We start from the raw sequence: 53,755 nt of genomic DNA, 5'->3' as shown, positions 1-53,755 counted from the left end.
CGGGTTTCCGTTCGCAAGAATCGTTTGCTTGGCTTTTCTCTTCTTCGCTGTTCAGTATCCGGTTTTCAAGGTTCTGCGGCGCCCCTCCCGGGGCCCCGTCGCTTTCGGTTCCACCCGAAGCGCAAGGAGATATATTACGCGTCCGTTGCCCCGCCGTCAAGAACTTTTTTCGAGATTCTCGGACTTTTTTCCCGGCGCCTTCCGGCGCCGGGGGGCCGCGGGGCCCCGCCGCCGCCCTCCCCCTCTCCCGCGGAGAAGGCAGCCCGAGCATGTTACCCGCTTCCGGCCCCGGGCGCAAGGGGGCATTTCGGGTTTTTTTCGGACAAGGGCTTCGTGCCGTCGGGCCGACGAAGTCGTGACCGCATGGCTTTGCGGTTAGGACGAACGCTCGCTTATATTAGTATAGGAAGCGAATGAAAGGAGCTTGCGCCATGCCGAACCAGCCCGACCTCGATCCGACCGTCGTCATCCCTTTGCCGCAGCGCACGCTTGCCGCCCTCGATGCGCTCGAAAACGCCGGCTTCGAGACGTGGATAGTGGGCGGATACGTCCGCGACGCGCTGCTCGGGCGGCCTTCCTCCGATATTGACATCGCCACGCAGGCTCACTGGCAGGACGTGCAGCGCGTTTTCGAAGGGCAAGGCTATCGCACCCACGAGACCGGAACCGCGCACGGCACGCTCACCGTGATCGTCGACGAACAGGCGCTGGAAGTCACCACGTACCGCAGCGACGGCGCTTATGCCGACGCGCGTCATCCGAACCAGGTATCGTTCGTGCGCACCATCGCCGAAGATCTCGCGCGCCGTGATTTCACGATGAACGCCCTAGCCTATCACCCTGCGCGCGGCCTGTTCGACCCCTACGGCGGACACGCCGATTTGGAGGCGCGGATCATCCGAGCCGTAGGCGACCCCGATCGGCGCTTCTCCGAAGACGCCCTGCGCATGCTGCGCGCCTGCCGGTTCGCCGCGGAGCTGGGCTTCGCCATCGATCCGAACACCTTCGAAGGCATGCTGGCGAACAAGGGGCTGCTGCCCCGCATCTCCACCGAGCGCATCACCCACGAGTTGCAGCGCCTGTTGCTTGGAGAGCATGCCGGACGCGCGCTCACGGCCACGGTCGACGTGCTGGCTGCCGTGCTTCCCGAGCTCGTGGCCATGAAAGGCTTCGAGCAACGCACGCCGTACCATATATACGACGTGCTCGAACACACAGCGCGCGTGCTGGACGGCGTGCCGCCTTACCCGCTTGTCCGCTGGGCAGCGCTGTTCCACGACATGGGCAAGCCCGCGGCGTTCTTCACCGACGAAGACGGGACGGGGCACTTCTACGGGCACGCCGCCATCAGCGTGATGCTGGCGCGCGGCATCATGGGCCGACTCGCGCTGTCGTCGGCGTTCGCCGCACAGGTGCTGACGCTGGTCGAACGCCACGACGACGTGATCGATCGCACGCCGAAAGCCGTGAAGCGCGCGCTTTCGCGCCTGGGCGGCAACGTCGAGCTGTTCGCCGCCCTGTGCGACCTCAAACGCGGGGACGCGCGCGGCCAGGCGCCTCGCTGCATCGACCGCGTGTCCGATGCCGACGAGCTGGAGCGCATCCTGTCCGAGATCCTCGCCGCCGACGAGGCGTTCTCGCTGAAGAAGCTAGCCATCGACGGTCGCGACGTCATCGAGCTCGGCGTGCCGCAGGGTCCCCTCGTCGGCCTCGCCTTGTCGGATGCGCTCGACGCCGTCATGGACGAGCGCATCGACAACGAGGCGTGCGCTTTGCGCGCTTTCATAGAGGAATGGCGTGCCGAGCATGAAGATCGAGCCCCTCTATAACGGCCGAGCCACCGCCCGGTGACGGCTTCCCGCATGCCGATCGCTGCACGCGTTCGCTTTCTATACTGACATACGCGCATCACGATCATCCCTGGAAAGCGAGGCACCTCATGACCACACCCTCCGCAACCGCCCAGTCGCAGCCGGAAGCCGCCGTCGACGCCCCCGTCGATCGCATGAGCATCACGATATCCCTCAACGGACCGTATCTCGTAAACGGAGGGGTGCCCTTGACCCAGGAGGTCATCACCCCCGTCGGCGGCCATCGCGAGTACCGCACGGCGCGCGCCTTTCCCCACCAGGAAACCTACGCGCTGTGCCGCTGCGGGCAGACGAGCACGCCGCCGTTCTGCGACGGCTCGCACGTTGCCGCCGGCTTCCACGGCGCGGAAACCGCGTCGCGCGCGTCGTTCGAGGAGCGCGCCGACATCTACCCTGGCCCCGGGGTGACGCTGTACGATGACAACCGTTGCGCGTTCGCCCGCTTCTGCCACCGCGAGGACGGCGACGTATGGACGCTCACCGAGCTGTCCGGCGACGAGCGCCTGAAGCGCGAGGCTGTCCAGGAGTCCACCGACTGCCCAGCCGGAAGGCTCGTGCACGTCGATTCGGAGACCGGAGCGATGTACGAGCCGGAGCTCGGCCCCTCCATCGCCCTGCTCGAAGACCCCGAGGAAGGCGTGAGCGGCCCTTTGTACGTGCGCGGCGGCATCCCGCTCGTCGGCGCGGACGGCACCGAGTACGAGCTACGCAACCGCTATGCGCTGTGCCGCTGCGGCGCGTCGCGCAACAAGCCCTTCTGCGACGCCATGCACGTGACCGTGGGCTACGAAGACGGTTTGAACGGATAAACACCTGGTAAACGCCGGGAAATCGCACGCTTGCGTCCTGTCCGACCATCCAATTCATCAACTTTTCCAAAATAATTTGCCGATAAGGCTTGACGAAGCGCCGCATACCCCGTAATATACCAACTCGCGCTTGCGACTGTTGTTCAAAACAACAGGAGCACATCGGTTAGCCGATGGGGTGTCGTCTAATGGCAGGACAGCGGTTTCTGGTACCGTATGTGAGGGTTCGACTCCTTCCACCCCAGCCATTTTTACGGTATACTGCACAGCGCACTATGTGGCTCCGTCGTCTAGCGGTTTAGGACGCCGCCCTCTCAAGGCGGAGGTCGCCGGTTCGAATCCGGTCGGAGCTACCAAGAAATTGCAGGTCAGGAGCGCGCAAGCTCCTGACCTTTTTCTTTTCGATCGTCTTTCGTGTGCCAAAATGTGCCATCTTGCGGAATTACGGTGCCTTACGCCCTTCTCGCCTAAAGCCTTCTACCGCCGGCCGCGCATGCTGTCGTACAATGGCGGCGAACGAAGAGAAAAGGAAACCTCATGGAGCAAGAACAGAACCGCGCACCCGAGACCCCGCCAGCTGGCGCCCCTGCGGAACTGCCGTTCGGCGAGCCCCTGCTGATCTGTCCCGGGCTCTACCGCGTACGCGTGCCGCTTCCCCATAACCCCCTGCAGGCGCTGAACTCCTACATCGTCCTTGGAGACGAGACGACTACGATCATCGACGTTGGCTTCAACCACCCGGCATGCGAGAAGGCGCTTGACAAGGCGTTGGAATCCCTCGGGCGAACCTGGGACACCGTCGAGATCGTCCTGACGCATTCCCATCCCGACCATACGGGCAATCTCGATCGGATCTACCGCGACGGTATGCGCGTGTATGCGAACCTCCACTCGTTCAAAGAGGTGGAGAATCTCATGCAGATGCAAGCGAACGTGTTCGGCCCCCTGCTTCGCAAGGCGGCGACGCCGCAGCAAAGCGGGCTCGTGTTCCGCAAGGGCAAGCATCGCCTGCACATATCGGCCGAGCTGCTGCCGCTGACGTGCAAGCCCGATCTCATCTACCTGCACGAAGGCGATGTGCTGCGCGCCGGAAGTTTCTCGTTCGAGGTGATCGAAACGCCAGGACACGATCCGTGGCATATCTGCCTGTACGAGCCCGACCGCAAGCTCATGATCATCGGCGACCACGTGCTGGAGCGCATAACGCCGTCGGTTTCGTCGTGGTTCCCCGCGTACAACGCCCTCGAGGAGTTCTTGGAGAGCTTGGGGAAGATGTACTCGTACGACGTCGATCTGGTGCTTCCGGCTCACGGAACGCCCTACACCGGACTGCGCGAACGCGTCATGTTCCTGATAGCGCATCATGGGGAGCGCCTCCAGGAACTGTACGACCTCGTGGCCGCCGGCCACGACGACATCGTATCGATATCGTCGCATGCCAAGTGGCGCTACGAGAATTGGAACGAATGGCCGCTCGACCAGAAGTTCTTCTCGATGGGCGAGACGATGGCCCACCTCGTGCACCTCGTGTGCGAAGGCAAGATCAAGCAAACCATCTGCGGCGACGAGTACCGTTTCGAGCTGCCGTAGCGCCGCAGCCGCGATAGAAGGGAGCATCACATGCGCATCGATCTGATCATCGAGAGCCGAAACGTGTTCACAGGAGTCGGCGACGTCGCCCGACCTGCGGCCATCGCCGTCGCGGGCGATCGTATCGTCGCCGTCGGATCGCGCGAGGACGTGCGCGCCTTCGCGCTCGAGGCGAACGCAGGCGGGGGCGCGCCCGAGGTGCACGACTTCGGGGACGCGCTCGTGGTTCCGGGATTTCACGACTCGCACCTGCACTTCTTCCATTCGGCCGTGTATTCCTCGCCCTTGGCGACCATGTTCCTGGGCGAAAGCGAGACCGACTGCGTGGCGCGCATGCAAGCGTTCGCGAAAGACCGGCCGAACGGCTGGCTTCTGGCACAAGGATGGCGCGAATACCGCTGGAACCCGCCAGTGCTGCCGTCGAAGCGCTCGCTGGACGAAGCGTTCCCCACGCGTCCCGTGGCGCTGTACTCGGGAGACGCGCACACGCTGTGGCTGAACTCGGCCGCGCTCGACGAGCTGGGGCTCACGCGCGACAGCGTGCCGCCGGCAGGCGGCTCCTACGACCGCGACGAGACAGGCGAGCTGACCGGCATCGTGCGCGAGGCGGCCGCCATGGAGTTGATGCCGCAGATCATGGGGTCGTTCACCGACGAGGAGGTGGCCGACGCTTACCGCGGCTTCTTCGCGCGGCTGGCCGAGAACGGCGTGACCAGCGTATGCGACATGTCGCTCATGGCCCATCCGGGGCTCGACTTCATCCGGGACGACGTGCACGCATCCCTGCTGGAGCGCGGCGAGCTGACCGCGCGCGTGCACCTCTTCCCCACCTTGCTCGACGACATGAGCCGCTTCGAGGACATGCGTGCGCGCTACACGGGTCCGTGCCTGCAGGCACCCGGTTTCAAGCAGTTCTTCGACGGCGTGTCGAGCCAGCATACCGCCTGGGTGACCGAACCGTACGCGAACGCGCACGTCGAAGGCGATTGCGGCCGACCCACGGTAGATCCCGAGATCATGCGACGCTACGTGCTTGCCGCAGCCGAACAAGGCTTCCCCGTGCGTATCCACGCCATCGGCGATGCGGCCATCCATGCGGCGCTCGACATCTTCGAAGAGGCGCGCGCGAAATTCGGACCGCTGCCGGAGGGGCGGCGAAACTGCCTGGAGCACCTGGAGAACTTCCTGCCCGGGGATATGAAGCGGCTGGCCGATCTGCAGGTGGTGGCCGCCGTGCAGCCTCCTCACATGACGCTGGATCCCGGCGGCCCCGAGCGCGACCTGGGGCCCGAACGCGTTCCGTACATGTGGCCCTTCCGCACGCTGCTGGACGACAACACGGTGCTGGCGTTCGGCACGGACTCGCCCGTGGTAGGTGTGAACTCGATGGACGTGCTGTACAGCGCGGTAACGCGGCAGGACCCGGGCACCCACGAGCCGACAGGCGGATGGCTGCCCGACGAGCGCATCGGCATGGCCGAAGCTCTGCGCGCCTACACGCAGGGCAGTGCTGCGTCGGCAGGACGTAGCAGCGAGCTGGGCACGCTGGAAGCGGGCAAGCTGGCCGACATCGCCGTGCTCGACCGCAATCTGCTGGCCTGCGACGCCGACGACATCCAGAAGACGAAGGTGCTGGCCACCTTCATGGGCGGGACGTGCGTGTTCGAGCGGTGACGGATCGGAGCTTCGCGCTAAGCGCGAAACGGGCGCGCAGGTCGGCGTAGTAAGTCAGCGAGGGCGGCCATGGTGCCCGAGATCGTGGGGATGGCGAGGGTGAAGCGTACCTCGGTACGCGAGCCCTCGGCATCGCCGCGAGATCGGGTGCCATGGGCGGCCGCAGCATCGGCATGTTCCGGCGGCCGGAAGGCCGCCGGAACCTAATACTCCCACATGTGGTCGAGGGGGCCGCTTCCCTTTCCCAGGTTGAGGCCGGCGGCGAGGGCGCCGCGAACGTAGTCCTTTGCGGCGCGCACCGCTTCTTCCATCGGAAGACCCTTGGCAAGCCCGCAGGCGATGGCGGACGAGAGCGTGCAGCCCGTGCCGTGGGCGTTCTCGGTGTCGACGCGCGGCGCGCGCAGCCACACGACATCGCCCTCCGCCGTGACCAGCACGTCGTCGGCGCGATCATGGCGATGACCGCCCTTCACAAGGGCAGCGCCCGTCCCCGCCTCGGCAAGGCGCAGCGCGGCGCGTTCCATCGACGCCTCGTCTACAACCTCGAACCCGGCCAGCACCGCAGCCTCCGGCATGTTCGGCGTGACCACGTCCGCAAGCGGCAATAGGCGCGCCTTCAAAGCTTCGATCGCATCGTCGCCGATGAGGCGGGCGCCGCTCGTGGCCACCATGACGGGATCTACCACGATATTGGCGGCTGCGTGGCGCTCGAGCGCGTCGGCGACGGCTTCTATGATGGCGGCCGACGACACCATGCCCACCTTCACGGCGGCAGGCCGGATATCCTCGAACACGGCGTCGATCTGCTTCGCGACGAACGCCGGATCGACGTCGAGCACGCCCGTCACGCCCAGCGTGTTCTGCGCGGTGAGCGCCGTGATCGCCGTCTCGGCGAACAGGCGGTGCGCGGCGATGGTCTTGATATCGGCCTGGATTCCCGCGCCGCCGCTGGAATCCGAACCCGCGATGCTGAGCACTGCTTCCATACCGCTTTCCTTTCTATCGGCGAGCGTCGGCTATGCGCCGAGCGCTGCTTGCACCGCCGCCCGCAAACGACGCGTCTCTTCCTCGATATCCTCAGCCGCGAAGATGGCCGACACCACCGCCGCGCCGTCGGCTCCCGTCCCCGCGAGCTCGGGGATCGTACGCTCGTTCAGGCCGCCGATGGCCACCACGGGAATATCGACGGCGGCGCAGATGGCGGCAAGGCCGTCCGTCCCCACGTCGGCGGCATCGGGCTTCGTGGGCGTGCCGAACACGGCTCCTACGCCCAAGTAGTCGGCGCCGTCGGCCTGGGCGACCAACGCCTGCTCCACCGTCTGCACCGACACGCCCACGATGGCATCGGGCCCCAGCTTCTCGCGCGCCTCGACGCATGCGGCGTCGTCCTGCCCCACGTGCACGCCGTCGGCGCCCGCGATGCGAGCCGCCTCCACGTCGTCGTTCACCACGAACGGCACGCCCGCCTCGCGGCAGAGCGGCGCGAGCGCCCGGGCGCGCAGCACCACCTCGGCCTGGGGAGCGTCCTTCTCGCGCAGCTGCACGAACGTCGCACCGCCCGCAAGCGCCTCTTCGACGCACGCGGAAAGCGTGCGCTCGCCCAGCCACGCGCGATCGGTGACCGCGTACAGCGCCATCGCCCGGCGCAGATTCTCCCGTGGGTACATGCGCTCCTCCTTATGCTAGCTCTTCGACCCGCGCGCCCGCTTCCAGGGCATCGCCGTCGAGGTTGTACAGGGCGTCCAGCAGGTACGTGCGGAACGACCCGTTGCCGTCGTAGCCGCTCATGCGGCCTTGGGCGATCTGGCCTGCCAGCCCCATGCCGGCGACGGCGGCCACCGTGGCGTCGAGCAGCGCATCGGGGTTCGCCGTCGCGAACGCCGCGCACACGCACGACAGCATGCAGCCCGCGCCCGTGATGCGGCCCATGAGGGGACTGCCGTTGCGAACGGCGTAGGCGCGCTCGGCGTCGGCCACGATGTCGATGGCGCCCGTGACGGCTACGACGGCGCCCGTCTTCGCGGCGAAGTCGCGCGCGAACGCCGCGCCGGCCGCCAGGTTGTCCTCAGTGACCGCATCGCCGGGGCACACGTCCACGCCGCGCGTGGCCGCCGCGCCGCCTGCGAGCGCCTTCGCCTCCGACATGTTTCCGCGCACGACGGACACGGCCAGCTTGTCCAGCAGGTCGGAAGCCGTGCGCGTGCGCAGAGCCGACGCCCCGGCGCCCACCGGGTCGAACACGATGGGATGGCCCAGCTCGCTCGCACGCTCGCCGGCCGCGAACATGCCCCGGATGGAGCGCTCGTTGAGCGTGCCGATGTTCAGCGTGAGGCCGCCGCAGATGGACGTGATGTCGACCACGTCGGCGGGCTCGTCGCTCATGATGGGGCTTGCGCCGATGGCCAGCAGCGCGTTCGCGCAGTCGTTCACCGTCACGTAGTTTGTGATGTTATGCACGAGCGGCGTCGTCGCCCGCACGTTGTCCAAAGCCCTCTTCAAAGCGAACGGTTCCATAGGCTACTCCTTCCCGAGATCGACCGTCAGGCCGTCCATGATGGTGTTCACGGTTCGCATGGCGCACATCTCGCCGCACATGGTGCAGGTGCCGTCGGTCGAGGGCGGAGCGCTCTCGAAGTAGCGGCGCGCCTTGACCGGATCGAGCGCCTCGGCGAACATGCCCTCCCAGTCCACGCGGCGCCGAGCGTCGCTCATGCGGTTGTCGCGGTCGCGCGCTCCGGGCACCCCGCGCGCGATGTCGGCCGCATGCGCGGCGATCTTCGTGGCCACGAGGCCCTCGCGCACGTCGGCGGCGTCGGGCAGGCGCAGATGCTCGGCCGGCGTGACGTAGCAGAGGAAGTCGGCGCCCGAAGCCGCGGCAACCGCGCCCCCGATGGCGGCCGTGATATGGTCGTAGCCCGGCGCGATGTCGGTGACCAGCGGCCCCAGCACGTAGAAGGGCGCGTCGTGGCACAGCCGCTTTTCCAGCTTCATGTTGGCGGCGATCTCATCGAGCGCCATATGCCCGGGGCCTTCCACCATCACCTGCACGCCCGCGTCCCATGCGCGCTTCGTGAGCTTGCCGATCTCGATGAGCTCGGCGATCTGCCCCGCGTCGGTGGCGTCGTACGTGGAGCCGGGCCGCATGGCATCGCCCAGGCTGATGGTCACGTCGTGCTCGTGCAGGATGGCCAGCACCTCGTCGTAGAACTCGTAGAAGGGGTTCTCGTTGCCGGTGGCCTCCATCCACGCGAAGATGAGCGACCCGCCGCGGCTCACGATGTTCGTGAGGCGGCCCGTCTCGCGAAACGACTCGATGGTGCGCCGATTCATGCCCGCGTGGATGGTGACGAAGTCCACGCCGTCCTCTGCATGCGCGCGGACCACGTCGAGGAAGTCCTCCACCGTGATGGTGATCAGCGGCTTCTCCAGATAGCCGATGGCGTCGTACATGGGCACGGTGCCGATCATGGCCGGCGACTTCTCGATGAGCGCGCTGCGGAACGCGTGCGTCTTGCCGGTGTTCGACAAGTCCATGATGGCCTCGGCGCCCAGCTCCAGCGCCACGTCCACCTTCTTCCATTCCTCGGCCTCGTCGGCGACGTCGCCCGAAATGCCCAGGTTCACGTTCACCTTCGTGCGCAGGCCGCCGCCCACGCCTTCGGGCGACAAGCTGGTATGGTGGATGTTGGCGGGGATGGCGATGCGCCCGGCCGCAACCCCCTCGCGGATGAACTCGGGGTCGCGCCCCTCCTTCTCGGCCACGATGGCCATTTCGCGGGTGATGGTGCCGGCGCGTGCCGCGTCGATCTGCGTCATAGAACTCCCTTCGTTGGCATTACCCATGTCAGGTTCCTCGGGTCGAAGCGTGAATCGGCGCTTCCTCTCAGCCTGTCCGGCCGCGATGCGGCTGCAAGCTCCCCGGTATGAAAAGGTACGCGACCAGTATAGCCTTCCGTGCGCATAAGCGGCGCGGACGACGCGTAGACGACGGTTTTTCCACGGCAACGGCGGTACGCGGCGAAGTGCGCATGCGAAAGCCCCGGGCGCGTTGCCCGGGACGGTGCGAGGCTGGTGCCCCCAGGAGGATTCGAATCTCCGTTTCCGGCTTGAAGAGCCGGCGTCCTTGGCCGCTAGACGATGGGGGCGTATCGCGAAAAAGGCCGGATCCGCACGCGGCGGGCGACCTTCCGGGATGGTCAGGAGCCGGGCGTCCCGTACAGTTCGGACAGCACGTCACCGGCCGCGCAGACGAACGCGTCGATCTCGTCGTCGGTGTGGGCGAGCGAGAGGAACAGCCCTTCGAACTGGCTCGGCGCGATAAGGAATCCCCGCTCGAGCATGCCGGCGAAATAGCGGGCGAACGCCTCGGTATCGCACGCCTTCGCCCCCGCGTAGTCGCGCACGGGATCCGGCGAGAAGAACAGCGTGGCCAGCGACCCTGCGCGGTTCACCGTGCACGGCGCCTGCGCGTTCGCGACCGCGCGCTCGAGGCCCGCCTGAAGCCGCGCGCCCCCGGCTTCGAGCCGCTCGTACACGCCCGGCCATTCGAGCTGGGAAAGCGTGGCAAGGCCAGCCTCCATGGCCACGGGGTTGCCCGAAAGCGTGCCCGCCTGGTACACCGGCCCCAGCGGAGCGAGCGCGCTCATCACCTCCGCGCGCCCGGCCAAGCAGCCCACGGGAAAACCGCCGCCGACGATCTTGCCGAGCGTGCACACATCGGGCATCGCGCCGTAACGCTCCTGCGCGCCGCCGAGCGCCGCGCGGAACCCGCTGATGACCTCGTCGAAGATAAGGAGCGCGCCCGCCTGGTCGCACTGCGCGCGCAACCCCTCCAAGAAGCCGGGGGCGGGCGGCACGACGCCCATGTTGCCCGCGACGGGCTCCACGATGACGGCGGCCACGCGGCCCTCGTGCGCGGAGAGGATGCGCTCGAGAGCTTCGAGGTCGTTGTAGGGCGCGACGAGCGTGTCGCGCGCGGCCCCCTCGGTCACCCCCGGCGTACCCGGGATGCCGAGCGTGGCCACACCGCTGCCCGCGTTCGCCAGAAGCGCGTCGGAGTGGCCATGGTAGCACCCGTCGAACTTGACGACGAGCGAGCGTCCCGTGAAACCGCGCGCAAGACGCACCGCGCTCATCGTGGCCTCGGTGCCCGACGACACCATGCGCGCCATCTCGGCGCACGGCACGAGCGCGCATATGCGCTCGGCCAGGCGCACCTCGGCTTCGCAGGGCGCGCCGAACGACAGCCCGCGCTCCATCTGGGCGCGCACCGCCTCGAGAACCGCGGGCGGGCGATGCCCGAGGATCATCGGCCCCCATGAGCCGATGAAGTCGACGTACTCGTTGCCGTCCACGTCGACGACGCGGCTGCCCTCGGCGCGCTCGTAGAACACCGGGTCGCACCCGACGTTCGCGCACGCGCGCACCGGCGAGTTCACCCCGCCGGGGATGCGCAGCCGCGCCTCGGCGAACAGCGCGGCCGAACGCTCGCGCCGCATGATGGTCTTCGTCATCGTTCCTCCTCGAAGTAGCGCATGGACGTCTTCTTGAACTCCCGAGTGGACAGCAGCAGGCGCGCGGGCAGCACGTCGATGCCGGCCCTCGACAAGTCGTCGTGGAGCCGGGCGGCCGTCCGCTCGCAGGCGTCGCGGTCGCGGCCGTGGATCATCGTGTACAAGTTGTAGGGCCACGTCTGCGAACGCGGCCGCTCATAGCAATGGCTCACCTCGGCCGGGGCCGCCAAAACGGTGCCCGCGGCCAGCACTTGCTCGTCCGGCACGTTCCACACCCCCATGGCGTTGCTCGAGAACCCCATGCGGCGGTGCCGGACCATCGCGCCGAAGCGCCGGACGGCCCCGGCTTCCAGCAACGCGCGCGTGCGATCGGAGGCCCATCGCTCGTTCAACGCAGTGCCCGCATACGAGGAAGCGACCTCGGCCGCGCGCGCGAAGGGGCGCAGCGTGCCGCCCAGATCGCCTTGCAGCGCGCGCACGAGCGCCCGATCGGCATCGTCGAGCGGCTCTGCGACGACGCGCGCCGGCTCGAGGGGAGCGCGAAGCGACGAAGGAGCAGCGGCGGACGCCTCGTCGGTTCCAGCTCCTTCGCGCACGTCGAAGGCGACCTTTATCTTGAACAGGCGGATGGCCGGCAGCGCCAGCACGTCGTCGCATCCCGTCTGCGCCACGATGCGCGCAAGCTCCGCGTCGCGCGCCTCCGCGCCCCGCGCGATGAGCGTGAACCACAGGTTGTAGCGGTCGTCGCGCTCGTAGTTGTGCGTGATGCCCGGATGCGCGCCCACGAGCGCGGCCACCCGGTCGAGGTCGCCGGGTTCCACAGCAAGCGCGACGAGCGTGGATGCGTAGCCGATGCGCGACGATTCGAAGCTGGCGCCGATGCGTCGGACGATGTCGGCCGTGCGCGCAGCCTCCACCGCGACGAACGCCTGCTCCTCCGACGTGCCGCACGCATCCCCCAGCGCCGCGTAGGGGCGCTCGCGCACGGGAAGCTCCTGCTGCACGCGCGTGAGCACGCGGCGGGCGACGGGCGAATCGAGGTCGACGCCCAGCGTGCCGCGCGCCTCAGCGGCCATGACGGCCTCCGATGATCCAGCGCGCAGCGTCCTTCGCATGGTAGGTGATGATTGCGTCGGCGCCGGCGCGCTTCATGGAAAGCAGCGTCTCCAGCACCACGCGGCGCTCGTCGATCCACCCTTGCGCGGCGGCGGCCTTCACCATGGCGTACTCGCCCGACACGTTGTAGGCCACGGTGGGAAACGCGAAGGCGTCCTTCACGCGCCGCACCACGTCCAGATAGGATAGCGCCGGCTTCACGATGACGAGGTCGGCCCCCTCCTCGATGTCGAGGCGCACCTCGCGCAGCGCCTCGTCGCTGTTCGCGGGATCCATCTGGTACGCCGAGCGGTCGCCGAACGCCGGCGCCGAATCGGCCGCATCGCGGAACGGCCCGTAGTAGCCCGACGCGTACTTCGCCGCATACGCCATGATGGGCACGTGCGAAAAGCCCGCCTCGTCGAGCGCCGAGCGCAGCGCGCCCACGCGCCCGTCCATCATGTCGGACGGGGCCACCATGTCGGCTCCGGCGCGCGCATGGCTCACCGCCTCGGCCGCCAGGAGCCCGAGCGTCTCGTCGTTGTCCACGCCCCCGCGCTCGTCGAGCACGCCGCAATGGCCGTGGCTCGTGTACTCGCACAAGCACACGTCGGTGATCACGTGGAAGTCGGGCGCGTGCTCCTTGATGGCGCGCACGGCCTGCTGCACCACGCCGCGGTCGTCGTAAGCTTCGCTGCCCCGCTCGTCCTTGCGCGCAGGAAGGCCGAACAGCATGAGCGAGTTCACGCGGCAGCTTCGAAGCTCGTCCACCTCGGCCGCCAGCTGGTCGATCGAAAGCCGGAACACGCCCGGCATGGACGCCACCTCGTCGCGCACGCCGGCCCCCGGCTTCACGAACACCGGGTATACCAGATCGCCCGGTTCCACGCGCGTCTCGCGCACGAACGCGCGCACCGCGGGGTTCGCACGCATGCGGCGCGGACGGTAAGCGGGAAATCCCATGGTCGTCGCTCCTCTCCGGCGCGCTTACGCGACGCCGATCTCCTCGTCGGTCAGGTAGCATGCCGGGTCGGGGCCCCACAGATCGCCCGTGGCGGCCTCGCTGCGCACGCGGAAGTTGCCGTTGCAGATGTCGAGCCAGCGACACTGCTGGCAGCGCCCCTTCACGAAGGGCCGCTTGTCCTTCAGGCGGAACATGAGCTCGCTTTGCTCGGTGGCGCGGCTCGTGTCGCCCCATATCTCCGAGAACGTCCGCTCGCGCACGTTGCCCAGCGGGAAATGGCGCCAGAACTGGTCGGCGTACACCTCCCCGTCCCAGCTCACGCACCCGATGCCCGCGCCCGTGGAGTTGCCGCGGTTCCATTGGAGCAGCTGCAGCACCTCTTCGGCGCGTGCCGGGTTCTCGCGCAGAAGCTCCAGGTAGACGAAGGGCCCGTCGGCGTGGTTGTCCACCGTGAGGATCTCGGGCGACCCGCCCCGGTCGAACCAGTCGCGCGTCCGGTCCATGATGAGGCGCACAGCCGCACGCGTCTCGGCATGGTCGAGGTCCTCATCCATGAGCGCGCTCCCCCGCCCCGTGTACACGAGGTGGTAGAAGCAGGCGCGCTTCACGCCTTCCGCCTCCATGATGTCGAACACGTCGCCTATCTCGCGCCAGTTGCGCTTGTTGACGGTCATGCGCAGGCCCACCTTGATGCCCGCCGCCTTCGCGTTGCGCATGCCCTCGATGGCGCGGTCGAAGCTGCCGGGCAGGCCGCGGAACTCGTCGTGCGTCTCGCGCGCGCCATCGAGCGACACGCCCACGTACGAAAGCCCCACGTCGGCGAAGCGCGCCGCCAGCTCAGGCGTGATGAGCGTGCCGTTCGTCGACAGGACCACGCGCATGCCGCGATCTTTCGCGTGCTGCATGAGCTCGACCACGTCCTCGCGCATGCACGGCTCCCCTCCCGAGAACAGCAGCACGGGCGCGCCGAACGCGGACAGGTCGTCGATCATGGCCTTCGCCTCGCCGGAAGACATCTCGCCCTCGTAGCTCTTGCACTCGGATCCCGCGTAGCAGTGCACGCAGCGCAGGTTGCACGTCTGCGTGCAGTTCCACACCACGACGGGTTTCTTGTCGCGCGAGAACTGCAGCAGCTCGCTGGGGAGCTTGCCCGACTCGCGGTTGTAGCGCAGCACGTCGGCAGGCTCGACCGCCCCGCAGTACAGCTTGGATATTCCGATCATATACGCTCCTTCACGTTTCGTTGACGCACGAGGCGCGGTGCTTGACGATGGCCTCGACCAGGCCGTCGATCGTGTACGCTTCGGCCTGGGCCGCGATGCGCAGCGACTCGTCGCGAGCGGTGGTGGTGGTGATGGGCCCGATGGAATAGAAGTCGAGGCGCTCGAGCACCTCGACCGGGTTCGGCGCAACGTCGCGCACGAGGCCGACGAAGTTGCGCACCGTGGACGACGAGGTGAACGTCACGGCGTCCGCTTCCCCGGCTATCAAGCTCGCCAAGGCGGGTTCTGCCGAAGCGCGCGACGGAGGCACGGTGCGGTACACGGGGACGACGTCCACGCGCGCTCCGCAGGCGCGCAGCATCCGAGGCAGCACGTCGCGCGCCTCGAGGGCTCGCGGCACGAGCACCCAGTCGCCGTCCGTCAAGCCCGCCTCGATGAGCAGGTCCGCCACCGCTTCGGCCCGGAACTCGCCGGGCACGAGGTCGGCGACGATCCCGCGCTCGGCCAGCTCAGCCGCCGTGGCGGGCCCGATGGCGGCGATGCGCGCGCAGGCGAGCGCGCGGGCGTCCAGCCCTGCGAGCACGAGGCGTTCGAAAAACGCCTTCACTCCGTTCGCGCTCGTGAACACGACGAACCGGTAGCCGGCGAGGCGTTCGATGCACGAGTCGACGCCGCTGAACGAGGACGGCGCTGCGATGGAGATGACGGGCAGCTCGATGACCGAAGCGCCGAGCGCACGCAGCCGCTCCGTCAGCCCGCTCGCCTGGGCGCGCGTGCGCGTGACGGCGACGGTCGTGCCCGCAAGCGGGCCGGGCTCGTACCAAGCCAACCGCTCGCGCAGGGCGGCCACGGCGCCCACGACGATGATGGCCGGCGCCTTGAACCCGACGGCCGCCGCACGTTCGGCAATGGTGGCCAACGTTCCCGCAAGCACCTCCTGCATGGGCGTCGTGCCCCAGCGGACGAGGGAGACCGGCGTGTCGGCCGAGCGCCCCGCCTCCATCAGCCGCCGCGCGATGACGGGCAGGTTGCGCACGCCCATGTAGAAGCACAGCGTGTCGGCGCCGTGGGCGATGCCGCTCCAGTCGACGGCCGTCTCGGCCTTCGTCGGATCCTCGCTTCCCGTGACGAACGTCACCGACGAGGCCAACCCGCGGTGCGTGACGGGGATGCCCGCGAAGGCGGGTGCGGCCACGCCGCTCGTCACGCCCGGCACGATCGGGCAAGGGAACCCCGCCTCGGCGAGCGCGAGCGCCTCTTCGCCGCCGCGCCCGAACACGAACGGGTCGCCGCCCTTGAGACGCACGAGCACCCCGCCTCCGCGCGCGGCCAGATCGCGCGCACGCTGCACCAGCAGCTCGTTGATCTGACGTTGGGTCACATGCTCCGAAAAGCCCTTTTTGCCCACGTACACGCGCTCGGCGTCCTGCGGCGCGTGCGCCAACAGAGCCGGATTCGCCAAGTAGTCGTACACCACGACGTCGGCTCGCGAAAGCGCGGCCGCTCCCGCGAGCGTGAGCAGGTTCGGATCGCCCGGCCCCGCTCCCACGAGCAGAGCCTCCACCCCCTGCGCCGTCATGCGAGCGGCCTTTCGTCGCCCGCGGCCCGCACCGCGTCGAGCACGGCACGCGCGCCCTGGGCCTCAAACTCCTCCACCGCCCGCTGCGCGAGCGCGCGGGCTTCTCGGACGGCCGCCTCGACCGCGTCCGTGTCGTTGGGCGGCTGCGACGCTGCGGACAGACGGCTTCTCAGCACGTGCGAGCCGTCGAGCGAGCCCACGAACGCGTCCAGCACGAGCAGCCCCTCCTCATAGCGCGCATAGGCTCCGATGGGAACCTGGCAGCCGCCGTCCAAAGCGCGCATGACGTGGCGTTCCGCAGCCACGCATGCATCGGTGGCGGCGCAGCGCACCTGCGCGCAGGCCCGCGCCGTCCGCTCGTCGTCCGCACGGACCTCGAGCCCGATCGCGCCCTGCCCTACCGCCGGCACGACGGTATCGACGGAGAATGCCTCGGCGACCTCGGCGCTCCATCCCATGCGCTCGATGCCGGCAGCCGCCAACACGACGGCGTCGAGCGCGCCGTCGCGCACCTTGGCGATGCGAGTGTCCAGGTTGCCGCGAACCTCGACGTAGTCGAGGTCGTCGCGCACCGCCCGCAGCTGGGACAGGCGCCTGAGCGCGCCCGTGCCCACCCGGGAGCCTGCCGGCAGGCCCGCGAACGTCGTGCCCGACGCCGCCACCAGCACGTCGCGCGCATCGGCACGAATAAGGCAGCCCGCCAGCGCGAGCCCTTCCGGCAGCGCCGTGGGCACGTCCTTCATCGAATGCACGCACACGTCCACGCGGCCGTCGAACAGCGCCTGTTCGAGCTCCTTCGTGAACAGCCCTTTGTCGCCGATCTTCGACAGCGCGACGCCGAGGATCCTATCGCCTTTCGTCTTGACGACCTCGACGCTCACGTCCATGCCGGGGCTGGCGGCGCGCAGAAGATCGGCCACGTGATGCGCCTGCCAGAGCGCGAGCTTGCTGCCGCGCGTTCCGATTCTCATACGATGCACGAACGCTCCTCTCGATGGTGGGGGCACGCGTCGCCGCCATGGCGGGCGCATGCCGATCCGGAAACGAGGCGGCACGTGCGCCCCTCGTCGCTTCGGCACGAGAACCCCTGCGGATACGCGTCGAGGCCGAACAGGTAGCGCGCCGCCTCGGTGTAGCGGTACGCATCCGGATCGCCCGCTTGTTTTCGAAGGCGAGCGGCAGGGCCGTGGAGCAGCTTCTTGGCCACCGCGCTTGCCAGCGCCTCAAGCACGGCCCGCTCCTCCTCGGACGTCTCGACGCCGTGCAGGGCGGCAAGCGCTTTCGCCGCGCGGGCCGCCTCGGATGCGCACACGCCGCGCGCCTTGCCATGCATCTGCTTCACCGTGGGAATGACGTCGCGCTCTTGCATCCACGCGAGGAACGCGTCTGTCTGCCGGGCGACCAGCGCCTCGGCGCGCACCGACTCGGCAGCGCGCGAGCGTGCGTTCTCGGCCATGGCGGCATCAAGGTCGTCGAGGTCGAAGCAGACGGCGCCCGCCACGTCGGCGCAGGCCGGATCCACCGTGCGCGGCAGTCCCACATCGACCACCACGATCGGCGACGCATCGGCACCGCGCGCCTCGACGGCGCGCGCCAGCGCGTCGCGTGCGATCAGGACGTCCTCGCCGCCCGCGCACGCCACCACGAGATCGGCTTGCGCGAGCCGCTCTCCCAACTCGTCGAGCATCGCCGGCGTGCCGCCGACGCGTGCCGCCGCCTCCTCGGCGCGCTCGAACGTGCGGTTCGCCACCACGATGTCGCTCACGCCGCGCTCTTCGAGGTACGAAAGCGCGAGCAGTCCCATCTCGCCAGTCCCCACCACGAGGGCGCGCCTGCCGCGGAGCTCTCCCAGCGCGCGTTCCGCAAGCTGCACGGCCGCCGTGGAAACCGACACCGGCCGCTCGCCGATCGCCGTTTCCTCTCGCACGCGCTTGCCCACCTCGAGCGCGCTGCGGAACAGCCGGCGCGTCGTCTCGCCCACAGCCCCCGCGTCTTCGGCGGCGGCGAACGCGCGGCGCACCTGCCCGATGATCTGCGCTTCGCCGAGCACGAGCGAGTCGAGGGAGGAAACGACCCGGAACAGATGCTCCACCGCGCCCGGCCCCTGCTTCACGACGAGTGCCCGGTCGAGCTCCCGCACCCCATCCGCATCCAGGCCCGCGTTGCGACGGAGGGTCTCGACGATGGCGCGGACGCCCTTGGGAGCGGCCAGCACGACGGCGTACGCCTCGGTCCGATTGCACGTCGAGAGGACGACGGCCTCGGACACCTCGTCGTTCGCCAGCAGGCGCGAGAGGTCCGCGCGAAGGCGATCGGCGGGAACGGCCAGCTTGCCGCGCAGCTCGACGCCGGCGGTCTTATGGCTAACGCCCACGACCACGAGCGTCATCGCCCGTCACCCGCCCCGGCGCGGGCCGCTCGAAGCGCTTCCGCGTACACGGCCTCGGCATCGAGCCGCTCGCCTGCGCGCAGGCGCTCGAGCACTCCCAGGTCGCAAGCGGCCTCGAGCACCGGGGCGCGCTCGGCTTCGCCGCCGGCCATGCGCGAACGCACGAGGGCGCGCACCTCGGCCAGCAGGTCCACGTAGACCGCCCAATCCTCGGGAAAGCGCCCTTCCAGCTCCCGCCGCAGCCGCTTCGCAAGCACAGGCGCGGCGCCCGACGTGGACACGGCCAACTGCAACGGCCCGCGCCGCACCACCGACGGCACGATGAAGCTGCAATGCGCAGGATCGTCCACGACGTTCGCCGGCACGCCGCGCGCCTCGGCTTCGGCGTACACCGCCTCGTTCACCGCCGCGTCGTCGGTGGCAGCGTACACGAGAAACACGCCCTCGACGTCGTTTTCGCGAAATGCGCGGCGCCTCAGATCGACGAGGCCGTCGCGCGCCTGCGCCTCCAAGCCCGCCGTGACCGTCGGCGCCACGACTCGAACGCACGCGCCCGCCCGGGCAAGGCCTGCGGCCTTCCGCTCGGCGACGGCCCCGCCGCCCACCACGAGCGCCGTCCTTCCCCGCACGTCGAGGAACACCGGATAGTACGATGCTCCCTCTTCCGCGCCGTCGGGAATTCGCTCGCGAACCGTCTCGACCATGCGACCTCCTCTCCGCGCGATCCCACCGCCGACGAGCCTTGCGGCCGGCAGGCGCACGGGTACCCGAGCCGGGCATGCCGGATCTCAGGACCTCTGCAGGACCACGCGTTTGAAATTATGTCGGATTCTCGTCTTGCCCGCGCATCGATGCGCGGGCGCTTCGCCTGCAGCCGGACTTCGACCGGCTGCGTTCGAGCATAGGTTATGACGTAGCGTCGCCGTCAACGGCGTTTCTCGAGATAGGTCGATATAAGAGGGGAAAACCCTTGGGTGGCGCCGGTGGTTCCGACCGGCCGAGACCGGCCTGCGTTCGTTTTACGCCAGCGGGTAGAACACGTACAGCGTGCCCTCCTCGACGGCTACCGTGGCCTCCTCGCCGGTCAGTTCGTTCGACAGCCCGCGCGAGGTGCGGTTCGACAGCGGCTCGTCGTCGATGGAGTACTCCATGCCGCGCTCGATGACGCCGCGCGCCATGTCGTTGGCCGAGAACACCGACACGGTTCCCCCGCCAAGCGCCGGCAGCTCGAACACGTCGGGACCGGTGAGCAGCCGCACGGCGTACGTGTCGGCGACGGCGGTCACGTACACGTCGCGCTCGGAGAACTTCGCGAACAGCTGCAGGTTCGCCAGCGTGTGGTCGAGCCGCGCTCCCAGCGCGCCGTAGACGATCAGCTCGTCGTGGCCCCAGGACAACGCCTTCTCCATGGCCAGCTCCATGTCGCTCTTGTCCTTCTTGACCGGGTGGCGCGACACGCGGCGGCACTTCGGCACATAGCCGAGCGAGTCGAAGTCGCCCACAGCCATGTCGGGCACCGCACCAATGGCCTCGAGGTGCGCGAAGCCCGCGTCCACCGCGATGACATAGTCGAACTCCCCGGCCGCCTGGCGGGCCTTGAAGTCCTCCGCGTTGAAATCGACCGCCCCCACGAGCGCGCACGTAGCCATGTTCCACACTTTCCTTACCTTCGAGCCGTACCGATCGTGATAGAATACCATACGCGAGCGGGCCAGACGATCGCGCGCTTCGGCGTGAGGAAAGTCCGGGCTCCATAGGGCAAGATGCCAGCTAACGGCTGGGCGGGGCGACCCGACGGAAAGTGCCACAGAAAAGAAGACTCCCCCGCGAACACGCGCTTCGGCGCGCAGAAACGGGAGAAAAGCTGAAACGGTGCGGTAAGAGCGCACCAGCGCGCCGGCAACGGCGCGGCTTGGAAAACCCCATCTGGAGCAAGCGCAAATAGGAACGCGACACGGTTGCCCGCCGTACGTTCGGGTTGCGTGCTAGAGGCGTCTGGCGACAGGCGTTCGAGATAAATGGTCGTCCAACGACAGAACCCGGCTTACCGGCCCGCTCGCATTCTTTTTTTCCACGTTTTCCGTCACACTTCCGACATTCGACCGTCTAACCTATCGAAGGAAGGCATCGGGCGCATCGCAGAGCGCCCGGCCGACGACGAGACGAGCGGAAGCGCCCGGCGGGCCTTTCGCGGAAGGCGGCACCATGCATCGCGAAGAATTATCGAAAGAAGCGCAGCTCGACCTGGTGGACAAGGCCATCGTAGGCGACGGCCAGGCGTTGGAGGAACTGCTGCGGTCCACGAGCGGGCTCGTGTTCAACCTTGCGCTCAGGTTCCTGGGCACCGTCCACGACGCCGAGGACGCGAGCCAGGAGATCGCGGTCAAGATCATGACCCGGCTCTCGACGTTTCGCAAGGAGAGCGCGTTCTCCACATGGGTGTACCGCATCGCCGTGAACCACCTCAAGGACTGCCGCACGCATCAGTTCGCGAACGCCCCGTTCAGCTTCGAGATGTACGGGGCCGACATCGTCGACGAGCGCGCGAAGGACGTCCCCGACCTGTCCGAAGGGGTCGACCGCGGCATGCTGGCGCGTGAGCTGAAGCTGTCGTGCACGAACGTGATGCTGCAATGCCTCGACGCCGACAGCCGCTGCGCCTACGTGCTGGGCACCATGTTCAAGGTGGACAGCTCCACCGCGGCCGACGTGCTGGGCATCACGCCCGAGGCGTACCGCCAGCGCCTGTCGCGCGCCCGCAAGACGGTCGCCGAGTTTTTGGGCGCGTACTGCCAGCACGGCGGCGCGGAGACGTGCTCGTGCGAGCGGCGCGTGAACTTCGCCATCGCCACGCATCGGCTGGCCCCGCACAACCTGGAGTACCTCGAGCTCACCGAGGAGGAGCGCGCGCAGGACGCCTTCGTCGACGCCATGGACGAGATGGACGGCTACGCCAGCCTGTTCGACCGGCTTCCCTCCTACCGCCCCACGCCGCGCGCCAAGGAGCTGCTGGAAGCGTGCATGGGCACCGCCAGCTTCGACGCCGTGGTGAACGCCGGCAAGGAGGCCTCCCATGCCTAACGTCCTCATGCTGGATTTCCTGGCCGACCTGCGCGAGAACAATTCCCTCGACTGGATGCACGCCCACGAGAAGCGGAAGAAGGAGGCGCAGAACGCGTTTCTGGAGCTCGTGCAGGGCTGCATAGCCGACCTCGCGGAAACGGAGCCGTGCTTGGCGGCGCTCGATGCCAAGGACCTCGCGTTCCGCATCAACCGCGACACGCGGTTCAGCGACGACAAGTCGCCGTACAATCCGACGTTCCGTGCGCACATCTCCCCCGCCGGGCGCATGCCGGTGCCCGTGGGGTACTTCGTCAGCGTGACGCCGGGCGGGTCGTTCGCGGGAGGGGGCCTGTTCGCGCCGCACTTCAAGGACGCCACGCGCATGGTGCGCGACCGCATCGCGGCCGACCCGCAAGCCTTCCTCGACATCGTCGAGGCGCCGGGGTTCGCCGAGCGCTTCCGGTTCGTCGGCATGCCGCTGAAGAACGTGCCGAAGGGCTACGACCCGCAGAGCCCGGCCGCCGAGTACCTGAAGTGCAAGTGCTGGGCGGTGGAAGAGCACTTCGACGATGCCGTCGTCGCCGACGACGAGGCCTGCCGCCGCGCGCTGCTGGACAGCTTCGCAGCCATGAAGACGTTCAACGAGTACCTGAACGAGGCGCTGGAAGGCTTCGCGATGCCGACGCGCTAGGGCGGTTTGCGGCCCGGCCCCGTCGCATCCCGTTCGATTGGGCGCAAAACGATAGCCATGGCAAAGGCAGTCGAGGCTTCGCGGATGGTTCGGTATTGCGCGGGCACATAAGGCCTGGTCGCAGATTCCGCATACGAGGAATCTGCGACCAATGCCCCGCGTTTTCTGCCATAGGGTGCAATTCGCGCCCAACGTTTACCGGACGGTTCGCGATGCCAGGCCTGCGGAGCCGCATCGCAGAACCCTACGCCGGGAACAGCGTGTAGGCCCGTCCCTCGGCGGCCTCGTGCGGACGGATGCTCACGCCGAAGGCCCGCTCGATGGCGCCGGTTGCGAGCACCTCTTCCACCGTGCCGGCCGCCGCGGCGCGCCCGCGTTCCATGACCAGCAAACGGTCTGAGTAGCGCAGCGCCAGGTCGAGATCGTGGATGACCATGACGATGGTCTTGCCCGCCTCCTCGTTCAAGCGGCGGATCAGCTCCATCGTCTCGTGGCAGGCGCGGATGTCGAGGTAGGTGGTGGGCTCGTCGAGCACGATGAGGTCGGTGTCCTGCGCCAACGTCATGGCGATGAACGCTCGCTGGCGCTCGCCGCCCGACAGCCGCCTCAGCTCCTGCGTCCGGAACCGCGCGATGCCCGCAAGCTCGAGGGCGCGCTCCACGTGCTCGCGATCCTCGCGCGAGAGCTTCCCCTGATGCGCCTGGTACGGATAGCGCCCGCATGCTACGAGCGCCTCCACCGTCATCGCCGGCGGGCGGCTGGCCTGGGCCAGCACGGCCACGCGACGGGCGCGCGCCTTCGCCTTGAGCGACAGCGTGGGCACCCCGCCGACGCGCACCTCCCCCGCCTGCGGCCGCAGCAAGCCGTCGACGAGTTTGACCATCGTGGACTTCCCGCAGCCGTTCGGGCCGACGATGCTGGTCACCGCCCCATGCGAAAACATCGCGGAAAGCCCCCCGATGAACGGTTCCTTGCCGTAGGAGAACGACACCTCGCGAAGCTCGATGGCAGGAACACAGGGCTGCGCGACCTCTGCGGTCGAGGAGCCGAGGGCCGAGAGGTCCGCCGCGAGTTTCCCCGAGGGGACTTGCTTCGCGGTGCCGCGACGAGCCGAACAGCCCAGCGGGCTGTTCGTGCGAGCAGGACTGTTTGAGCGCCGGACCTCTCGGCCCTCGGCCCCGCAGGATGCAGGCGCATTATTCAAGGCTTCCCCTCCTGTTCTTCAAGATGAGGTAGATGAAGAAGGGGCCGCCGAGGAACGCCATGAGGATGCCCACCGGCACCTCGTAGGGTGCGAACAGCACGCGCGCCAGCAGGTCGCACACGACGACGAACGCCGCGCCCGACACGGCCGACAACGGCAGCACGATGCGGTTGTCGTGCCCGACGAAGAACCGCACGAGGTGCGGGATGATGAGCCCTACGAACCCCAGCAGGCCCGCGAAGCTGACGGCCGCGCCCGCCAGCACGGCGGCGAGGCCCAGCATGGCCAGCCGGCACGCGCCCACGTTCATGCCCAGCGCATGGGCCGTGTCGTCGCCGAGCGCCATGATGTTCAGCTTGCCCGCCGCAAGCAGAGCCGCGGCGAGGCCTGCCACGATGTAAACGGCGGGCCACCACAGGTCGTCCATGAGCACGCCGGCCAAACCGCCCACGAGGAACGCCGACGAGCCGATGTAGGCGTCGGGGTTCACGATGAGGATGGTGTTCATGCCCGCACCGAACACCGACGTGATGGCGATGCCCGCCAGCACCACGGTGAGCCTCGACGTGCTGGCGCCCAGCGAGATGCCGAAGATGATGAGCGCCGTGGCCAACGCGCCCGCAAATGCCGCGAGCGGCGGCAGCCAGAGCGCGCTGGGAAACACGCTGGCGGCGATCAGCACGAACAGCCCGGCGCCCGAGTTGATGCCGATGATGTTGGGGCTTGCCAGCGGGTTGTCCAGCACGGCCTGGATGATGGCGCCCGCCACGGCCAGCGCGCCTCCTGCCAGAAGCGCCGCCAGCACGCGCGGCAGGCGCACGTTCACGAGGATGCTCTTCGCCGACGCGCTCACGTCGCCGCCCGTGGCCCAGGCGACAAGATCGCCCAGGCTCACCGACGACGACCCCACGAGGAAGGCCGCCGCCGTCACCGCCGCCAGGACGGAGGCGGATACGGCGATTGCGAGCGGTGCGGCCTTTTCACGGTTGAACGAAGTCACCGGACGGCCTTCGCTTTACGCGTACAGAGCGTCGAACAGCACCTGGTAGCTCTGATCCCAGCGCTCGTTCGGCTTGTACTGGAACAGATGCGGGTCGAGCGTGACGTAACGGCCGTTCTGAACCGCATCGAGCGTCGACCAGGCGGGATTGGCAGCCGTTTGATCCTCGAGCGCCTTCATGGCGGCTGCGTCGTCATTGCCCATGGGCACCACGAAGATGTAGTCGGGGTTCATCTCGATGATCGATTCCAGGCTGAAATCCTTGAGCAGGCTGGGATTCTCGTCTGCCAGATTCTTGACGCCCAGATCGGCCAGCATGGCACCCGTCATCGTCGAGGACGCCTGCACGCGGGTGCCGCCCGAGAATGTGGTCAGCACCAGCGCCGTGGGCGCCTCGCCCGCAGGCACCTTGGCCGTGATCGCCTTGATGCGCTCGGACACGGCCTGGGCGTTCTGTTCGTAGAGATCGTCGCGTCCCGTGATGTCGCAGCAGGTGCGCAGCATGCGCTCGTAATCTGCGAACGTCGTCACCTGAAAGCACGCCACCGGGATGTTCGACGCTGCGAGCGCCGCCTTGAGGTCGGCCTGGTTCGAGTCGCCTCCGCGGCCGCCCGAGCCGCTCGTCATGATCACGAAGTCGGGCTCCAGCGCGATGATGGACTCGAGGTTCGGGTTCGAGAAGTCGCCCACCTTCTGCACGTTTTCGGACTTCAGATCGTAGTCGGACAACGTGAACGCATCATCGGATGCGCCCACGAGCGTGCCGCCCGCAAGCTCCCATATGCTGGCGAAACTGCCCATGCAGGCGACCACGCGCTGCGGATTGTCGACGGTCACCTCGGCGCCCGTGTCATCGGTGAACGTGACCGCTCCGGCCTGAGAGGCGGCCGGGGCTTCTGTTTGCGGAGCGCTTGCGTCAGCATCGGCGTTCGGCTGAGCAGCCGAGCAGCCGGCCAGCAGCATCGCCGCAGCAAGGGACGCGGCGACGGCAGAGGGAACGATGCGTTCGGAGATAGTGGTCATGAGTGGTCCTTTCGATGTCGACGGTTTAGACGGCGGCTGCAACCAACGAGTTACCGTGGGCGCAGTAGTCGTCTTGGGCCAAGATGTCGCCGTCGTGGTAGTAGGCGGCGCGGGCGCGACAGCCGCCGCAGCCTTGCGCGTAGTCGCAGGTGCCGCACGAGCCGGAGTACGCCTGCGTGCGCAGCTTCTCGAACACGGGGCTCGACGCCCAGATTTCATCGAAGGGAGTCTCGCGCACGTCGCCCGCCTCCTCGGTCATGTAGGCGCAGGGACGCACGATGCCCTCGCTGCCGATGACGCAGTACGTGAGGCCGGCCAAGCAGCCGCGCTCGAAGCGCGTGTCCACGCCCAGCTGCTTCGCCACGCGCGTGAACTGAGGCGCGCACGTGGGCTTCACGTCGATGGGCACCTGCGAGGCCTTCGTCATGATGTCCTTGAGCAGCTGCTCGTTCTCCAGCACCTCGAGCGATGTCTCCTGGATGAACTTGCCGCGCCCCACGGGGATGAGGAAGAACACGTAGTGGGCCATAGCTCCGATCTCGACGGCGAAGTCGGTGATGGCGCACACCTCGTCGCGGTTCCAATCCACGACGGTGGTGTGCAGCTGGAACGGCAGGCCCGCCTGCTTGCAGGCCTCGATGCCCGCCATGGTGAGGTCGTAGGCGTGCTCGAGCCCGCGGAACCTGTCGTGCTTGACGGCATCGAGGCTGTCCACCGAGATGCCCATGGCGCAGGCTCCGGCCTCCTTCAGCCGCACGGCGACCTCCGGCGTGATGAGCGTGCCGTTCGAGCCGAACACGGGGCGCAGCCCGCGCGAGGCAGCGTGCGCCACCAGCTCGTAGATATCGGGGCGCATGAGAGGCTCGCCGCCCGAGAAGATCATCACCTTGAAGCCGGCGCGGGCGATCTCGTCGATCATCTTCTTGCCCTCCTCGCAGGAGAGCTCTTTGTCAGTGGCCTCCTCGGCGTCCTGGTAGCAATGGACGCACTTGAGGTTGCACTTGTTCGTCGTCATCCACGACACGAGCATAGGCGTATCCTTTCTTGGTTGCGGCTTCGCCTTTTGGCGGCGCCATGCTTGCTGAAACCGAACGAGGGTATGACGTGCCGTGCGGGGGCCGCAAAGGGAGGTAGGAGAGATGAGGTTTTGCGGCACCCGCACGGCGCCGAGATCGCAGCCTATTCGGCCGGATCGGGGCGGGAACGGTAGGAGGCGACGATGGCTTCCAGATGGTCGAACACCGCTTGACGCAGCTCGTCGAACGATCCGTCGCCGCCGGCATGAGGGGCGATGTTCTCCATGAGGATGAAGTTCTGCTCAGCGCGCGCCGTGTCCTGTTCCATATCCAACTCGAGGTAGCGCTTGGCCAACTCGCGGTTTCGTTCGCTGTCCACGGGCTCGCCGGCAGGCATGAGGCGGATGGTGTCGGCGATCAGCTCGTGCCACTTCGACACGGATTCACCGCGCGCCACTTGGTTCTCGGCGGCCTCCTCCGAAGCCGGAGCGTCGTCGCGGATGCAAGTGAGGCGCCAGAAGAACTGGCTCTCGCCTTGGCAGCGTTCGATAGTGTCGGCCATGGCCTCCCAGTTCACAGACGCATCGTCGAGCGACTCGTCATGCAGGGAGCGCAGCGTGGTCATGCGCTTGAACAGCGATTGGAACTGCTCTTCGATAGCATCCATCTGCTCGTCTGCCAACTCCTGCAATGCTGCCGGCTCTCGGTAAAGAGCTGCATCGGATTTGATCTGGGCCAGCGACAGCCCGAGGTACTTCAAGGTCAGAATGCGATACAGGTCTTTCACGTTGTCGTCGGTGTACAGGCGCTGGTTCTGCGGACCCTTCGCCGATGGCGACAGCAGCCCCTGCTGGTCGTAGTACTGGATGGTGCGCACCGTCACGCCGACGCGTCGCGCCAGCTCGCCGATAGTCAGGTAGTTCCGATCGGTCATGGATGCTCCTCCGAGGCGACCGAAGCTCGGCCGCCGCCTTTCCTCTCGCCTTGCCGCGCGTCCCCCGCGCGCTCGAACTGCAATCGAGCATACGCGATGACGTAACGTCACCGTCAACGATCTCCAAAAGATGGCGACAAAAATCAGGGAAAACCCTAAGCGTTTCCTGTCGGCGAAAAAAAAACGCGCTCCCGGGCGGGAGCGCGTTTCGTCGTCCATGCTGCGAGCGTGATGATGCGCGCGGTTTAGTCGATTTCCTCGAACTCGAAAGCATCGTCGGCATCGCCGAAACCGGAAAGATCCTTCTCGACGCCAGAAGGAGTCGGCGTGGCCGGCGCCACCACGGCGCCCGTCGCCTGGGGCACGGAGTACGCGCCCGCGCCGTCGCGGTTGATGGGGGCCTGCGCCGGAGCCGTCACACGGCCCGTAGCGGTGGTCTCGACCACGTCGATCGTGCGCGCATGGGCGCTTACCGGCAGGGAAGCGGGCATCTCGCCGCCGATCTCGGCCAGCTTGCGCGTAGCGTCGCCGATGAAGTCGGTGAGCAGGTCCCGGTAGTCCTCGCGCACGTCCTCGCGGTCGTCCTCGAGCTTCTTGATGGCGTCGAGCACCTTCTGGCGCTCGGCTTCCGCCTTGTCCACGATACGCGTGCCCTCGTCCTCGGCATCTTTGATGGTGGCCGCTGCCTGGGCATTCGCGTTCGCGATGATCTCGTCTGCAGAACGCTGCGCGATGATGAGAGCCTGCGCGATGGCGTTGTCGTCGGCCTTTTTGGCCTCGAGCTGGCGCTCCAAATCGGCGATGCGCGCGTCCTTCTCGGCCAGCGCGGCATCGTCCGTCACGACGACGGGAGCTTCGACGCGAGCCGGCGTGTCGAAGCCTTCGAACTTACGATCGTCCAGCTGGTTCTCGAGTTGGGCGATCTGGGCGTTCATGCCGTCGATCTCGTCGGCGACATGCTCGAGGAACACATCGACTTCGTCGACGTCGTAGCCTTTGCGATCGATCGAGAAGCTCTGGTTGTGTATCTCAGCCGAGGTGATAGCCATCTGTAGTCCCTTCGTCTTGTTCGCACGCGAACACGATTCTACGCATTAAAACAAGTTTATCAGTAAACGTACTCCAAATTGTAATACAAGCAGGGCGATGATGGGCGTAACGTCCACCATACCTCCAAGCGGGGGTATCAGCTTCCTGAAGAGGTTGAGATACGGGTCGCACACTTTGGCCAGTACCCGGTTGATGTCCGCCAAGATGCCACGGTCGGTGGGAAACCACGACATGAGCACGTAGACGAACAGCACCATACTGTACGCATCGGCAAGCGACACGATGAGGTATTTGATGCTCAACATGCGTTCTACTCCTTAGAACGTCGGGCGGCGGCAGCCGCGCCGGCGAAGAATCGAATACGGGATCACAGCACGCCCTGCCCGCGCAGGCTCATGCGCTCGGCATCGGTGAGCGCAGCACCGCGCGAGATGACGAACACCTTGTCGGCCACGCAGTCCACGCTGGCGTCGAGAGCGCTCGACACGCCGAACGAGAAGTCGAGGATGCGCTTCGACAGATTGTCGGGCGTGTTACGCAGCGCGAGCACCACCACATCCCCCGCCTTGAGAGCCTTCGCGATGCGCTCGACCTCGGCGTAGCTGGCCGGCTTGAGCACGGTGACCGAGCGGGAGGGGTTGTGCTTGACCGCCCCGGCGCCCGCGTAGGCGTCGAACGGATCGAACGCCGCAGTCGTCGCCGTGGCGGTTGCCACGGTAGCGCCCGAAGCGGTGGTTGCCGTTTGCACCGCGACGCCCGAGCCAGAAGGCCCAGAAACGCTCGGCGCATCGTCGGACGTGGAGGTGAACAGCGAGTTCAGGCTCTCGGAGCGCTCGCGGTTCGCTGCGGCGGCCGCACGCGCGATAGGCGTGTTCGCCGGGGCGGGCTGCGCCGCTTCCACCATGGTGCGATCGCCGCGGTAGGAGCCGCTTGAAGGCGACGTCACGCGGCGAGGCGGCAACGGATCGCGGTTGAGGCTCTCGGGCACCTGGGTGTGCGCGCGCACGTCGTCGATGGACACGAGCTTCGCGGATCCCACGGACGAGCTGCGCGCCGAGGAGCGCGCGTGCGAGGCGCGCGCAGGACGCGAAGTCACGGGCGCATAGGGCTCATAACGCGAACCGGGAGCATCGTCGGCGGGGAAATCGTCCTCGTTGTAGTCGGGACCGTACTCGCCGTACTCCTCGCTGTAGTCGTCGAACCCCTCGTCGTAGTAGCCGTCGTCGTAATGCGGGTTGGCGTCTGCGAAACCCAGTTTCGATTTGATTCCCTCGAGCATTCCGTGCTCCGATTTCTTGATCTTTGGCAGCTCCATACCGTTCACCTGCTTCGTTTCTTATCCGGCGGTCCAGCCGCCGCTGCGTTCAGCGTCATGGCCGCGCCGCGCTCTCACGCATGCGCGGGGCCCTCGAAAGCGTCGTCGAACAGGGCTCGCCCGATGCGCACTATGGTAGCGCCCTCGGCTATCGCCTCATGCCAGTCTTCGCTCATGCCCATAGAAAGCTCATCGAATACGGCGGCCTGTTCCCCGTCGAGCCCAAGCCGCACTTTGTCGCGCAAACGCGCCAGATCGGCGAAGCATGCGCGAGCCCGTTGCGCATCGCCCTGCGGCGCCATCGTCATAAGCCCGCGCACGCGCACGTGCGGAAAGCCCGCGCAGTACTCCAACATGCCGGCCACCTCGCTCGGCGCGAGACCGCTCTTGCTCGCCTCCCCCGACACGTTCACCTCGAGCAGCACGTCTTGCACCTTGCCCGACGCCGCAGCTGCGGCGTCGAACTTCGGCACGTGACGCTGTTGGTACAGCGAGTGCACGAGCGCGGCATCCCGCACGATGTCGGGAATGCGGCGCGATTGGATGTTGCCGATGAAGTGCCAGGTCTGCTGCGGAAAGCGAGCGCGCTTCCCCTCGAGGGAGTCCGGGCGGTTCTCGCCGAAGTCGTGCGCGCCGGCCTCGATGGCCTCGGCCACTTCGTCGGCACCTACCGTCTTCGACACCGCCACTACGACCACGCTCTTCGGATCGCGCCCGCACGCCTCGCAACAGGCGGCCGCCTCTGCGACCGTGCGCTCGTAGCGCTCTTTGAATCCCATGCCGCTCACCCAGCCTTTCGAAACGCCACCGCGCCATGGCGCCCGCAGATGCCGCCCGCGGCGCGGTACGAGAAGAATTCGTCGCACGAGCATGCCGTGCACACGCCCGCATCAGCCACGCGCGCGCGATCGATGCCTGCCTCTTCGAGCCCGACCGTCAACGCCTCCAGCAGGTCGACATGGCGTTCGTCGGGAATGCAGGAGGAACCGAAGCGGTCTTCGAAGCGCTTGCGCACGTCGGCGCCCGTCTCGAAGCAGGACGCGTGGATGTGCGGCCCCACGTACACGTTGTAGCCGTTCGCCGCATCCTCCCCCAGCTCGGCGGCATCGGCCCGCGCGAGCGCGCGGACGGCCTTCGCGGCCACGCCGTTCTCCACGCCGCGCCATCCGGCGTGCGCCACCGCGAATCGGCCCGTCGGCGACACGGCGATCACGGGGACGCAGTCGGCGAAGCACAGCAGCGCCGCGATCCCGGGAACGGTGGCGACAAGAGCGTCGGCGCCCGCGAGCGCCGCTTCGCGTGCGGCACCGAGCGCCTCGGGCGACGCGTCGTCGAGCTCCACCACGACTTCCCCGTGCACCTGGCTGGGCACCACGAGCGGAACGTCGGCCGCATCGAGCGCTTCCAGCACGAGCATTCGGTTGCGCTCGACCGACGCAGGGTCGTCGCCCACGTGATTACCCAAGTTGAGCGAGGAATACGGGCCTTCGCTCACCCCGCCCGCGCGTCCGGTGAACGCGACGCGCACGCCCGTGCGCTCGTACAGGGCATCGTCGGTAAGCGCAGGAAGACAACGCGCGCCGAATCGGCGCGCGGTTATCTGAGGGATGGGCAGTTGTCCGGTCGCGACCATCAAGCGACCGCTCCTTACCGCTGGCGCTTCAGGAAGTCGGGGATGTAGTCCTCGTCGGCGAAACGGCCGTCGCGCGACGTCGTGGAGAACGTCACAGGAGGAGCGGACGGCATCGGGTCGGGCGCCGTCGTGGAGGCGAACAGGTCCTTGCGCGAGAAGTCCATGGAGGACTGCTGCGAAGAACCCATCTTAAAACCCGTGGCGATCACCGTGATGCGCACCTGATCCTGCATGCCTTCGTCGATGATCTGGCCGTAGATGATGTTGGCGCTCTCGTCGGCGCAAGCTTCCACCGTGCGCGCCGCCGCGTCGACCTCGGTGAGCGTGAGGTCGGGGCCGCCGGCGATGGAGAACAGCACGCGCGACGCGCCCGCGATGGAGGCTTCCAGCAGGTTGGAGTTCGTGGCCTGCTGCGCCGCGTCGAGGGCGCGGTTCTCGCCGGAGGCGAGGCCGATGCCCATCATGGCCGTGCCGGCGTCTTTCATGACCGTGCGGATGTCCGCGAAGTCGAGGTTGATGAGGCCCGGGATGGTGATGAGGTCCGTGACGCCCTGGATGCCCTGGCGCAGCGTGTCGTCGGCGATGCGGAACGCGTCGAGCATGCTCGTCTTCTTGTCCACGATCTCCAGCAGGCGGTCGTTCGGGATGACGATGAGCGTGTCGACTTTCTGGGACAGGAGGTCGATGCCCTGATCGGCCTGGTTGCGGCGGGTGCGACCCTCGAACGAGAACGGCTTGGTGACGATGCCCACCGTCAGCGCGCCGATCTCCTCGCGGGCGATCTCGGCGATGATGGGCGCCGCGCCCGTTCCGGTTCCGCCGCCCTCGCCGGCCGTGACGAACACCATGTCCGCCTCGGCGAGCGCCTCGCGGATCTCCGCGCGGCTTTCCTCGGCCGCCTGGCAGCCCACTTCGGGGTTCGCGCCGGCGCCCAGGCCGCGCGTGAGCTCTTCGCCGATGTGGATCGTCTTGTCGGCGTCCGACATGAGCAGAGCCTGTCGATCCGTGTTCACGGCGATGAACTCGACTCCTCGCACGCCCGCTTCGACCATGCGGTTCACGGCATTCGTGCCGCCGCCACCGACGCCGACGACCTTGATGACCGCCAAATGCTCGGAACCTATCTTGTTTGGCATTGTATCCTCCACACCTGCTGCGTTTTCAAATGCTGCGTTTCCCGTCAGGGCACAGTTCACGTGCGGTTATTGTACACGATGCTCAACCATTTGCAAATTACGCTGCGGTAATGAAATGCGCACGTCCACAGATATAGCGGATGAGCCGGGTAAGCGGAAACGATGGATGCCGCCGTGGCGCGCCGGCGCGGCCATCGACGTCGCCGCTCATGGTCGACAGGCAACCGCTGGCGAAGGGGCTCGCCCGTTCGCAAATCCGCGCGGCGCCGCTCGCAAGGCGGCTGCTGGCCGAACATGCAGGCGAGGCTATATCGTATAAGAGCAGCATCGCGTCGACCGGCTGACCGAAAACGAACGTCCGCGACCGGAAGGGAGTCCCCCATGGTTCCGCTCGTACTCACCGCCTTCAAAGTATAGAAAGCTCGCGCGTCGATTCGGCGCGCGCGAACATCCCCCTCCTCAAACCAATACGCTTATCGTCGCGTCCTCTTGCGAGGTCGGGCGAAGCTTGTACCGAAAGGAAGACCCCATGCCCTGGTTCGATCAAGCGCCCTGGCTCGTCGCCCTGGCGCCGTTTTTCGGTCTGTTCCTTTCCGCATTCGCGAAACGAACAGACCCCTTCATCGCAGGCGACCGGGTGTACCGCCACGACGCCCCCGCGCGCCTGTCCCACTGGACCCACGGCATCGGCACCGCCGTGTGCCTCGCGTCGGGCATCGTGCTGGGACTGAGGTTCACCCCGGCGTTCGTGGAGGACGGCCCGGCCGCCATCCTATGGCAGAACGTCCATTTCGCGGCCGCGATCGTGTTCCTGTTCGGAACGTTCTACTACCTGGGCAACACGATCATCTCGAAATGGCGCTTGCGCGAGCACCTTCCCACGAAGAACGTGGTCGCCTACACGGTGCGCCACTACGGCCTGCTCGTGGGCATCAAGAAGTTCACGATGCCGCCCGAGGACAAGTACTTCGAAAGCGAGAAGGCCGCCTACGTGATGGCTGTGGTCACGGCCGCGTTGCTGGTGGTGACAGGCCTGGTCAAGGCATTGGCCCACGTGGTGCTCACGCTGCCCGACGGCCTCATGAACGTCATGTTCTGGGTGCACGACATCGCGGCCGCGCTCATGCTGCTGTTCTTGGCGGCGCACGTGTTTTTCGCCGTGATCGCACCGTTCTCGTGGAAGACCTTCCCGTCCATGCTGATCGGATGGATGCCGCGCGGCGAGGCCGAAAAGGAACATGCAGGTTGGATGGAGCGGCTGGAGCGCGAGCAGCCCGAGCGCGGCATGGACGAGTCCGCACTCGGCGCCGGAGAGCGCGCATCCGCGCAAGAGACGATGGGAGCCGCCGCGCGCGCAGCAGCCGCCGACGGCACGCAAGGGAGATGAGCGATATGACCGAGACGAATCAGCGCGCGACCGACGCGCAGCATAAAGGCGGCCTCTCCAGGCGCCAGTTCATCGCCGGGATCGGCGGATTGGGAATCGGCGCCGTGCTGGGAAGCGGCATCACGGCGCTGCTGTTGCCCGACGACGTGTACGCCATCGAGGCGAGCCAAGGCTACCTGCTGGTGGATGCGAAGAAGTGCGCCGGCTGCGAGACGTGCGTCATCTCGTGCTCGCTCGCGCATCTGGGCCGTATCAACACCTCGCTTTCGCGCATCCAGGTGATGAAGAACGCGCTGGGAAGCTTCCCCTCCGACGACGTCATGCAGAACCAGTGCCGCCAATGCCCCTACCCTTCCTGCGTGGAAGCCTGCCCCGTGGGCGCCATGCACGCCGACCCCGAGACGGGCGTGCGCCTCGTGGACGAGGGCAAGTGCATCGGCTGCGAGCGCTGCGTGGAGGCGTGCCCCTTCACGCCGTCGCGCGTGCAGTGGAACTTCGAGGACAAGCACGCCCAGAAGTGCGACCTGTGCAAGAACACGCCCTTCTGGGATGAAGAGGGCGGCCCGTCCGGCAAGCAGCTGTGCGTGGAGATATGCCCCATGAAGGCCATCGCGTTCACCAACGTGCTGCCCGTCCAAACCGACGAAGGCTACACGGCGAACCTGCGCAACGACCACTATCTGGAAATCGGCCTGCCCAGCGACGACGAGGCGCGCATCCCTCCCGCGCGGCTCGGATACGGCGCAGGCGGCACGGCAGCCCAGGCGGCAGCCGGCTCGAACGACAAATAATAGGAGGACCTCATGACCGAACATTACGGCTACGCCGGCAAGATACTCATCGTGAACCTGACCGACCGCACCTCCCAGACCATCGACACCGAACCTTACATCGAATGGGTGGGCGGCCACGGGATGGCCTCGAAGCTGTTCTGGGACTACTGCGAGGACAAGACCGTGGAGGCGGTCGATCCGGGAAACGTGCTGGTGTTCGCCGCCACGCCGTTCTCGGGCGCCGTGGTGCCGGCCGCCTCGGCGCGCTGCGAGTTCACGGGCATCAGCCCGTTCTCGCTGCCCGAATGGTACAACCGCTCCAGCATGGGCGGCCGTTTGGCCGGCATGATGAAGGAAGCGGGCTACGACGCCTGCGTGGTGCGCGGGAAAGCGGAAGCGCCCGTGTGGATCAGCGTGGTGAACGACCAAGTGACGTTCAACGACGCGACCGACCTTTGGGGACTCGATACCTTCGAGTGCCAGGAGAGGATCTGGGACGAGGTGACGCACGGCACCGCCCCCGGCTCGTGGTACGAGCTGACGAAGGGGCGCGACGGAGGCCGAACCACGCAGCGACCGTCCGTCATCTGCATCGGACCTGCCGGCGAGAACCTGGCGCGCGTGTCGTGCATCGTGCACGATGCCGGCCACGTGACGGGACAGAGCGGCTTCGGCGCGGTGTTCGGCGCCAAGAACCTCAAGGCGATGAGCTTCATCGGCTCGAAGAGCATACCCATCGCCGACCCCGCCGCGCTCGTGAGGCTACGGTTGGAAGTGCAGGAGAAGTTCGGCTACGACATCGACGCCGGCAAGGTTCCGGGCGCGCCGGGCAGCCCGGGCGCCGCATCCACCGTGCTGGACACGAGCCCCACGGTGTCGCGCGCAGAAGGATGCCGCGGCTGCTTCAAGAACTGCCGTAACCTGTACCCCGGCGGCGTGGGCAACGAGCTGACCTGCTCGGCCGGCCTGTACTTCACCGACTCGGGCAAGATCGACGAGCAGCTGGCCGCCTACAGCCTGCTGTCGAAGCTGGGGCTGAACGGCTACGAGATCGACATGCCCGTGTACCTGCACAACCTCTACAAGATGGGCGTCATGGGCAAGGGCAAGGACATCGACACCGATCTGCCCTTCGAGCAGTACGGCACCTACGCGTTCATCGAGGAGCTGCTGATGCGCATCGCCTACCGCCGCGAGATCGGCGACGACCTGGCCGAGGGCATCGCGCGCGCGGCGCAGAAGTGGGGGCGTTGGGACGAGGACACGTCGTCGGGCCTGCTGGCGCGCCCGAACTGGGGCTACTGCGAGCACAACGAGCCGCGCGCCGAGGTGGAGTGGAGCTACGGAAGCATCTTCAGCGAGCGAGACATCAACGAGCACGGCGTACACAACGCGGTGTACAACACCTCCATCATGGCGGTGCTCACCGGCGCCGAACCGCCCGTCTCGGCCGAGAACATGGCCAAGCAGCTGGCCGATCAGTCCGGGCTGGGCGACCCGCTGTGCTTCGACTGGAGCGAGGAGGGCATCTATTCCGACGCGCGCGTGCGCGAGATCCACTGGAACCGCGCCTACGGGCGCTTCTGGCTGCAGTCGCTGGGCATGTGCGACTGGGTGTGGCCGAACTTCATCAGCCGCAAGCACACCGCCGAGACGGGCTCGACGTACGGGGCCACGCCCGAGTACGAGGTGAAGTTCTTCCAGGCCGTCACCGGGCGCGACCTCTCCTACGAGGAGAGCATCGAGCTGGGGCACAAGTTCTGGGTGCTCGACCGCGCCATCTGGGCGCTGGAGGGACGCCATCGCGACCAGGAGGTGTTCACGAACTACGTGTACGACGTGAAGACCACCAAGCCCTTCCCCCTCGTGGTGTTCGAGGACGGGAAGTGGAGCTACTCGCTGTGCCAGGGCCGCACGCTCGACCGCGACAAGTTCGAGGACTTCAAGACGCGCTTCTACGCCCACGAAGGGTTCGAGGAGTCCACGGGTCGCCCGACGCGCTCCGGGCTCGAGGCGCTTGGCCTCGGCTTCGCCGCTGACAAGCTAGAAGCGGCCGGAAAGCTGGGAGCGTGATGGACATGGCAGCTCTCGACGAGACGGCCGCCGCCACATCCCGGGAGGCCGCTGCGTGCGGCGGCCTCACCTCCCCTGCATGGGGCGAGGAGGCGGGGAGCGGATCCGAAGGCATACCCGGCATGGCCGAGGCGTGCCGGCGCTTCCCCTTGCCCTCGCCCGACGAGGCGGCCCATGCGCTGCGCGAGCTCTCCTGGGGCGAGCACTTCGTTGCCGGGCGCATGGTGCCCTCCAAGGGCGGGTCGGACCTGTACCTGTACAACCTGCACAGCGCAGCCGTGTTCCTGCTCGACCGAGACGAAGCGCGCGTGGGCAAGGGCGCCGACCAGATCATCAAGCTCATCGACGTAGACGCCTTCGTCGCCTGGCTGCGCGACACGGTGGGCGACGCGGCGCTGGCGGACGCGATCGCGCGGGAATGTCCGGCCGACGACCCCTACCGCGACCGCCTGGAGAACGTGCAGCGGCTGCTCGCGCTGCGCATGGTCCAGTACGGGGCCGCGAGCGACGCGATGAACGCGGCCGACGCCGAGCAGGACGAGGGAGCTTGACGATGGCGGACGGACGGGCGTGCGCGCCGCTGGAGGACTTCCCCCTCCTCGCCGCGCACGCCGCGGGCGGCCCTCCGCTCGCCTACCTCGACAACGCGGCAACCACGCAGAAGCCGTCGTGCGTCCTCGACGCCATGGATGATTTCTACCGCACGGCATGCGGAAACCCGCACCGTTCCGCGCACGCGCTGGCCGCTGCGGCCACCCGGACCTACGAGGACGCGCGCTCGACGGTCGCGCGCTTCATCGGCGCGTCGCCGGAGGAGACGGCGTTCACGAGCGGGGCCACGCACGCCCTGAACACCGTGGCGCTCTGTTATTGCGCCGAGCGGCTGGAGCCGGGCGACGAGATCGCGCTCACGCTGCTGGAGCATCACAGCAACCTCGTGCCGTGGCAGACCGCGGCGCGGCTTTCCGGGGCGAGGCTCTCCTTCATCGTGCCCGACCGCGACGGGGTCGTCTCAGACGACGAGATCGACCGGGCAATCGGCACGCGCACCCGCGTGGTGGCGTTCACCGGCATGTCGAACGTGCTGGGAACCGTGCCGCCCGTCAAGCGCATCATCGAAGCGGCGCACGCCTGCGGCGCCGTCGCCGTGCTCGACTGCGCGCAGAGCATCGCGCACGAGCCCCTCGACGTGCACGACCTCGACGTCGACTTCGCCGCGTTCTCGGGCCACAAGCTGTACGGCCCTATGGGCATCGGCGTGCTGTACGGCAAGCGGCGCCTCCTCGAGGAAACGCCGCCCTTGCTGCGAGGCGGGGGCATGGTGGAGGCGGTGTTCGAGCGCGCGTCCTCGTTCGACGGAACGCCGGGGCGCTTCGAAGCGGGCACGCAGAACGTGGCAGGAGCCGCGGGGCTGGCGGAAGCCGTGCGCTATCTCGACCGCATCGGCTTCGACGCCGTGCGCGCGCACGAGCGCGAGCTGACCCGCGCCCTGGTGAGCGGCCTGGACTCCATCCCCTCCGTCAGGCTCTACGGCCCCGGGCCGAACGCCGAGACGCCGCGCGGCGGCATCGTCTCGTTCAACGTGAAGGGCGTGGGCGCAGCCGAGGTCGCCCACGTGCTGGACCGCCGCGGGGTGGCAGTGCGCGCCGGCGCCCACTGCGCCCAGCCCCTCCTGCGCCACATCGGCGCGGAAGCCGTCTGCCGCGCCAGCATAGCCGCCTACACCACCATGCACGACATCGACCGCCTCCTAGAAGCCGTGGAGTCGTCCCGCAACGAAGCCGTAGCCCTGGCAACATCGCGCATGCTGTGAAACAGACGGTTCGGGCTTTGCCGACAAGCGGGAAAGCCCGAACCGCTGCCCCCACGCTGACGCCGCACGGGATCCTTCGACTCGCTACGCTCGCTCAGGATGACAAACGAGCACAAACCCCCAGGTCGAACCCTCCCAGCGAGCGGGAAGTTCAAGCCGCTGCGCCTTGCGGGCGGGCGGGGCGCCCCACCAAGCGAGTTCCGCAGGTTGAACCCTTCCAGCGAACGGGAAGCTGAGGACGAGTGCCGAGGGGGCGAAGGCGGCGGGGCGTCTCACCAAGCGAGTTCCGCAGCAAAGCGAGGACTGTCTGAGCGACTGAGATGCCCCGCCGCCTTCGCCCCCTCGCCACCGCCCGCACAGGTCCCTAGAGAGCCCTCCAGGTGGGCCGATCCACCACCCGCACGTTGATGTACGCCAGCCCGTCGGGATGCTCCTTCATGATCTCGAGGCAGACGCGCTCTTTGTCGCGGATGTTCTCGGCCGTGCCGAACACGATCTCCACGCCGCTTTCCAGCGTCAGCGTGGTGGACTCGGTCTCGGTGGCCGCCACCTTCTTCACCTGCCCCGCCAGCTCGGTGGTCATGCCGTCCACGATGGCCAGCGCGTTGTTCACGTTGGCGTCCGAGCAGTAGGCGCCCACCTCGGGGCGCGTGCCGTAGGGCACGTCGGTGATGTGCAGCACCTTGGCCGCGTCCTCGTACACCTTCGGGCTGGTCCTCTTGCCGGCCTCGGAATTCTGGTCGGGGATGGGCATGAGCCACATGCCGTCCGAGGCGATGGCCCACGGCTGCACCGACTCGGCGTTCTCAGTGGGCACGTCCACCACCGCCGTGATGGTGCGCTCGGTGACGGCCAGCTCCAGGGTGTTCGGGAACACGCGGTTCACCGACACGTCGTCCACCCATGCGTCTTTGAGCAGGCGCTCGCGGATGCCAGCGGCGTCGACGCGCAGAAGCGTGGTTCCGGCGGGCACGCTGGCAAGCTCGGACATGTCGGTGGCCGTGAGATGCTCCACGCCGGTGACCGAGACGTTCTCGATGGTGAACAGGTTGGAGTAGTACACGGCCAGGCCGCCGCCTACGAGCGCCAGCACGAGCGCGGCCACGATGCCGATGCGCACCAGGTAGCGACGGTAGGTTTTCTGCGCGCGAGAAGAGCGCTCGGCGCGGTCGAGATCCCCCACGCGCACCGACGACAACGGCGGGCGAACCTGGTTCGCACGACGCTGCGGCAGCTGGCCGCCGGGAATGGCGCGATAGGTTCCAGGCGTCGAAGCACGCGACGAAGTTCGCGGCATGCCGCCGCGCGCGGATTGGCGCGGCGCGCCGCCGGCGGGACGCACGCCCCTGCCGGCCTGCCCGGAAGCGCGGCTGTTGCGCGGGCTCGCCTTACGCGAACCCGAGGAAACGGACTTCCGGTTGTAATTCGATGCCATACGTCTCGTACACCTTCGTCTTGACCAGGTTGATCAGTTCCAGCACGTCGCGCGCCGTGGCGTCGCCCGTGTTCACGATGAAGTTCGCGTGCACCTCCGACACCTGCGCCCCGCCGATGCGCAGGCCCTTGAGCCCGGCTTCCTCGATGAGCGCGCCCACCGGAGCGCCTTCGGGGTTGCGGAACACGCTTCCGCACGACGGCAACGACAGCGGCTGCGTCTTCTTGCGCCGCGCGTGCGACGCTTCCATCTTACCGCGGATGAAGAACGGGTCGGCAGGCTCTACGGAAAGTTCGCATTCCACGATCACCTCGTCTGAAGCGAACGAGCTGGAACGGTAGCCCCACGCGATCTGGTCGCCGTCGCGCCGAACCAGCCCCTTCCCGGGCGACAGCGTGGTCACCGACACCACGCGCGAGCCGATCCACTCGTCGCGCGAGCCCGCGTTCATGCGCAGCGCGCCGCCCACGGTGCCCGGCGTTCCCACGGCGAACTCGAATCCCGCCAGCGATCGACGGAACGCCTCCTGCACCACCGACGACAGCGGCACGCCCGCGCCCACGCAGAAGCTGTGCGCGTCCTCGTCGTAGCGGCAGATGCGGAAGTCGCGGCCGAGCGTGATCACCACGCCGGGATACCCCTCGTCGGCGACGAGCAGGTTGCTGCCCCGGCCGATGGCCACCCACGGCACCCGGCTCTCCTCGCATACCGTGACCAGGCGCTTGAGCGCTCCGACGGAGGCCACCTGCACGTAGAAACGCGCGGGTCCGCCGATGCGGTACATGGTATGCCGAGCCATGGGCTCCGAAGGGTACACGTCGCCGTCGAACGCGTCGTCGACGAGCAGCGCCTCGAGCGGCGAGGTATGGCGGGCGGTCATCGCCGCATCACGCCTGCCGTCGCGCGGCGGCGCCGTCCGCCTGCGAAAGCGCGTCGACGAGCTGCGGGCCGATGGCGGTCACGTCTCCCGCGCCCATGGTGATCAACAGGTCGCCCTCGCCCAGCTTGCCGGCGAGATAGGGCACCACCTCGATACGGCGCGGCACGTAGGCGGCCTCGGGATGACCCGCATGGTCGAGCACCACGTTCAGGAACGTCTTGCCCGACACGCCGGGGACGGGCGCTTCGCCCGCCGGGTACACGTCCATGAACGTGACGGCGTCGGCCGCGTCGAACGCCCGGCCGAAATCGTCCTTCAGCACCTCGGTGAACAGCGGCGCGCGCGAGTAGCGGTGCGGCTGGAACAGCACGTGCACATGCGCGAAGCCCAGATGGGACGCGGCCTCGATGGTGGCGGCGATCTCGGTGGGATGATGCGCGTAGTCGTCGACCACGGTGACCCCGCCCGCTTCGCCCACGAGGTCGAAGCGGCGCTTCACGCCGGCGAAGTCGGCCAGCGCTTCGGCCGCTTGCGCAGGGTCGTATCCGAGCGCCCACAGAAGGCCGACGACGCCGGCGGCGTTCAACACGTTGTGACGGCCCGGATTCTGCTTGACGTGCGCGCTCACGACGCTTCCGTCGGGCAGTTCGAGCGTGAAGTCGCTGCCCACGCCGTTCGGCTCGTACGAGGCGATGCGCACGTCGCACGCATCAGAGAAGCCGTAGGTGAACAGGCGCTTTCCGGAGGCGCAAGCCACGCGCACGAGCGCCTCGTCCTCGCCGCAGGCCACCACCACGCCGCCGTCGTCGGGCACCGACCCGATGAACGAGGCGAACTTCTCGTAGATCTCGTCGAGGTCGCGGTAGTGGTCGAGGTGGTCGGCCTCGATGTTCGTCACCAGCACGGCGCGCGGCGACAGATGCATGAACGACTTGTCGCTCTCGTCTGCCTCCACCACGTAATGGGCGCCCGTTCCCGAGTGCGCGTTCGTGCCGTAGGCGCGCACGATGCCGCCTATGAGGAACGTCGGATCCTCCCCCATGCCGTCCAGCACGCTGGCCAGCATGGACGACGTGGTGGTTTTGCCGTGCGTGCCGGCCACCGCGAGCGTCTGGAGCGCGCGTCCCAGATAGGCGAGCATCTGGGCGCGATGCCAGATGGTCAGGCCGCGCGCCTTGGCGGCGGCGAGTTCGGGGTTGTTGTCGAGGATGGCGGTGGACACGACGATCACGGGGTTTCCCTCGGGGATGTTCGCCGGATCGTGGCCGATGTGCACCTCGATGCCCGCCTCGCGCAGCTGCTTGGTGTAGCGGCTCTCCTTGAGGTCGGTGCCGCTCACGCGCATGCCCTGGTCGAACGCGACGCGAGCGATGCCGCTCATGCCGACGCCTCCAACGCCGATGAAATGTACCTGGTCGATGTGCATGGTGTCCATAGTGCGTCCTCGGTCTCTCTGATGTACTGCAAACCGCTATTGTACCCTATCGCGCGACCGCTCAACGCTGTGCGCGAGCCGCTTCCATGACCGCGTCGGCCAGCAGGCCCGCGGCGTCGCGCGTCTTCTGCGCGCGGGCCGCGGCGGTCATGCGGGCGCGCACGTCCTCGTCCTCGATGAGCTCGCACAGCTTGCGGGCGAACTCGGGCCCCTCCACGTCGGCGTCGGCCACGAGGTAGGCGGCGCCCGCCTCCACGCATGCCTGCGCGTTCATGGTCTGATGGTCCTCCGTGGCGAACGGGAACGGCACGAGCAGTGCCGGAAGCGCGCGGGCCGATATCTCGGCGAGCGACGTGGCGCCGGCGCGCGAGACGACGACGTCGGCCGCGGCCATGGCGTCGCCCATATGGTCGGTATAGCCCAGCAGCTGCCAACGAGCCTGCTGCTCGGGCGAAAGCGCCAGCTGCTCGCGCACGGCATCGAGCTCCTTGGGGCCGGTCACCTGCACGATATGCAGGTCGCCGTAGGCCAGAAGCTCGTCTTTGAGCGCGGCGACGGCCTGGTTGAGGTGCCGCGCGCCCAGGCTGCCGCCCGTCACCAGCAGCATGCGCGCGCCCTCCGGCACGCCGAAGCGCGCGCGGCCCTGCTCGCGCGTGGCCGAGAACACGCTTTCGCGCACAGGGTTGCCGGTCACCCGGACGCGGCTCTTGTCGGCCAGCGCCTCGGCCGCGTGCTCGTAGGTGAGGCACACGGCGGCGGCGCGCTTGGCGAGGTACTTGTTGGCCATACCCATGACCGAGTTCTGCTCGTGCACCACCACGGGGATGCCGCGCTGCTCGGCGGCGCGCGCCACGGGGATGCACACGTAGCCGCCGAAGCCCACCACCGCGTCGGGCTGTATCTCGTCGAACCACCGGCGCGCGAGCGTCGTGCTCTTCTGAATGGTGAGCACGGCCTTCGGCAGCGTGAGCGGGTGGTTGCGGTTGAAACCCTGGGCCTCGAACGGCGTGAACGGGATGCCCGCCTCCCGCACGAGCCGCGCCTCCACGCCCGTGGGCGTGCCGGCGAAGCGTACCTCGCAGCCGCGCTGCTTCAGCACGTCCGCCAAGGCGAGCGCCGGGTTGATGTGGCCGGCGGTTCCGCCGCCGGAAAGAACGATCAGCATGTTCGCTACCTCCTGCCCCTGCTCGACGACGAGCGCCCGCCGCGTGAGGGCGGCGGCGCACCGTTCGTCGCGCGCACGACGCGCAGATCGGCGCGTCGGCGATCGTAGATGGTCGGCGCCTCGGCGCCGCGCGATACCGATAGGATGATGCCCACCATGATGAGCATGGCCACCAGCGACGATCCGCCCGACGATATGAACGGCAAGGGCTTGCCCACCACAGGGAACCACCCGATGACCATGGCGATGTTGAGGAACGCCTGGAACGCGATCATGATGGTGCAGCCGCCCGCCACCATGGTGCCGAAGTTATCGGGCGACGACTGCGCGATGCGGGTGCCCGCGTACAGGAACAGCAGGAACAGCGCGATGACCACCGCGGCGCCCACCAAACCCAGCTCCTCGCCGATGATGGCGAAGATGAAGTCGGTGTCCGCTTGGGTGAGGTACAGGTACTTCTCGTGCGAGTTTCCCAGCCCCACCCCGAACAGGCCGCCGCCGGACAGCGCGTACAGCGAGTGGATGAGCTGGAAGCCCGTGCCGAAGCCGCCTTCGCCGTCGTTCCACGGGTTCATGAACACCATGAGCCGGTCGCGGCGGTACGACGAGCCGAAGATGCCCACGAGGCCGAGGGCGACCACGACGCCGATCACGATGAGCATCGTGCGCAGCGGCACCTCGCCCAGCCACATGACCGCGAGGATGCCCACGACGCAGATCATGGCCGTGCCCAGGTCGGACTGGGGGCCCAGGATGATGAGCACCGGAGCCAGGACGAGCAGGCCCACGAGCGCGAAGAACACCAACACGGTGTACTGCCCCTCGCGGAAGTCCGTGAACAGACGCGCCGCCACCAGCACGAGCGCGATCTTCGCGAACTCCGAAGCCTGCAGGCTGGCCGAACCGATCATGAGCCATCGGCGGGCGCCCCATTCCTCATCGCCCACGCCCGCCACCGCCGTGATCACGAGCAGCGCGAACGCCACGGCCCAGATAACCCATACCGCATTGCTGCGCCAGAGCGAGACGGGAACGAACTTCCAGATGATCAAAGCAAGGATCACGCCCGCGACGGCGAACTTGATCTGGTTGAGCGTCTCGGCCATCGGATCGACCGCGACCTCGGTGCCGGCTTTCGCCAAAGTGATGACCGCCGAGGTCGAGTAGATCATCACGAAGCCGATGAGCATGAGGGCGAGCACCGACAGCAGGAGGATGATCCGAGGTCCCATGATATGCGCAGGCGCGCCTCGCTTGTCACGTTGAATAGCCATGGCGGGCCTAGGCGCCCAACGCGGAAGCCGCGTCGGCTACGAGCGTTTTGAATGCGGCTCCCCGCTCCTCGAACGAGCAGAACTCGTCGAAGGAGGCGCAAGCCGGGGACAGCAGCACGACATCTCCCGCCGAAGCTAGCGCGAGAGCCGCGTCGAACGCGTCGGCGAGGTGCGCAGCACGCGCCGCGGCGAAACCGGCAGGAGCCTGCGCGTCCGCCGCCTCGAACGCGGCCGCGAATCGCTCGCCCGCATCGCCGAAGCACACGACCGCGCCCGCATGGGCGTGGGCGGCCTCCACGAGCGGCGCGAGGTCGGTGCCCTTGTCGTCGCCTCCCAGCAGCACGACGGGGCGCGCCTCGGGAAATGCGGCGAGGGCCTTGAGCGTGGCATCGACGTTCGTCGCCTTGGAGTCGTTGTAGCAGCGCACGCCGGCCACCGAGCCGCACGGCTCGATGCGGTGCTCGAGCGGCGCGAACGTGCGCAACCCCTCGGCCACGTCGCTCTCGTGCACGCCCAGCGCGAGCGCGGCTGCCGCCACGGCCAGCGCGTTCGAGGCGTTGTGCTCGCCTTTGATCTGCAGTTCTTCGACGCGCGCCGCAGCGTGCTCCGCACCTTTCAGCGCCACGCGCAGCGTGCCGTCGGCATCCAGGAACGCGGCGTTGTCGCTGCCGCACGCGGCGCGCATGTCACCGGTTAGCCCCGCGGCCGTGCCCAGCGGCACGTACGAGAAGCCCCGCTCGCCCGCGTCCAGCGCGCGCAGGCGGCGCACCTCGGCGCGCACCACGTCGTTCGTCGCGTCGAGCACCGCCACGGCGCCCGGCACGCCGGGCAGGTTCGCCAGCAGCTTGAGCTTCGCGTCGCGGTACGCCTCGAAGCTGCGGTGCCAATGCAGGTGGTCGGGCGTGATGTTCAGCAGCACGGCCACGTTCGGCGCGAAGCGCGCCGTGGAAGCCAGCTGATACGACGACACCTCGGCCACGTACACGTCCGTGCGCCCCGCGGCCACGGCCTCGATGCACGGATCGCCGATGTTGCCCACGGCGGCCGCGGCAAGGCCCGCCCCCGCCAGCACGTGCGCGGCCAGCGCGCAGGCCGTGGTCTTGCCGTTCGTGCCCGTCACCGCCACCCAGCGGCTGTCCGCGGCGCTCTCGCGCCAGGCGAACTCCACCTCGCTGATCACCTCGGCCGATACGGCCGCGGCTGCCTCGTAGAAGGCCGAGAACTGCGAGATGCCGGGGCTCGCGATGCACAGGTCGAACGACCCGCCCGCCTCGGCCGCCAGCACGCCCACCGCTTCGTCCCCGAACGCGACGAGCGCGCCGGCCGCGCGCGCCTCGGCCGCGAATTCCTCGGAGGCCGCGCTGCGCGCCCCGGCCGCCACGGCCAGCGCTTCCACGCGACCGTCCAGAAGCGGCAGCAGGTACGCGACCGCCGCGCGGCCGCTCTTGCCCAGACCCAAAACGAGCACGCGCCCCAGATGGTGCGGCGCGTGCTTGCGATTCGCTATGAGCTCCCGCGAAGCCATGGACTACGCCACCGCCATGAGGGTCTCGGCGAAGTACAGCGAGAAGCCCGTCGCGGCCAGCACGCCGGAGATGATCCAGAAGCGCACGACCACCTTCGTCTCGCTCCAGCCCTTCTTCTCGAAGTGGTGGTGCAACGGCGCCATGAGGAAGATGCGCTTCTTCGTCTTCTTGTAGTAGAACACCTGGATCATGACGGACAGGGCCTCGGCCACGAACAGGCCTCCGATGATGAGCGACACGAACTCGGTCTTCGTGAGCACGGCCAGGCAGCCCAGCGCCATGCCCAGCGCGAGCGATCCGGTGTCGCCCATGAAGATGTCGGCCGGAAACGAGTTGAACCAGAGGAACCCGATGCACGCGCCCGCGAGCGCGGCGGCGAAGATGGCGGGTTCCAACAGATCGGAACGGTACGCGATGGCCGCCATCACGATCATCACGATCATGACCGTGCCCGCCGCCAAACCGTCCAGGCCGTCGGTGAGGTTCACGGCGTTGCACATGCCCACCAGCAGGATGTTCATGAACAGCAGGTACAGCCAGGGGATGGCGATGCCGTCGCCGACGGGAACCACCGTGGTCAGGATGCCGAAGTCGAGCGTCACGACGAAGGGAATCTCCACGGTGGGCTGTATGCCCAGCCAGTTCACGGCCACGAGCACGAACGCCGTGGCGATGGCCACCTGCCCCACGATCTTCGCCTTCGGGGTGAGACCGAGCGAGCGCTCCTTCACCACTTTCGACGCGTCGTCGACGAGGCCCAGCAGACCCGTGAGCACGGTAGCCGCCAGCAGCACGAACGTCTCGGGCGTGGGCATGCCGACGAACAGCGCCACCGCGATGACCGCGATCAGCATGATGACGCCGCCCATGGTGGGCGTGCCCTGCTTCACGAGGTGGCTCTCGGGGCCGTCGGCGCGCACCTGCTGGCCGATATGGCTCGACTTGAGGAACTTGATCCACAACGGCGTGAGCACCATGGTCACCACCATGGCGAACACGACGGCAAGGAACACGAGAAACGTCGGATATTGGTTGAATACCGTAAACATAGCTAATTGACCAGTCCTTCGACTACGCGAGTCAGACCCATGAAATGAGACGCCTTCACCAGCACGGCGTCTCCGGGCTCGACGCAGGCGTCCAAATCTCCGAACACTTCAGAAAGAGAGCCCGCGCGCACGATGCGCTGGGGATCCATGCCGGCGCGCTCAGCGGCGTCGGCTATGTGCAGGGACAGCTCGCCTACGCACACGAGCCGGTCGAGCGGCAGCGTGGCGGCGAACTCCCCGATGCCCGCATGGCAGGCCGGGGCGTAGCTTCCCAGCTCGCCCATGTCGCCGAGCACGGCCACGTGCTTGCCCGGCACGTCCAGCGCGCAGAACGTCGCAAGCGAGGCGCGCATGGAGTCGGGGTTGGCGTTGTAGGCGTCGTTCACCACGGTGAACCCGCCGCGCGCACGGAGCACTTCCTGGCGGCCGGCTTCCGGCTCGGCATGCGCGAGGGCATCGGCGCAGACGGAAAGCGGGATGCCGCAGGCGCGCCCGACCGCGGCCGCGGCGCACGCGTTCGACACGTTGTGCAAGCCTCGCAGCGTGAGCGCGCAGCGCGCCGTCTCCTCCTCAGGGGCATCCGCGAAGCCGACGGCGTGCAGCCGAAAGCGCGGGCGACCCTGCTCGTCGAGCTCCACCTGCTCGGCCCACACGGCGGGACGCGCCGCTTCGGCGGCTTCGGCCTGGGCGCGGCGCTCGGCTGCGGCGGCGGAGCCGTCGAACAGCACGGTCTCCACGCGGCGCGCGTCGAGGCGCGCATGCTCGCGCACGAAATCGGCGTAGTCGTCGTCGGCGTTCACGAACGCCCGGCCCGTGCCCTCCGGCAGCGCGCATAGAAGCTCGGCCTTGGCGCGCGCGATGTTCTCGCGGCTGCCCAGAAGCTCGATATGGCTCTCGCCCACGTTCACCACGAGGCCCCAATCGGGGCGCACGTAGTCGCATAGGTCGGCCAGCTGGCCCGCGCCGCGCATGCCCATCTCCACCACCACCGCCTGCGTGTCCTGCTCGGCGGCGAGCAGCGTCTTGGGAACGCCCAGCTCGTTGTTCTGGTTGCCGGCCGTCGCCACCGTGGACAGCGTGCTTGCCAGCACGTCGCGCACAAGGTTCTTCGTGGTGGTCTTGCCGGTGGAACCCGTCAGCGCGATCACGCGACCGTGCAGGTGAGAGCGCCATTCGCGCGCGATATCCGCCACGGCGTGGGCCGTGTCGGGCACCTCGATAACGCTTGCGCCCAGCTCGGCGGCCAGCATGCGCACGGCCTCGTCCAGCGGCTGCATCACAAGCGCGCACACGGCGCCGCCCGAGAGGGCCGCACCGACGAAGTCGTGGCCGTCCACGCGCTCGCCCGGCAGCGCGACGTACACGTCGCCCGGCTTCGCGTCGCGCGAGTCCCAGGTGAGCCCCGTGGCCAGCGCGCGCGGATCAAGCGGCTCCACCACGAACGAGCCTCCCGTGCATGCGGCGATCTGCTTGTGGTTCAAACGCATGCTATCGATCCTCGCCTGAGGGTTCGTCGCCGAACGCACACGCGAGCTCCTCGGCGGCCACGATGCGATCGTCGAACGAGAGTACTTGGTCGCCCACGAGCTGATAGTCCTCGTGGCCCTTGCCCGCGATGAGGATCGAGTCGCCCGGCTTCGCCTGCGCGATGGCGCGCGCGATGGCGGCGCGACGGTCGGCCTCCACTTCGAAGCGGCCGGCTCCCGAGCTCATTCCGCTCACGATGTCCTCGATGATGGCCTGCGGATCTTCGGTGCGCGGGTTGTCCGACGTCACCACCGCATGGTCGGCCGCCAGGGCGGCCTTGCCCATGATGGGACGCTTGCTGGCATCGCGGTCGCCGCCGCAGCCGAACACGCAGACGGTGCGGCCGGGCGTGAGCGCCATGATGGACGCGAGCGCCTTCTCCAGCGCGTCGGGCGTGTGGGCGTAGTCCACGAACACCGACACGCCGCCCGTGTTCGGCGCGCTCACGCGCTCCAAACGACCCGGGATCTGCGGCGCCTCCTCGAGCGCTTCGACGATGGTCTCGGCCGGGAAGCCCAGCTGCAGCCCGATGCCGAAGGCGCACATGACGTTCTCCACGTTGAACTTGCCCACGAGCGGGTAGTCGAACGTATGCAAGCTGCCGCGCACGTCGAGCGTGACGGTGGTGTGGGTAGGAGCATACTGCACGTCCACGGGATGGATCTGCGCGGAAGGATCGAAGCCCGTCGTGACCACGCTGTCTTCGGCAACCGAGCAACGCCGCAGCAGCTCTTTGCCCCACTTGTCGTCAATGCAGATCACGCGCTTGGCCGGATAATCTTTCGAGAACAGGCGCGCCTTCGCCTCGAAGTAGGCCTCGAACGTGTGATGGTAGTCCAGGTGATCCTGCGTCAAGTTGGAGAACGCCGTAACGGCGAATGCGGCGTCCCACGTGCGATCGAGGTCGAGCGCATGAGAGCTCACCTCCATGGCCACGACGTCGCAGCGCGCATCGCGCATGCGGGCGAGCAGCTGCTGCAGGTCGGGCGATTCCGGCGTGGTATGAGCCGATTTCTCGGCCTCGTCGCCGATGCGGATGCCCACGGTTCCGATGACGCCCGTGCGCTTCCCCGCTACCCGCGCGATGTGCTCTACCAGGTAGGTCGTGGTGGTCTTGCCGTTGGTGCCGGTGATGCCCACCAGCGCAAGGTCCTTGGAAGGATGGTCGTAGAAGTTCGCCGCAGCGGCCGCCATGGCCTTGCGCGTATCCTTCACCACGATCTCCGTGACGTCCGTAGCGTCGGCCAGGTACACCTTGCGCTCGACCACGAGCACTTTCGCGCCCCGATCGATGGCGTCCTGGGCGAACGAGTGCCCATCCGTCGTCATGCCTACCACGCAGAAGAACGCGTCGCCGGGTTGCACCCGGTCGCTGCGGTAGGCGATACCGTTCACCTCGTCGTCGGCGTTGCCGAGGATGGTGCAGTCGATACCTGCGAACAGTTCGGTACAGGTCTTGCCCATGGCTTCCTCACTCCGGATAAATGTTGAATCGGTCGATGGCTGTTGTCATTATATCCTTAAAAATCGGCGTGACCACACCGTCGGTGGGAACCTCGTTGGCACCCACAAAACAAACCAATTGGCTGGAAGAATCGGCCAGGAAACCGGTGAAGGCCAGGTTGTACACCCCTTTTCGGTAGCCGCCGTTCTTCTCGTCGTAGATCTCCGCCGTGGACGTCTTGCCCGCCACGTTGAAGCCGTCGATGGCGGCGGCCTTGCCCGTGCCCTCGGTGACGACGGTCTTCAGCATGCTGGTCAGATCGTCGATGGCTTTCTTGTCCTTGATGACGGTGTCGCTTCCGTACTCGGCCGTCTCGCCGCTTTGGGGCTTCGACAGGAGGAAGTGCGGCGTGCACTCCACGCCGTCGTTCACGAGCGCTCCGTAGAAGCGGGTGATCTGCAACGGCGTGAGCGACAGGCCCTGCCCGAAGCTGACGTTGTAGGCGGTGACCTTGCTCCAATCGTCGAAGGGAAGCAGGTTCCCCAGGTACTCGGTGCCGGCTTCGCCCTCGCCCGGATAGTCCACGCCCGTCTTCGTGTGCAGGTTGTACTCGTTGATCTTGTTGTAGAGGTTCCGGAACCCCGACACGTCGCCCACCGTCGCGTTCTCGGTGGCCAGCGAGATGCCGACGTTCGACGACTGGTCCATGATCTGCCGCAGCGTGTACGTGGCGTCTCCGCGCTCGTGCGCATCCCCAATGACGTAGCCGTCGGCCTCGATGGAGGACGGGCAGAACAGCTCGGTGTCGGGCGTCATGGTGCCAGCTTCCAGGATGGCCATGGCCGACACCGACTTGAAGATGGAGCCCGGCTCGAACAGGTCGGTCACGCATTTGAGCTTCGGCGCATCCGCTTCCATATTCGTCCGGTCGGCCGGATTGAGCAGCGGCAGCGATGCCGCGGCGTAGATCTCTCCCGTGCCGCCGTCCATCACGATGGCGCTGCCGCCGTTGGCCGTGATGCCCTTGGCATCGGCCGTCAGGCGCTCCTCGACGGATTGCTGCAGCTCTATGTCGATGGATATGATGATGTCCTCGCCGTCCACGGCCGCCTTGGAGTCGCGCGTGCCGCCGGGAATGGGCGTGCCGTCGGGGCTGCGCTCCTCGCGCGTGTAGCCCGCCTCGCCTGACAGCACGTCGTCGTAGTACAGCTCGAGGCCCGATACCCCCTTGTAGTACTCGCGGTTGTTCTCGGCATCGGTTTCCAGCGTGCATACGCCGATGACCTGGCCTCCCACCTGAGCGTTCGGATACTCGCGCTTCCACAGCGTCTTATAGCGGATGCCGAAGTCCATGCCTTCGCGCGACCCTCCCGAAGCCGAGAGCTCGCGCACGCGCTCCTTGAGAGCGTCCCCCACCGCCACGTCGGCCTTCTCCTTCACCACCGCGTACCGCGTGTTCGGAGCGGTGATGGCTTCCAGGTAGTCGGACTTCTGGCCGCCCAGCACGTCGACGAGCACCTGAGCCGTCGCGTCCGCGTCGTCGACTTCCACCGGGTCGATGTAGATGGTGGTCGACTCCACGGAGGTGGCCAGCACCACGCCGTTGCGATCGTAGATGGTGCCGCGGCGCGGCTCGATCCAGTCGTAGCTCATACGCGCGTTCTCGGCTTCCGAAGCCATGGCAGGGGCGGCTATCACCTGCAGGTACGCCAAGCGCAGCACGAACAGCGCCGCGATGACGGCGAAGGCGAGAATGGGAAGGAACACCCGGTTCGAATTCGAGTTGAAGTCGACCGCCGCAGCCGGGCGGCCGGAGGCGCGCACCGGACGCGCCGCGCGCGGCGGACGCGAGGGGCGTGCGGACGAGCGGGAGCTTCCGCGACCGCGAGCAGGGCGCTCGCCTCGCGGCGTGTGCGGTCTATCGGACATCGGCTTTACGCCTCGGAGCCAGCCGCTATGGCAACGCTCTTCGAAAGGGACAGGGCGCCGGACTCGTCGGTTGCGACGACGTCCTTATCCAGAGTGATGACCCCCGTGGTCTCGGGGGCGGCCATGCCCAGCTTGCCCGCCTGCTGCTTCACCTTCGTCGGATTGGACAGCGTGCTCTGGGACACTTCCAGCGCGGCGCCCGAAGAGCGGGCGTCGCTGATCTGGCTGGTCAGCTGGCTCGACTGCATCGTCGTGGAGATCGTCGCGGACATGAGCCCGATGCGCGCGAATCCCACAAGCGACACCACCAGCAGCACGACCGCCGCCGCCTTCGCCAAGAACACGACGTTCGACGGAAGCGTGGGGGTCTGCGTGCGGGTGCCGCGGCCCGGAACGACGCTGATGCGCTCGCGCGGGCTGCGTTCGGGTGCGCGCTCGGGATAGTACGAATACGCTGGTGCTGCGCCCATGTCCGACCCCCTTTCTGTGTTTCGACTGCATGTAAAGGTCGCGTGCGGTGCATATGGCTCCCGCTTGCGTCAGCGGGACGTTTTTGCTTATCGTTTCTGCGCTACGCGAAGCTTGGCGCTGCGTGCGCGAGCGTTGCGCTCGATTTCTTCGGCCGTCGGCAGAACCGGCTTCCTGGTGACGATGTCGAGTATCGGCTGCTTCCCGCACATGCACGCCGGCAGATCCGGAGGGCACGTGCATCGGTTCGCGAACTTGGCGAACGTTTCCTTGACGATGCGGTCCTCAAGCGAGTGGTAGCTGATGACCACCAGGCGGCCGCCGGGGTTGAGCCAGCGGATGGCCGCGTCGAGGCCGCTTCTCAGCACATCGAGCTCGCCGTTCACCTCGATGCGCAGCGCTTGGAACGTGCGCTTCGCCGGGTGTCCCCCTGCTCGGCGAGCCGAGGCGGGGATGGCGGCCTTGATGATGTCGACCAGCTGCTCGCTCGTCTCGATGGGAGCGTTCTGGCGCGCGCGCACCGCGAAATCCGCGATACGGCTGGCCCACTTCTCGTCCGAGTAGGTACGGATGATCCGAGTGAGATCTGCTGCGGTGTAGGTGTTGATGATCTCTGCTGCGGTAAGGGTTTGTTTACCCGGATCCATCCGCATATCAAGAGGGCCGTTCTCCTTGAAGGAGAAGCCTCGAGACGGCGTGTCGATCTGCACCGAAGACACTCCGAGGTCGAACAGAACCGCATCGACGCCGGGCACCTCCGTGCTGAGGAGCGCTTCATCCATATTTCCGAAGTTGCCGCGCACGA

Annotated in this window: 47 protein-coding genes, 3 tRNA genes, 1 other RNA gene and 1 riboswitch (1 of these 52 cut by a window edge); of the genes, 14 read left to right on the top strand and 37 right to left on the bottom strand. The window is 67.6% G+C overall.

The window, feature by feature from the left end; genetic code table 11:
- Nucleotides 1-431: 431 nt before the first annotated feature.
- The 6 genes from GT590_RS03560 to GT590_RS03535 all read left to right on the top strand — a co-directional run bounded on the left by GT590_RS03560 (nucleotide 432) and on the right by GT590_RS03535 (nucleotide 5,944).
- Nucleotides 432-1,829, top strand: coding sequence for a CCA tRNA nucleotidyltransferase (locus GT590_RS03560; RefSeq protein WP_161170897.1), 1,398 nt, complete (start codon nucleotides 432-434; stop codon nucleotides 1,827-1,829).
- Nucleotides 1,830-1,939: 110 nt separating this feature from the next.
- The gene (locus GT590_RS03555; protein ID WP_009306221.1) at nucleotides 1,940-2,680 is read left to right on the top strand and encodes a CDGSH iron-sulfur domain-containing protein; all 741 of its coding nucleotides are present in this window, start codon (nucleotides 1,940-1,942) and stop codon (nucleotides 2,678-2,680) included.
- A 174-nt stretch (nucleotides 2,681-2,854) separates the two neighbouring features.
- Nucleotides 2,855-2,928: transfer RNA gene (locus tag GT590_RS03550), tRNA-Gln, on the top strand.
- A 31-nt stretch (nucleotides 2,929-2,959) separates the two neighbouring features.
- Nucleotides 2,960-3,036: transfer RNA gene (locus GT590_RS03545), tRNA-Glu, on the top strand.
- 181 nt (nucleotides 3,037-3,217) lie between these two features.
- Entirely contained in the window at nucleotides 3,218-4,270 is a 1,053-nt protein-coding gene (locus GT590_RS03540; protein ID WP_009306222.1) for an MBL fold metallo-hydrolase, read from the top strand.
- 30 nt (nucleotides 4,271-4,300) lie between these two features.
- Entirely contained in the window at nucleotides 4,301-5,944 is a 1,644-nt protein-coding gene (locus GT590_RS03535; protein WP_161170896.1) for an amidohydrolase, read from the top strand.
- 203 nt (nucleotides 5,945-6,147) lie between these two features.
- Here the strand turns inward: GT590_RS03535 and thiD are convergent, their stop codons facing one another.
- The 14 genes from thiD to GT590_RS03465 all read right to left on the bottom strand — a co-directional run bounded on the left by thiD (nucleotide 6,148) and on the right by GT590_RS03465 (nucleotide 20,356).
- A complete protein-coding gene (gene thiD / locus GT590_RS03530) occupies nucleotides 6,148-6,930 on the bottom strand; it encodes a bifunctional hydroxymethylpyrimidine kinase/phosphomethylpyrimidine kinase (RefSeq protein ID WP_035585973.1) in 783 nt (260 codons plus the stop codon).
- A gap of 30 nt (nucleotides 6,931-6,960) precedes the next feature.
- A complete protein-coding gene (gene thiE / locus GT590_RS03525; RefSeq protein WP_035585972.1) occupies nucleotides 6,961-7,611 on the bottom strand; it encodes a thiamine phosphate synthase in 651 nt (216 codons plus the stop codon).
- A 10-nt stretch (nucleotides 7,612-7,621) separates the two neighbouring features.
- Nucleotides 7,622-8,458 carry a hydroxyethylthiazole kinase gene (gene thiM / locus GT590_RS03520; RefSeq protein ID WP_035585971.1) on the bottom strand — a complete coding sequence of 279 codons (837 nt, stop codon included), beginning with the start codon at nucleotides 8,456-8,458 and terminating at the stop codon, nucleotides 7,622-7,624.
- A 3-nt stretch (nucleotides 8,459-8,461) separates the two neighbouring features.
- Complete coding sequence (gene thiC / locus GT590_RS03515) at nucleotides 8,462-9,760, bottom strand: phosphomethylpyrimidine synthase ThiC (protein WP_009306227.1); 1,299 nt, start codon at nucleotides 9,758-9,760, stop codon at nucleotides 8,462-8,464.
- A riboswitch (TPP riboswitch) is annotated at nucleotides 9,749-9,875 on the bottom strand. (Overlaps the previous gene by 12 nt.)
- 138 nt (nucleotides 9,876-10,013) lie before the next feature.
- A tRNA-Glu gene (locus tag GT590_RS03510) sits at nucleotides 10,014-10,089 on the bottom strand.
- A gap of 51 nt (nucleotides 10,090-10,140) precedes the next feature.
- Nucleotides 10,141-11,457, bottom strand: a complete 1,317-nt coding sequence (gene hemL / locus GT590_RS03505) for a glutamate-1-semialdehyde 2,1-aminomutase (protein ID WP_181816793.1) — start codon at nucleotides 11,455-11,457, stop codon at nucleotides 10,141-10,143.
- The gene (locus GT590_RS03500; protein WP_086414454.1) at nucleotides 11,454-12,533 is read right to left on the bottom strand and encodes an Lrp/AsnC family transcriptional regulator; all 1,080 of its coding nucleotides are present in this window, start codon (nucleotides 12,531-12,533) and stop codon (nucleotides 11,454-11,456) included. The genes hemL and GT590_RS03500 overlap by 4 nt, the downstream gene beginning before the upstream one ends.
- The gene (hemB, locus tag GT590_RS03495) at nucleotides 12,523-13,515 is read right to left on the bottom strand and encodes a porphobilinogen synthase (protein ID WP_114551723.1); all 993 of its coding nucleotides are present in this window, start codon (nucleotides 13,513-13,515) and stop codon (nucleotides 12,523-12,525) included. The genes GT590_RS03500 and hemB overlap by 11 nt, the downstream gene beginning before the upstream one ends.
- Before the next feature lie 24 nt (nucleotides 13,516-13,539).
- Nucleotides 13,540-14,739, bottom strand: coding sequence for a 12,18-didecarboxysiroheme deacetylase (gene ahbC, locus GT590_RS03490; RefSeq protein WP_015760937.1), 1,200 nt, complete (start codon nucleotides 14,737-14,739; stop codon nucleotides 13,540-13,542).
- A gap of 10 nt (nucleotides 14,740-14,749) precedes the next feature.
- Nucleotides 14,750-16,318 carry a uroporphyrinogen-III C-methyltransferase gene (gene cobA, locus GT590_RS03485; RefSeq protein WP_015760938.1) on the bottom strand — a complete coding sequence of 523 codons (1,569 nt, stop codon included), beginning with the start codon at nucleotides 16,316-16,318 and terminating at the stop codon, nucleotides 14,750-14,752.
- Nucleotides 16,315-17,289, bottom strand: coding sequence for a hydroxymethylbilane synthase (gene hemC / locus GT590_RS03480; RefSeq protein ID WP_035585969.1), 975 nt, complete (start codon nucleotides 17,287-17,289; stop codon nucleotides 16,315-16,317). Before hemC ends, cobA begins: the two co-directional genes overlap by 4 nt.
- Nucleotides 17,286-18,707: a glutamyl-tRNA reductase gene (gene hemA, locus GT590_RS03475; RefSeq protein WP_114513552.1), complete on the bottom strand. Its 1,422-nt coding sequence runs from the start codon at nucleotides 18,705-18,707 to the stop codon at nucleotides 17,286-17,288. Before hemA ends, hemC begins: the two co-directional genes overlap by 4 nt.
- Nucleotides 18,704-19,411 (bottom strand): bifunctional precorrin-2 dehydrogenase/sirohydrochlorin ferrochelatase, encoded by a 708-nt coding sequence (locus tag GT590_RS03470; protein ID WP_015760941.1) that lies wholly within the window; start codon nucleotides 19,409-19,411, stop codon nucleotides 18,704-18,706. Before GT590_RS03470 ends, hemA begins: the two co-directional genes overlap by 4 nt.
- Before the next feature lie 315 nt (nucleotides 19,412-19,726).
- Nucleotides 19,727-20,356 (bottom strand): thiamine diphosphokinase, encoded by a 630-nt coding sequence (locus GT590_RS03465; protein WP_035585968.1) that lies wholly within the window; start codon nucleotides 20,354-20,356, stop codon nucleotides 19,727-19,729.
- A gap of 54 nt (nucleotides 20,357-20,410) precedes the next feature.
- On the opposite strand from GT590_RS03465, the gene rnpB reads away from it, so the two are divergent.
- From rnpB to GT590_RS03450, 3 genes are all read left to right on the top strand, one after another.
- Nucleotides 20,411-20,770, top strand: an RNA gene (rnpB, locus tag GT590_RS03460) — RNase P RNA component class A.
- A 142-nt stretch (nucleotides 20,771-20,912) separates the two neighbouring features.
- Nucleotides 20,913-21,788: an RNA polymerase sigma factor gene (locus GT590_RS03455; RefSeq protein WP_009306229.1), complete on the top strand. Its 876-nt coding sequence runs from the start codon at nucleotides 20,913-20,915 to the stop codon at nucleotides 21,786-21,788.
- Nucleotides 21,781-22,461, top strand: coding sequence for a DUF2461 domain-containing protein (locus tag GT590_RS03450; RefSeq protein ID WP_015760943.1), 681 nt, complete (start codon nucleotides 21,781-21,783; stop codon nucleotides 22,459-22,461). Before GT590_RS03455 ends, GT590_RS03450 begins: the two co-directional genes overlap by 8 nt.
- A gap of 244 nt (nucleotides 22,462-22,705) precedes the next feature.
- Here the strand turns inward: GT590_RS03450 and GT590_RS03445 are convergent, their stop codons facing one another.
- The 11 genes from GT590_RS03445 to ftsZ all read right to left on the bottom strand — a co-directional run bounded on the left by GT590_RS03445 (nucleotide 22,706) and on the right by ftsZ (nucleotide 32,772).
- A complete protein-coding gene (locus GT590_RS03445) occupies nucleotides 22,706-23,404 on the bottom strand; it encodes an ABC transporter ATP-binding protein (protein ID WP_156996985.1) in 699 nt (232 codons plus the stop codon).
- A gap of 253 nt (nucleotides 23,405-23,657) precedes the next feature.
- On the bottom strand, nucleotides 23,658-24,665 hold the full coding sequence (locus GT590_RS03440; protein ID WP_009306232.1) for an iron ABC transporter permease: 1,008 nt from the start codon (nucleotides 24,663-24,665) through the stop codon (nucleotides 23,658-23,660).
- Between the two features lie 15 nt (nucleotides 24,666-24,680).
- Nucleotides 24,681-25,688 (bottom strand): ABC transporter substrate-binding protein, encoded by a 1,008-nt coding sequence (locus GT590_RS03435; RefSeq protein ID WP_161170895.1) that lies wholly within the window; start codon nucleotides 25,686-25,688, stop codon nucleotides 24,681-24,683.
- 25 nt (nucleotides 25,689-25,713) lie between these two features.
- The gene (gene nirJ2 / locus GT590_RS03430) at nucleotides 25,714-26,718 is read right to left on the bottom strand and encodes a putative heme d1 biosynthesis radical SAM protein NirJ2 (RefSeq protein WP_009607795.1); all 1,005 of its coding nucleotides are present in this window, start codon (nucleotides 26,716-26,718) and stop codon (nucleotides 25,714-25,716) included.
- 149 nt (nucleotides 26,719-26,867) lie between these two features.
- The gene (locus GT590_RS03425) at nucleotides 26,868-27,638 is read right to left on the bottom strand and encodes a MerR family transcriptional regulator (RefSeq protein WP_009306235.1); all 771 of its coding nucleotides are present in this window, start codon (nucleotides 27,636-27,638) and stop codon (nucleotides 26,868-26,870) included.
- A 245-nt stretch (nucleotides 27,639-27,883) separates the two neighbouring features.
- Complete coding sequence (locus tag GT590_RS03420; protein ID WP_009306236.1) at nucleotides 27,884-28,687, bottom strand: DivIVA domain-containing protein; 804 nt, start codon at nucleotides 28,685-28,687, stop codon at nucleotides 27,884-27,886.
- 45 nt (nucleotides 28,688-28,732) lie between these two features.
- Nucleotides 28,733-28,993, bottom strand: coding sequence for a YggT family protein (locus tag GT590_RS03415; protein ID WP_009306237.1), 261 nt, complete (start codon nucleotides 28,991-28,993; stop codon nucleotides 28,733-28,735).
- Nucleotides 28,994-29,055: 62 nt separating this feature from the next.
- Complete coding sequence (locus GT590_RS03410) at nucleotides 29,056-30,003, bottom strand: cell division protein SepF (RefSeq protein WP_009306238.1); 948 nt, start codon at nucleotides 30,001-30,003, stop codon at nucleotides 29,056-29,058.
- Nucleotides 30,004-30,077: 74 nt separating this feature from the next.
- Entirely contained in the window at nucleotides 30,078-30,782 is a 705-nt protein-coding gene (locus GT590_RS03405) for a YggS family pyridoxal phosphate-dependent enzyme (protein WP_009306239.1), read from the bottom strand.
- Nucleotides 30,783-30,787: 5 nt separating this feature from the next.
- Nucleotides 30,788-31,636, bottom strand: a complete 849-nt coding sequence (locus tag GT590_RS03400; RefSeq protein ID WP_009607807.1) for a polyphenol oxidase family protein — start codon at nucleotides 31,634-31,636, stop codon at nucleotides 30,788-30,790.
- Between the two features lie 14 nt (nucleotides 31,637-31,650).
- Nucleotides 31,651-32,772 carry a cell division protein FtsZ gene (gene ftsZ, locus GT590_RS03395; RefSeq protein WP_009306241.1) on the bottom strand — a complete coding sequence of 374 codons (1,122 nt, stop codon included), beginning with the start codon at nucleotides 32,770-32,772 and terminating at the stop codon, nucleotides 31,651-31,653.
- Nucleotides 32,773-33,301: 529 nt separating this feature from the next.
- Here ftsZ and GT590_RS03390 point away from each other — a divergent pair.
- Genes GT590_RS03390 through GT590_RS03370 form a run of 5 tightly spaced genes read left to right on the top strand, consistent with a single transcriptional unit; the run spans nucleotide 33,302 to nucleotide 38,818 of the window.
- The gene (locus tag GT590_RS03390; RefSeq protein WP_009607811.1) at nucleotides 33,302-34,159 is read left to right on the top strand and encodes a cytochrome b/b6 domain-containing protein; all 858 of its coding nucleotides are present in this window, start codon (nucleotides 33,302-33,304) and stop codon (nucleotides 34,157-34,159) included.
- Nucleotides 34,160-34,164: 5 nt separating this feature from the next.
- On the top strand, nucleotides 34,165-34,950 hold the full coding sequence (locus GT590_RS03385; protein WP_009306243.1) for a 4Fe-4S dicluster domain-containing protein: 786 nt from the start codon (nucleotides 34,165-34,167) through the stop codon (nucleotides 34,948-34,950).
- Nucleotides 34,951-34,962: 12 nt separating this feature from the next.
- Nucleotides 34,963-37,005, top strand: coding sequence for an aldehyde ferredoxin oxidoreductase N-terminal domain-containing protein (locus tag GT590_RS03380; protein ID WP_009607789.1), 2,043 nt, complete (start codon nucleotides 34,963-34,965; stop codon nucleotides 37,003-37,005).
- Nucleotides 37,005-37,556, top strand: coding sequence for a hypothetical protein (locus tag GT590_RS03375; protein WP_035576657.1), 552 nt, complete (start codon nucleotides 37,005-37,007; stop codon nucleotides 37,554-37,556). The genes GT590_RS03380 and GT590_RS03375 overlap by 1 nt, the downstream gene beginning before the upstream one ends.
- A gap of 2 nt (nucleotides 37,557-37,558) precedes the next feature.
- Nucleotides 37,559-38,818: an aminotransferase class V-fold PLP-dependent enzyme gene (locus tag GT590_RS03370; RefSeq protein WP_114551724.1), complete on the top strand. Its 1,260-nt coding sequence runs from the start codon at nucleotides 37,559-37,561 to the stop codon at nucleotides 38,816-38,818.
- A gap of 364 nt (nucleotides 38,819-39,182) precedes the next feature.
- Here the strand turns inward: GT590_RS03370 and GT590_RS03365 are convergent, their stop codons facing one another.
- The 12 genes from GT590_RS03365 to rsmH form a co-directional block, all read right to left on the bottom strand.
- Nucleotides 39,183-40,253, bottom strand: coding sequence for a cell division protein FtsQ/DivIB (locus GT590_RS03365; protein ID WP_009607801.1), 1,071 nt, complete (start codon nucleotides 40,251-40,253; stop codon nucleotides 39,183-39,185).
- Nucleotides 40,207-41,133, bottom strand: coding sequence for a UDP-N-acetylmuramate dehydrogenase (gene murB / locus GT590_RS03360; RefSeq protein ID WP_009306248.1), 927 nt, complete (start codon nucleotides 41,131-41,133; stop codon nucleotides 40,207-40,209). The genes GT590_RS03365 and murB overlap by 47 nt, the downstream gene beginning before the upstream one ends.
- Before the next feature lie 7 nt (nucleotides 41,134-41,140).
- Nucleotides 41,141-42,568, bottom strand: a complete 1,428-nt coding sequence (gene murC, locus GT590_RS03355; protein WP_009607868.1) for a UDP-N-acetylmuramate--L-alanine ligase — start codon at nucleotides 42,566-42,568, stop codon at nucleotides 41,141-41,143.
- A gap of 61 nt (nucleotides 42,569-42,629) precedes the next feature.
- Nucleotides 42,630-43,733, bottom strand: coding sequence for an undecaprenyldiphospho-muramoylpentapeptide beta-N-acetylglucosaminyltransferase (gene murG, locus GT590_RS03350; protein WP_161170894.1), 1,104 nt, complete (start codon nucleotides 43,731-43,733; stop codon nucleotides 42,630-42,632).
- 5 nt (nucleotides 43,734-43,738) lie between these two features.
- Entirely contained in the window at nucleotides 43,739-44,965 is a 1,227-nt protein-coding gene (locus GT590_RS03345; RefSeq protein ID WP_227101047.1) for an FtsW/RodA/SpoVE family cell cycle protein, read from the bottom strand.
- A 49-nt stretch (nucleotides 44,966-45,014) separates the two neighbouring features.
- Nucleotides 45,015-46,532 carry a UDP-N-acetylmuramoyl-L-alanine--D-glutamate ligase gene (gene murD / locus GT590_RS03340; RefSeq protein WP_086414447.1) on the bottom strand — a complete coding sequence of 506 codons (1,518 nt, stop codon included), beginning with the start codon at nucleotides 46,530-46,532 and terminating at the stop codon, nucleotides 45,015-45,017.
- Between the two features lie 3 nt (nucleotides 46,533-46,535).
- The gene (mraY, locus tag GT590_RS03335) at nucleotides 46,536-47,582 is read right to left on the bottom strand and encodes a phospho-N-acetylmuramoyl-pentapeptide-transferase (RefSeq protein ID WP_009306253.1); all 1,047 of its coding nucleotides are present in this window, start codon (nucleotides 47,580-47,582) and stop codon (nucleotides 46,536-46,538) included.
- Nucleotides 47,583-47,584: 2 nt separating this feature from the next.
- Nucleotides 47,585-49,069 carry a UDP-N-acetylmuramoyl-tripeptide--D-alanyl-D-alanine ligase gene (gene murF, locus GT590_RS03330; RefSeq protein ID WP_021409760.1) on the bottom strand — a complete coding sequence of 495 codons (1,485 nt, stop codon included), beginning with the start codon at nucleotides 49,067-49,069 and terminating at the stop codon, nucleotides 47,585-47,587.
- A gap of 1 nt (nucleotide 49,070) precedes the next feature.
- Complete coding sequence (locus tag GT590_RS03325; protein ID WP_009306256.1) at nucleotides 49,071-50,573, bottom strand: UDP-N-acetylmuramoyl-L-alanyl-D-glutamate--2,6-diaminopimelate ligase; 1,503 nt, start codon at nucleotides 50,571-50,573, stop codon at nucleotides 49,071-49,073.
- A gap of 7 nt (nucleotides 50,574-50,580) precedes the next feature.
- Nucleotides 50,581-52,377, bottom strand: coding sequence for a penicillin-binding protein 2 (locus GT590_RS03320; protein WP_009306257.1), 1,797 nt, complete (start codon nucleotides 52,375-52,377; stop codon nucleotides 50,581-50,583).
- Nucleotides 52,378-52,487: 110 nt separating this feature from the next.
- Nucleotides 52,488-52,952, bottom strand: a complete 465-nt coding sequence (locus tag GT590_RS03315; RefSeq protein ID WP_009306258.1) for a cell division protein FtsL — start codon at nucleotides 52,950-52,952, stop codon at nucleotides 52,488-52,490.
- 87 nt (nucleotides 52,953-53,039) lie between these two features.
- Nucleotides 53,040-53,755, bottom strand: partial view of a 16S rRNA (cytosine(1402)-N(4))-methyltransferase RsmH gene (gene rsmH, locus GT590_RS03310; RefSeq protein ID WP_009306259.1) — the 3' portion only. Its footprint extends 241 nt past the window's final position; only the last 716 of its 957 coding nucleotides appear in the window; its start codon lies off the right edge, out of view — the gene reads right to left on this strand; it ends in the stop codon at nucleotides 53,040-53,042.

This window comes from Eggerthella sp. BIOML-A1, from assembly GCF_009875595.1.
Taxonomy (GTDB): Bacteria; Actinomycetota; Coriobacteriia; order Coriobacteriales; family Eggerthellaceae; genus Eggerthella; species Eggerthella lenta.
The sequence above is the reverse complement of the archived record's forward strand: the minus strand, read 5'-3'. Positions and strand labels throughout refer to the sequence as shown.

Excerpts from the sequence above, each read along its gene's own strand:
- GT590_RS03560 (WP_161170897.1), top strand. The coding sequence starts at position 432 with ATGCCGAACCAGCCCGACCTCGATCCGACCGTCGTCATCCCTTTGCCG.
- GT590_RS03555 (WP_009306221.1), top strand. The coding sequence starts at position 1,940 with ATGACCACACCCTCCGCAACCGCCCAGTCGCAGCCGGAAGCCGCCGTC.
- GT590_RS03540 (WP_009306222.1), top strand. The coding sequence starts at position 3,218 with ATGGAGCAAGAACAGAACCGCGCACCCGAGACCCCGCCAGCTGGCGCC.
- GT590_RS03535 (WP_161170896.1), top strand. The coding sequence starts at position 4,301 with ATGCGCATCGATCTGATCATCGAGAGCCGAAACGTGTTCACAGGAGTC.
- thiD (WP_035585973.1), bottom strand. The coding sequence starts at position 6,930 with ATGGAAGCAGTGCTCAGCATCGCGGGTTCGGATTCCAGCGGCGGCGCG.
- thiE (WP_035585972.1), bottom strand. The coding sequence starts at position 7,611 with ATGTACCCACGGGAGAATCTGCGCCGGGCGATGGCGCTGTACGCGGTC.
- thiM (WP_035585971.1), bottom strand. The coding sequence starts at position 8,458 with ATGGAACCGTTCGCTTTGAAGAGGGCTTTGGACAACGTGCGGGCGACG.
- thiC (WP_009306227.1), bottom strand. The coding sequence starts at position 9,760 with ATGACGCAGATCGACGCGGCACGCGCCGGCACCATCACCCGCGAAATG.
- hemL (WP_181816793.1), bottom strand. The coding sequence starts at position 11,457 with ATGACGAAGACCATCATGCGGCGCGAGCGTTCGGCCGCGCTGTTCGCC.
- GT590_RS03500 (WP_086414454.1), bottom strand. The coding sequence starts at position 12,533 with ATGGCCGCTGAGGCGCGCGGCACGCTGGGCGTCGACCTCGATTCGCCC.
- hemB (WP_114551723.1), bottom strand. The coding sequence starts at position 13,515 with ATGGGATTTCCCGCTTACCGTCCGCGCCGCATGCGTGCGAACCCCGCG.
- ahbC (WP_015760937.1), bottom strand. The coding sequence starts at position 14,739 with ATGATCGGAATATCCAAGCTGTACTGCGGGGCGGTCGAGCCTGCCGAC.
- cobA (WP_015760938.1), bottom strand. The coding sequence starts at position 16,318 with ATGACGGCGCAGGGGGTGGAGGCTCTGCTCGTGGGAGCGGGGCCGGGC.
- hemC (WP_035585969.1), bottom strand. The coding sequence starts at position 17,289 with ATGAGAATCGGAACGCGCGGCAGCAAGCTCGCGCTCTGGCAGGCGCAT.
- hemA (WP_114513552.1), bottom strand. The coding sequence starts at position 18,707 with ATGACGCTCGTGGTCGTGGGCGTTAGCCATAAGACCGCCGGCGTCGAG.
- GT590_RS03470 (WP_015760941.1), bottom strand. The coding sequence starts at position 19,411 with ATGGTCGAGACGGTTCGCGAGCGAATTCCCGACGGCGCGGAAGAGGGA.
- GT590_RS03465 (WP_035585968.1), bottom strand. The coding sequence starts at position 20,356 with ATGGCTACGTGCGCGCTCGTGGGGGCGGTCGATTTCAACGCGGAGGAC.
- GT590_RS03455 (WP_009306229.1), top strand. The coding sequence starts at position 20,913 with ATGCATCGCGAAGAATTATCGAAAGAAGCGCAGCTCGACCTGGTGGAC.
- GT590_RS03450 (WP_015760943.1), top strand. The coding sequence starts at position 21,781 with ATGCCTAACGTCCTCATGCTGGATTTCCTGGCCGACCTGCGCGAGAAC.
- GT590_RS03445 (WP_156996985.1), bottom strand. The coding sequence starts at position 23,404 with ATGTTTTCGCATGGGGCGGTGACCAGCATCGTCGGCCCGAACGGCTGC.
- GT590_RS03435 (WP_161170895.1), bottom strand. The coding sequence starts at position 25,688 with ATGACCACTATCTCCGAACGCATCGTTCCCTCTGCCGTCGCCGCGTCC.
- nirJ2 (WP_009607795.1), bottom strand. The coding sequence starts at position 26,718 with ATGCTCGTGTCGTGGATGACGACGAACAAGTGCAACCTCAAGTGCGTC.
- GT590_RS03425 (WP_009306235.1), bottom strand. The coding sequence starts at position 27,638 with ATGACCGATCGGAACTACCTGACTATCGGCGAGCTGGCGCGACGCGTC.
- GT590_RS03420 (WP_009306236.1), bottom strand. The coding sequence starts at position 28,687 with ATGGCTATCACCTCGGCTGAGATACACAACCAGAGCTTCTCGATCGAT.
- GT590_RS03415 (WP_009306237.1), bottom strand. The coding sequence starts at position 28,993 with ATGTTGAGCATCAAATACCTCATCGTGTCGCTTGCCGATGCGTACAGT.
- GT590_RS03410 (WP_009306238.1), bottom strand. The coding sequence starts at position 30,003 with ATGGAGCTGCCAAAGATCAAGAAATCGGAGCACGGAATGCTCGAGGGA.
- GT590_RS03405 (WP_009306239.1), bottom strand. The coding sequence starts at position 30,782 with ATGGGATTCAAAGAGCGCTACGAGCGCACGGTCGCAGAGGCGGCCGCC.
- GT590_RS03400 (WP_009607807.1), bottom strand. The coding sequence starts at position 31,636 with ATGGTCGCGACCGGACAACTGCCCATCCCTCAGATAACCGCGCGCCGA.
- ftsZ (WP_009306241.1), bottom strand. The coding sequence starts at position 32,772 with ATGCCAAACAAGATAGGTTCCGAGCATTTGGCGGTCATCAAGGTCGTC.
- GT590_RS03390 (WP_009607811.1), top strand. The coding sequence starts at position 33,302 with ATGCCCTGGTTCGATCAAGCGCCCTGGCTCGTCGCCCTGGCGCCGTTT.
- GT590_RS03385 (WP_009306243.1), top strand. The coding sequence starts at position 34,165 with ATGACCGAGACGAATCAGCGCGCGACCGACGCGCAGCATAAAGGCGGC.
- GT590_RS03380 (WP_009607789.1), top strand. The coding sequence starts at position 34,963 with ATGACCGAACATTACGGCTACGCCGGCAAGATACTCATCGTGAACCTG.
- GT590_RS03375 (WP_035576657.1), top strand. The coding sequence starts at position 37,005 with ATGGACATGGCAGCTCTCGACGAGACGGCCGCCGCCACATCCCGGGAG.
- GT590_RS03370 (WP_114551724.1), top strand. The coding sequence starts at position 37,559 with ATGGCGGACGGACGGGCGTGCGCGCCGCTGGAGGACTTCCCCCTCCTC.
- GT590_RS03365 (WP_009607801.1), bottom strand. The coding sequence starts at position 40,253 with ATGGCATCGAATTACAACCGGAAGTCCGTTTCCTCGGGTTCGCGTAAG.
- murB (WP_009306248.1), bottom strand. The coding sequence starts at position 41,133 with ATGACCGCCCGCCATACCTCGCCGCTCGAGGCGCTGCTCGTCGACGAC.
- murC (WP_009607868.1), bottom strand. The coding sequence starts at position 42,568 with ATGGACACCATGCACATCGACCAGGTACATTTCATCGGCGTTGGAGGC.
- murG (WP_161170894.1), bottom strand. The coding sequence starts at position 43,733 with ATGCTGATCGTTCTTTCCGGCGGCGGAACCGCCGGCCACATCAACCCG.
- GT590_RS03345 (WP_227101047.1), bottom strand. The coding sequence starts at position 44,965 with ATGGGACCTCGGATCATCCTCCTGCTGTCGGTGCTCGCCCTCATGCTC.
- murD (WP_086414447.1), bottom strand. The coding sequence starts at position 46,532 with ATGGCTTCGCGGGAGCTCATAGCGAATCGCAAGCACGCGCCGCACCAT.
- mraY (WP_009306253.1), bottom strand. The coding sequence starts at position 47,582 with ATGTTTACGGTATTCAACCAATATCCGACGTTTCTCGTGTTCCTTGCC.
- murF (WP_021409760.1), bottom strand. The coding sequence starts at position 49,069 with ATGCGTTTGAACCACAAGCAGATCGCCGCATGCACGGGAGGCTCGTTC.
- GT590_RS03325 (WP_009306256.1), bottom strand. The coding sequence starts at position 50,573 with ATGGGCAAGACCTGTACCGAACTGTTCGCAGGTATCGACTGCACCATC.
- GT590_RS03315 (WP_009306258.1), bottom strand. The coding sequence starts at position 52,952 with ATGGGCGCAGCACCAGCGTATTCGTACTATCCCGAGCGCGCACCCGAA.